49 protein-coding genes (2 of these 49 only partly in view) are annotated in these 57,671 nt (G+C 63.0%); 18 read left to right on the top strand and 31 right to left on the bottom strand.

What is annotated here, in order from left to right; all coding sequences use genetic code 11:
- Together treS and glgB are read left to right on the top strand one after the other, a co-directional pair.
- Positions 1 to 1,107, top strand: the 3' end of a protein-coding gene (gene treS / locus BLS08_RS21980) for a maltose alpha-D-glucosyltransferase (RefSeq protein ID WP_017676866.1). The gene continues 2,208 nt to the left of window position 1, outside the view; 1,107 of the gene's 3,315 nt are visible here — the last part of the coding sequence; its start codon lies off the left edge, out of view; its stop codon occupies positions 1,105 to 1,107.
- The gene (gene glgB, locus BLS08_RS21975) at positions 1,104 to 3,266 is read left to right on the top strand and encodes a 1,4-alpha-glucan branching protein GlgB (RefSeq protein ID WP_017676867.1); all 2,163 of its coding nucleotides are present in this window, start codon (positions 1,104 to 1,106) and stop codon (positions 3,264 to 3,266) included. Before treS ends, glgB begins: the two co-directional genes overlap by 4 nt.
- Before the next feature lie 142 nt (positions 3,267 to 3,408).
- Here glgB and BLS08_RS21970 read toward each other — a convergent pair whose 3' ends face one another.
- The 4 genes from BLS08_RS21970 to BLS08_RS21955 form a co-directional block, all read right to left on the bottom strand.
- On the bottom strand, positions 3,409 to 3,822 hold the full coding sequence (locus BLS08_RS21970; RefSeq protein WP_017676868.1) for a CBS domain-containing protein: 414 nt from the start codon (positions 3,820 to 3,822) through the stop codon (positions 3,409 to 3,411).
- Between the two features lie 69 nt (positions 3,823 to 3,891).
- Positions 3,892 to 4,662, bottom strand: a complete 771-nt coding sequence (locus BLS08_RS21965) for an alpha/beta hydrolase family protein (RefSeq protein WP_017676869.1) — start codon at positions 4,660 to 4,662, stop codon at positions 3,892 to 3,894.
- Entirely contained in the window at positions 4,659 to 5,747 is a 1,089-nt protein-coding gene (locus tag BLS08_RS21960) for a DUF3182 family protein (RefSeq protein ID WP_026088561.1), read from the bottom strand. The genes BLS08_RS21965 and BLS08_RS21960 overlap by 4 nt, the downstream gene beginning before the upstream one ends.
- Entirely contained in the window at positions 5,747 to 6,175 is a 429-nt protein-coding gene (locus BLS08_RS21955; protein ID WP_017676871.1) for a hypothetical protein, read from the bottom strand. Before BLS08_RS21955 ends, BLS08_RS21960 begins: the two co-directional genes overlap by 1 nt.
- 192 nt (positions 6,176 to 6,367) lie before the next feature.
- Between BLS08_RS21955 and BLS08_RS21950 the strand changes: the two genes are divergently transcribed.
- Complete coding sequence (locus BLS08_RS21950; RefSeq protein ID WP_017676872.1) at positions 6,368 to 8,833, top strand: glycogen/starch/alpha-glucan phosphorylase; 2,466 nt, start codon at positions 6,368 to 6,370, stop codon at positions 8,831 to 8,833.
- 4 nt (positions 8,834 to 8,837) lie between these two features.
- Here BLS08_RS21950 and BLS08_RS21945 read toward each other — a convergent pair whose 3' ends face one another.
- From BLS08_RS21945 to glgA, 11 genes are all read right to left on the bottom strand, one after another.
- The gene (locus tag BLS08_RS21945; protein WP_017676873.1) at positions 8,838 to 9,059 is read right to left on the bottom strand and encodes a hypothetical protein; all 222 of its coding nucleotides are present in this window, start codon (positions 9,057 to 9,059) and stop codon (positions 8,838 to 8,840) included.
- A 172-nt stretch (positions 9,060 to 9,231) separates the two neighbouring features.
- Complete coding sequence (locus BLS08_RS21940) at positions 9,232 to 10,206, bottom strand: lysylphosphatidylglycerol synthase domain-containing protein (RefSeq protein ID WP_017676874.1); 975 nt, start codon at positions 10,204 to 10,206, stop codon at positions 9,232 to 9,234.
- On the bottom strand, positions 10,203 to 11,405 hold the full coding sequence (gene clsB / locus BLS08_RS21935; protein WP_017676875.1) for a cardiolipin synthase ClsB: 1,203 nt from the start codon (positions 11,403 to 11,405) through the stop codon (positions 10,203 to 10,205). Before clsB ends, BLS08_RS21940 begins: the two co-directional genes overlap by 4 nt.
- Positions 11,402 to 12,190, bottom strand: a complete 789-nt coding sequence (locus tag BLS08_RS21930; protein ID WP_017676876.1) for an endonuclease/exonuclease/phosphatase family protein — start codon at positions 12,188 to 12,190, stop codon at positions 11,402 to 11,404. The genes clsB and BLS08_RS21930 overlap by 4 nt, the downstream gene beginning before the upstream one ends.
- A 16-nt stretch (positions 12,191 to 12,206) precedes the next feature.
- Positions 12,207 to 13,475, bottom strand: a complete 1,269-nt coding sequence (locus BLS08_RS21925) for a zinc-dependent alcohol dehydrogenase (RefSeq protein ID WP_017676877.1) — start codon at positions 13,473 to 13,475, stop codon at positions 12,207 to 12,209.
- A gap of 182 nt (positions 13,476 to 13,657) precedes the next feature.
- Positions 13,658 to 15,772: a glycogen debranching protein GlgX gene (gene glgX / locus BLS08_RS21920; protein WP_017676878.1), complete on the bottom strand. Its 2,115-nt coding sequence runs from the start codon at positions 15,770 to 15,772 to the stop codon at positions 13,658 to 13,660.
- 10 nt (positions 15,773 to 15,782) lie between these two features.
- The gene (locus BLS08_RS21915; protein WP_017676879.1) at positions 15,783 to 16,034 is read right to left on the bottom strand and encodes a DUF2934 domain-containing protein; all 252 of its coding nucleotides are present in this window, start codon (positions 16,032 to 16,034) and stop codon (positions 15,783 to 15,785) included.
- Positions 16,035 to 16,050: 16 nt separating this feature from the next.
- Positions 16,051 to 18,792 carry a malto-oligosyltrehalose synthase gene (locus tag BLS08_RS21910; protein ID WP_017676880.1) on the bottom strand — a complete coding sequence of 914 codons (2,742 nt, stop codon included), beginning with the start codon at positions 18,790 to 18,792 and terminating at the stop codon, positions 16,051 to 16,053.
- On the bottom strand, positions 18,785 to 20,839 hold the full coding sequence (malQ, locus tag BLS08_RS21905) for a 4-alpha-glucanotransferase (protein ID WP_017676881.1): 2,055 nt from the start codon (positions 20,837 to 20,839) through the stop codon (positions 18,785 to 18,787). The genes BLS08_RS21910 and malQ overlap by 8 nt, the downstream gene beginning before the upstream one ends.
- Positions 20,836 to 22,566 (bottom strand): malto-oligosyltrehalose trehalohydrolase, encoded by a 1,731-nt coding sequence (treZ, locus tag BLS08_RS21900; RefSeq protein ID WP_017676882.1) that lies wholly within the window; start codon positions 22,564 to 22,566, stop codon positions 20,836 to 20,838. The genes malQ and treZ overlap by 4 nt, the downstream gene beginning before the upstream one ends.
- A gap of 23 nt (positions 22,567 to 22,589) precedes the next feature.
- Entirely contained in the window at positions 22,590 to 24,125 is a 1,536-nt protein-coding gene (glgA, locus tag BLS08_RS21895) for a glycogen synthase GlgA (RefSeq protein WP_017676883.1), read from the bottom strand.
- Positions 24,126 to 24,353: 228 nt separating this feature from the next.
- Here glgA and BLS08_RS21890 point away from each other — a divergent pair, with 228 nt between their 5' ends.
- Positions 24,354 to 24,836 carry a CinA family protein gene (locus tag BLS08_RS21890; RefSeq protein WP_017676884.1) on the top strand — a complete coding sequence of 161 codons (483 nt, stop codon included), beginning with the start codon at positions 24,354 to 24,356 and terminating at the stop codon, positions 24,834 to 24,836.
- 48 nt (positions 24,837 to 24,884) lie between these two features.
- On the opposite strand, the gene BLS08_RS21885 is transcribed toward BLS08_RS21890, so the two are convergent.
- On the bottom strand, positions 24,885 to 25,409 hold the full coding sequence (locus tag BLS08_RS21885) for a DUF4142 domain-containing protein (protein WP_017676885.1): 525 nt from the start codon (positions 25,407 to 25,409) through the stop codon (positions 24,885 to 24,887).
- 235 nt (positions 25,410 to 25,644) lie between these two features.
- Between BLS08_RS21885 and katE the strand changes: the two genes are divergently transcribed.
- On the top strand, positions 25,645 to 27,783 hold the full coding sequence (katE, locus tag BLS08_RS21880) for a catalase HPII (RefSeq protein ID WP_017676886.1): 2,139 nt from the start codon (positions 25,645 to 25,647) through the stop codon (positions 27,781 to 27,783).
- 13 nt (positions 27,784 to 27,796) lie between these two features.
- Here the strand turns inward: katE and BLS08_RS26405 are convergent, their stop codons facing one another.
- From BLS08_RS26405 to coxB, 9 genes are all read right to left on the bottom strand, one after another.
- Entirely contained in the window at positions 27,797 to 27,970 is a 174-nt protein-coding gene (locus BLS08_RS26405) for a hypothetical protein (RefSeq protein WP_156696916.1), read from the bottom strand.
- The gene (locus BLS08_RS21875) at positions 27,967 to 28,296 is read right to left on the bottom strand and encodes a four-helix bundle copper-binding protein (protein ID WP_017676887.1); all 330 of its coding nucleotides are present in this window, start codon (positions 28,294 to 28,296) and stop codon (positions 27,967 to 27,969) included. The genes BLS08_RS26405 and BLS08_RS21875 overlap by 4 nt, the downstream gene beginning before the upstream one ends.
- A 123-nt stretch (positions 28,297 to 28,419) precedes the next feature.
- The gene (locus BLS08_RS21870) at positions 28,420 to 28,644 is read right to left on the bottom strand and encodes a PLD nuclease N-terminal domain-containing protein (protein ID WP_017676888.1); all 225 of its coding nucleotides are present in this window, start codon (positions 28,642 to 28,644) and stop codon (positions 28,420 to 28,422) included.
- A gap of 131 nt (positions 28,645 to 28,775) precedes the next feature.
- The gene (locus tag BLS08_RS21865) at positions 28,776 to 29,234 is read right to left on the bottom strand and encodes a hypothetical protein (RefSeq protein WP_236699063.1); all 459 of its coding nucleotides are present in this window, start codon (positions 29,232 to 29,234) and stop codon (positions 28,776 to 28,778) included.
- 12 nt (positions 29,235 to 29,246) lie between these two features.
- Entirely contained in the window at positions 29,247 to 29,564 is a 318-nt protein-coding gene (locus BLS08_RS21860) for a hypothetical protein (RefSeq protein ID WP_017676890.1), read from the bottom strand.
- Positions 29,565 to 29,908: 344 nt separating this feature from the next.
- Positions 29,909 to 30,730 carry a cytochrome c oxidase assembly protein gene (locus BLS08_RS21855; RefSeq protein WP_026088563.1) on the bottom strand — a complete coding sequence of 274 codons (822 nt, stop codon included), beginning with the start codon at positions 30,728 to 30,730 and terminating at the stop codon, positions 29,909 to 29,911.
- Positions 30,721 to 31,074 (bottom strand): hypothetical protein, encoded by a 354-nt coding sequence (locus tag BLS08_RS21850; RefSeq protein WP_017676892.1) that lies wholly within the window; start codon positions 31,072 to 31,074, stop codon positions 30,721 to 30,723. The genes BLS08_RS21855 and BLS08_RS21850 overlap by 10 nt, the downstream gene beginning before the upstream one ends.
- On the bottom strand, positions 31,074 to 33,605 hold the full coding sequence (ctaD, locus tag BLS08_RS21845; RefSeq protein ID WP_017676893.1) for a cytochrome c oxidase subunit I: 2,532 nt from the start codon (positions 33,603 to 33,605) through the stop codon (positions 31,074 to 31,076). The genes BLS08_RS21850 and ctaD overlap by 1 nt, the downstream gene beginning before the upstream one ends.
- The gene (coxB, locus tag BLS08_RS21840) at positions 33,602 to 34,492 is read right to left on the bottom strand and encodes a cytochrome c oxidase subunit II (protein ID WP_017676894.1); all 891 of its coding nucleotides are present in this window, start codon (positions 34,490 to 34,492) and stop codon (positions 33,602 to 33,604) included. The genes ctaD and coxB overlap by 4 nt, the downstream gene beginning before the upstream one ends.
- Positions 34,493 to 34,639: 147 nt before the next feature.
- Between coxB and BLS08_RS21835 the strand changes: the two genes are divergently transcribed.
- Positions 34,640 to 35,098 (top strand): DUF2231 domain-containing protein, encoded by a 459-nt coding sequence (locus BLS08_RS21835; RefSeq protein WP_013715587.1) that lies wholly within the window; start codon positions 34,640 to 34,642, stop codon positions 35,096 to 35,098.
- A gap of 79 nt (positions 35,099 to 35,177) precedes the next feature.
- Here the strand turns inward: BLS08_RS21835 and BLS08_RS21830 are convergent, their stop codons facing one another.
- Positions 35,178 to 35,591 (bottom strand): CopD family protein, encoded by a 414-nt coding sequence (locus BLS08_RS21830; RefSeq protein WP_017676895.1) that lies wholly within the window; start codon positions 35,589 to 35,591, stop codon positions 35,178 to 35,180.
- 418 nt (positions 35,592 to 36,009) lie between these two features.
- Between BLS08_RS21830 and BLS08_RS21825 the strand changes: the two genes are divergently transcribed.
- The 8 genes from BLS08_RS21825 (at position 36,010) to BLS08_RS21790 (ending at position 46,062) form a co-directional block, all read left to right on the top strand.
- Positions 36,010 to 36,561, top strand: coding sequence for an ATP-dependent Clp protease proteolytic subunit (locus tag BLS08_RS21825; protein WP_017676896.1), 552 nt, complete (start codon positions 36,010 to 36,012; stop codon positions 36,559 to 36,561).
- Positions 36,562 to 36,690: 129 nt separating this feature from the next.
- Entirely contained in the window at positions 36,691 to 37,155 is a 465-nt protein-coding gene (locus tag BLS08_RS21820) for a ferritin-like domain-containing protein (RefSeq protein WP_017676897.1), read from the top strand.
- A 79-nt stretch (positions 37,156 to 37,234) separates the two neighbouring features.
- The gene (locus tag BLS08_RS21815) at positions 37,235 to 37,669 is read left to right on the top strand and encodes a PA2169 family four-helix-bundle protein (protein ID WP_017676898.1); all 435 of its coding nucleotides are present in this window, start codon (positions 37,235 to 37,237) and stop codon (positions 37,667 to 37,669) included.
- Between the two features lie 156 nt (positions 37,670 to 37,825).
- Entirely contained in the window at positions 37,826 to 38,737 is a 912-nt protein-coding gene (locus BLS08_RS21810) for a bifunctional GNAT family N-acetyltransferase/nucleoside diphosphate kinase regulator (RefSeq protein WP_026088564.1), read from the top strand.
- A 624-nt stretch (positions 38,738 to 39,361) separates the two neighbouring features.
- Entirely contained in the window at positions 39,362 to 39,979 is a 618-nt protein-coding gene (gene imuA, locus BLS08_RS21805) for a translesion DNA synthesis-associated protein ImuA (protein ID WP_026088565.1), read from the top strand.
- A 7-nt stretch (positions 39,980 to 39,986) separates the two neighbouring features.
- The gene (locus BLS08_RS21800) at positions 39,987 to 41,396 is read left to right on the top strand and encodes a Y-family DNA polymerase (protein ID WP_017676901.1); all 1,410 of its coding nucleotides are present in this window, start codon (positions 39,987 to 39,989) and stop codon (positions 41,394 to 41,396) included.
- Positions 41,393 to 44,461 (top strand): error-prone DNA polymerase, encoded by a 3,069-nt coding sequence (locus tag BLS08_RS21795; RefSeq protein WP_017676902.1) that lies wholly within the window; start codon positions 41,393 to 41,395, stop codon positions 44,459 to 44,461. Before BLS08_RS21800 ends, BLS08_RS21795 begins: the two co-directional genes overlap by 4 nt.
- 347 nt (positions 44,462 to 44,808) lie before the next feature.
- Positions 44,809 to 46,062: an OprD family porin gene (locus tag BLS08_RS21790; protein WP_017676903.1), complete on the top strand. Its 1,254-nt coding sequence runs from the start codon at positions 44,809 to 44,811 to the stop codon at positions 46,060 to 46,062.
- 33 nt (positions 46,063 to 46,095) lie between these two features.
- On the opposite strand, the gene pdxR is transcribed toward BLS08_RS21790, so the two are convergent.
- Positions 46,096 to 47,595: a MocR-like pyridoxine biosynthesis transcription factor PdxR gene (pdxR, locus tag BLS08_RS21785; protein WP_017676904.1), complete on the bottom strand. Its 1,500-nt coding sequence runs from the start codon at positions 47,593 to 47,595 to the stop codon at positions 46,096 to 46,098.
- A gap of 127 nt (positions 47,596 to 47,722) precedes the next feature.
- Between pdxR and BLS08_RS21780 the strand changes: the two genes are divergently transcribed.
- Positions 47,723 to 48,928 carry an NAD(P)/FAD-dependent oxidoreductase gene (locus BLS08_RS21780; protein ID WP_017676905.1) on the top strand — a complete coding sequence of 402 codons (1,206 nt, stop codon included), beginning with the start codon at positions 47,723 to 47,725 and terminating at the stop codon, positions 48,926 to 48,928.
- Positions 48,929 to 48,974: 46 nt separating this feature from the next.
- On the opposite strand, the gene BLS08_RS21775 is transcribed toward BLS08_RS21780, so the two are convergent.
- From BLS08_RS21775 to BLS08_RS21760, 4 genes are all read right to left on the bottom strand, one after another.
- On the bottom strand, positions 48,975 to 49,838 hold the full coding sequence (locus tag BLS08_RS21775; protein ID WP_017676906.1) for a helix-turn-helix transcriptional regulator: 864 nt from the start codon (positions 49,836 to 49,838) through the stop codon (positions 48,975 to 48,977).
- Between the two features lie 207 nt (positions 49,839 to 50,045).
- Complete coding sequence (locus tag BLS08_RS21770) at positions 50,046 to 50,549, bottom strand: hypothetical protein (protein WP_017676907.1); 504 nt, start codon at positions 50,547 to 50,549, stop codon at positions 50,046 to 50,048.
- Positions 50,550 to 50,713: 164 nt separating this feature from the next.
- A complete protein-coding gene (locus tag BLS08_RS21765; RefSeq protein ID WP_017676908.1) occupies positions 50,714 to 51,607 on the bottom strand; it encodes a chemotaxis protein CheV in 894 nt (297 codons plus the stop codon).
- A 200-nt stretch (positions 51,608 to 51,807) separates the two neighbouring features.
- A complete protein-coding gene (locus tag BLS08_RS21760) occupies positions 51,808 to 52,830 on the bottom strand; it encodes a zinc-dependent alcohol dehydrogenase family protein (RefSeq protein WP_017676909.1) in 1,023 nt (340 codons plus the stop codon).
- A gap of 218 nt (positions 52,831 to 53,048) precedes the next feature.
- On the opposite strand from BLS08_RS21760, the gene BLS08_RS21755 reads away from it, so the two are divergent.
- The 3 genes from BLS08_RS21755 to BLS08_RS21745 form a co-directional block, all read left to right on the top strand.
- Positions 53,049 to 53,963, top strand: a complete 915-nt coding sequence (locus tag BLS08_RS21755) for a LysR substrate-binding domain-containing protein (RefSeq protein WP_017676910.1) — start codon at positions 53,049 to 53,051, stop codon at positions 53,961 to 53,963.
- A 186-nt stretch (positions 53,964 to 54,149) separates the two neighbouring features.
- Entirely contained in the window at positions 54,150 to 55,388 is a 1,239-nt protein-coding gene (gene mexE / locus BLS08_RS21750; protein ID WP_017676911.1) for a multidrug efflux RND transporter periplasmic adaptor subunit MexE, read from the top strand.
- 27 nt (positions 55,389 to 55,415) lie between these two features.
- Positions 55,416 to 57,671, top strand: the 5' portion of a protein-coding gene (locus BLS08_RS21745) for an efflux RND transporter permease subunit (protein ID WP_017676912.1). It continues 924 nt past the right edge of the window; only the first 2,256 of its 3,180 coding nucleotides appear in the window; the start codon lies at positions 55,416 to 55,418; its stop codon lies beyond the right edge, outside the window.

The raw sequence follows: 57,671 nt of genomic DNA, 5'->3' as shown, positions 1-57,671 counted from the left end.
AATGACTTCAAGCTGCTTTCGGCCGAGCAGTCCAACAGCTCGGTGCTGATTGGCGAGCAGCTGTTGCTCAAGCTGTTGCGCCGCGGCTTCCCCGGTATCCACCCGGAGGTGGAAATGGGCCGTTTCCTGACCGATCACGGCTACGCCAATGTCGCGCCGTTTCTCGGTGAGGTGGTGCGGGTCGACGAGGACGGCCAGCCCCATACCCTGATGGTGATGCAGCGTTATCTGGACAATCAGGGCGATGCCTGGCAGTGGACGCTCAATACCCTCGACCGTGCCATCCGCGATGAACTGGTCGGCGGCACCGCCGCTCCCGATGTCGACGCACTGGGCGAACTGCAGCAGTTCGCCGGCGTGCTCGGCAAACGCGTCGGCGAGATGCACGCGGTACTGGCGCGGCCGGTAGAGAATCCGGACTTCGGTTATCAGCTCAGCGGCGAGCGCGACAGCGCCCGCTGGGCCAAATCCATCACCGCGCAGCTGCGGGAAGCCTTGCAGGCCCTGGCCCGTCAGCGTGATGCCCTGAGCCCGGCGACCGCCAAACAGGCCGACTGGCTGCTGGCCAGGGAAAAATCCTTGCTGGAAGCCGTCACCCGCCTGGCAACGCAGGCGGCAGGTGGCCTGCGCATACGGGTGCATGGCGACCTGCACCTGGGCCAGGTCCTGGTGGTGCAGGGCGATGCCTACATCATCGACTTCGAGGGCGAGCCCAACCGCTCGCTGGAAGAGCGCCGCCAGCGCCACAGCCCGTTCAAGGACGTCGCCGGGATGCTGCGCTCCTTCGACTACGCGGCCGCCGTGGCACAACGCAACGCCGGTGGCGTGGAAGGCGCCGTGGATGCCCAGCAGCTGGTACGCGGCGTGGTATCGCGCTACCGCGAGCAATCGTGCAGTGCCTTTCTCGATGCTTATCGTCTGGCCGCCAACGGCTTGCCCCACGAATGGCATGAACGCGACGGCGAAGGCGCAGCCCTCGACCTGTTCTGCCTGGAAAAGGCTGTCTATGAAATCGTCTACGAAAGCGGCCACCGCCCCGACTGGATCGATGTCCCGTTGCAGGGGCTGGTGGATCTCGCTAACCAATTGCCAGGAGTGCGACCTTGAATCAGAACAGAGTGCAACGCCTGCAGCGTGCCGAAGACGGTGATCCGTTCAGCTTCCTCGGCCCTCATGCGCAAGGCGACGAAACCCTGGTACGGGTCTGGCTGCCAGGTGCCGACGCGGTGGAGCTGCTGGCCAGCGACGGCTCGCCGATGGGGCGCATGCACTGCAGCGACCCGCAGGGTCTGTTCGAATTGCAGCTGCCCCAGGCGCAGCGCTACCGCCTGCGTATCCACTGGCCGGGCAGCGTGCAGGAGATGGAAGATCCCTATGCCTTCGGCCCGCTGCTGGGTGACACCGACCTCTACCTGTTCGCCGAAGGCAACCACCGCCAGTTATGGCGCTGCCTGGGCTCGGCACCGGTAGAACATGAAGGCGTGCCTGGCGTACGTTTCGCCGTCTGGGCGCCCAATGCGCGGCGGGTGTCGGTGGTCGGTGACTTCAACAGCTGGGACGGCCGCCGCCACCCCATGCGTCTGCGCTACCCGGCGGGGGTGTGGGAACTGTTCATCCCGCGGCTGCAGCCGGGCGAGTGCTATAAGTACGAAATTCTCGGCCCGCACGGCGTGTTGCCGCTGCGCGCCGACCCCATGGCGCAAGCCACCGAGACGCCGCCGGCGACCGCTTCACGGGTGCCGCAGGACGAGGCCTTCGCCTGGCAGGACCAGCAGTGGATGAGTGAGCGCGAGCAGCGCCATGCTTCGCAGGCACCGCTGGCGATCTACGAGCTGCACGCAGGCTCCTGGCAATGGCAGGACGATCACGCACCGGACTGGGACGAGTTGGCCGACCGGCTGATTCCCTACGTACAGAACCTGGGCTTCACCCATATCGAGCTGATGCCGATCATGGAACACCCGTTCGGCGGTTCCTGGGGCTACCAGCCGCTGTCGATGTTTGCACCCACCTCGCGCTTCGGCAGCCCACAGCGCTTCGCCGCTTTCGTCGATCACTGCCACCGCGCCGGCATCGGCGTGATTCTCGACTGGGTGCCGGGGCATTTTCCCAACGACGCTCACGGTCTGGCCGAATTCGACGGCACCGCCCTGTACGAGTACGCGCACCCGTTCGAGGGATTTCACCCGGACTGGAACACCTGCATCTACAACCTCGGCCGCACCGAAGTACACGGCTTCATGCTGGCCAGCGCGCTGTACTGGCTGCGCGAATACCACGTCGACGGCCTGCGCGTGGATGCAGTGGCGTCGATGCTCTACCGCGATTATTCACGCGAAGCAGGGCAGTGGATTCCCAACCGCCACGGCGGGCGCGAGAACCTGGAGGCCATCGAATTTCTCCAGCATCTCAACGAGGTGGTGCGCAGCGAAGTGCCCGGCGCGCTGATGATCGCCGAGGAATCCACCGCCTGGCCTGGCGTCAGTCGGCCGGTGCAGCAGGGCGGCCTGGGCTTCAGCCACAAGTGGAACATGGGCTGGATGAACGACAGCCTGAGCTACATCCAGCAGGACCCGATGTACCGCCTGCACCATCACCACCAGATCACCTTTGGCCTGCATTACGCCTTCTCCGAGCGTTTCATCCTGCCGATCTCCCATGACGAAGTGGTGCACGGCAAACGCTCGCTGCTCGGGCGCATGCCCGGTGATCGCTGGCAGCAATTCGCCAACCTGCGCCTGTTCCTCGCCCTGATGTGGAGTCACCCGGGCAAGAAGCTGCTGTTCATGGGCTGCGAGTTCGGCCAGTGGCGCGAATGGGACCACGACCAGCAGCTGGACTGGTACCTGCTGCAGTACCCCGAGCATGCCGCTGCCCAGGCGCTGGTACGCGAGCTGAATCGTCTGTACCGCGAAGAGCCGGCGTTGCACCGCCTCGACGACCAGGACAGCGGTTTTCAGTGGCTGGTAGGCGATGACGCGCGCAACAGCGTATTCGCCTGGCTGCGCAAGGGCGGCGAGGGCAGTGCGCCGTTGCTGGTGGTGCACAATTTCACCCCGCAGGTGCTCGACGGCTACCGCATCGGCGTGCCGCACGCGGGCCGCTGGCAGGTGCTGCTCAATACCGATGACCGTTGCTGGAGCGGCTCAGGCGCCGGCAGCGAGGGTGAGCAGCACAGCGAGCAGATGACCGCTCACGGCCAGTCTGACTCGTTGAATTTGCAGTTGCCTCCTCTGGGCACGCTGATTCTGCGACCGATGCAATAAGCGTCGCCGCTGAAGCGCCTCCCACAAGGGGCGAGGTGTGCCTTGGCGTGATGATTCTGCTCCGGCCAACAAGGCGCCGGACTCGTAGTGGGAGGGGCTTTAACGGCAATCGCGGCTAAAGCCCCTCCCACAAAGGGTGGGGTCAGTGCGCAGAGGTCACGCCGCGCAGCACGGTGTCGTTGGCCATCCGGCTGTGGCCGGAGGCGATATTGCCCAGCGAAACCACACCCACCAGGCGCTTCTCGCGGTTGAGCACGGGCAGCCGGCGTACCTGGATATCGGCCATGTTGGCGGCCACATGCTCGACGTCCTCGTCGTCGAAGCAATAACGCACGTTGCTGCTCATCACCTGACGTACCGGCGTGTTGCCGTCCAGGCCCGCAGCAACGGCACGTACGGCAATGTCGCGGTCGGTGATCATGCCGATCAGGCGGTCACCTTCGTTGATCAGCAGCGCACCGCTGTCGATATCGGCCATCAGCGTGGCGGCCTCACGGATGCTGCGCTCTGGCTCCAGGGTGCGGACGTTGCGGGTCATAAGCTTGCTGATTTTCATCGTCGATCTCCTGTTGCAGGTTAGGTGGGCAGATGCCCAGGGCGAACCGCAGCATCGAGGTGCAGCGATTCAGGAATAACGCACCAGGTGGTGCGGGTAGTCGCCTATCCGTGCGCCAACCACCATCTCGCTGACCCAATCGATCAGGATGCGCGTATAGGCTTGCTGGTGGCGGTCCTCGCTGAGCCCGTGGTCGGCACCGGCCATGGTGCGATGGCTCAGTGAATGGGCCTTGTCGAAGGCATTGCGGTAGCTCATCAGCGTGGTGTGCGGGACGAAGTCGTCATGCTCGGACTCCACCAGCAGCACGTCGCCGCGAAACTCGGAGCAGGCGCCGAGCGCCAGATTGTCCTGCGCGCGCAGCGGCGTGCGGCGGTACTCGGCCAGCCGTGCAACGTCCAGTTGGCGCTTGGGCAACTGCCATTGTTCGTCCCAGTACAGCGCCGGCACGCGCAGGGCCAGCCAGCGCACCGGGCGCCGCACGCTGAGCAGGGTGGCCAGGTAGCCGCCATAGCTGGTACCGATCACCGCGATGCATTCGGGGTCGACCGTTTCGTGCGCGGCCAGCAGGTCGTAGGCGGCGAGAATGTCGGCCAGGTTGTCTTCGCGCGATACGCGCTCCTGCGCCTCGACGTTGCGTTCGTGCCCGCGCAGGTCGAAGGTCAGGCACACGCAGCCCAGCCCGGCGATACCACGGGCACGGGCCAGGTCGCGTTGCTGGCTGCCGCCCCAGCCGTGCACGAACAGCACGCCGGGAACCTTGTTCGGTGGGGTCAGCAGGGTGCCGGCGATGTGCTGGCCATCCACCAGAATGTCCAGACTCTGGCTGCTCGCACTCATAGCGGCCCGACCTTGACGTACTTGGCAAGCGGGCCGTCCTCACTGTGCTGACCTTGATACAGGCAAATGGAGCCAGGTGGCGGCGGCACATCCTGATAGAACTCATGGGTCGAAGCCTGCAGCGTTTGCAGCTGCGGGTCCTTGATGAACGCTTCCAGGGCGAAGATTTCCGCCGCGCTGGCTCCGCCGACGCGCCAGGATTGTTCGAGTACGCCACTGCGCGACTGGCCTCGCGCGTTCAGCCCTTGTGCCACGTCGTAATTGCGCCGTGATGCCTGGATGGAGGGATAGACCTCCAGCGCCGCCAGTTCGAAGATGCGCGCCTGTTGCACGGCCAGGCGCACGGCGCGCGGCAGATCGAGGGTCATCAGTGCCAGGTAGTCGCCGCGCACCAGCGTCAGGCGCGAGCCGCCGTAGACCTGATTGCCGTGACCGTCGTCAGTCAGTTGCTGGGTACCGTGGTAACTGAGGGTGACGCCTGCCACGCGAATCTGGCCGACGCTGTAGGTATCGGGCTGCTGCAGGTCCTCCTCCAGCACCAGGCCCTGCTGCCGCACACATTGTTCATCGAGCGCCGCCAGCGCGCTTTCCAGCTCAGGATGGGAGCGCACCACCTGCTGGCCTCGGCCGCCGGTGCCAGCAACCGGCTTCAGGCGAATCGGCCCGTCGCGCAACAGGCGTTTACCGGCTTCGGTAGCGTCCTCCAGATCAAAGACGCTGAAGCCCCGCAAGGTGACGCTTTCGACCTGCAGGGCGAAGCGCTCGGACCAACCCACAGGCAAGTGGCGCGGTACGTCGAGGGCAGGGTGACTGATGGCCTTGGTGGCCAGAAAGGCATGCTCGACCTGGCCGCCAAATAAATCGTCCGGCCCGTCGATGCCCAGCGAGCCGACATCGCCGACCAGGGTGTCTTCAGGCAGGTAGTAGTAGCGTCCGCGGATCTGCGTGCCCGGCTGACAAGGGCCGAGGAAGGGGCAACCGAGCAGGTCGGCGAGTTTTTCGCCGAGCTGGCGTTGGACCATGCGCTCATGGGCCATGTGCTGAGCGGTGCCAGGTAGCAGAAGCAGGCCTTGGTAAGCGCCCATCATCGATCCCGCCAGGTGCCGCCGGCACTTTCACAGTCGATGCGTACCTGCTTGAGGTCGCCCGCCTGGTAATAGTGGGTGACCACCTTGGCATCGTTGGGCACGGCTGGGCGCGGCTCGCCCTGATCGTCGTCGCCGGAGCGGTAGTTGGCCAGGGTTTCCTGGGTCAGTGCGGCTTCGCATGTGCCCAGCTTGGCCTCGGCGCAACTGGCTACCTTGCGTTGATCGGTGTTGAGCATGTCATCGGCCTCGTTATTGCACGACCAGTCGATGGCGCCCTCGTCCATGCCGGTGAATTCGTAGCAGAACTCCTGTGCGACCTCGGCAATGGCATCGCTGGAAGTCCGGGCGCTGACGTAGCAGGCTTCCGCCAGTGCGTCGCCGGCTGCCAGCGCGCCGACCAGAAGACCGGGAATGATGGCTCGCATGATTTTCTCCTCGACAATGGCGTTCTTAAGTTGTGAGGGGAGCCGCCAAGTCGAAGTTCAGGCTTTTTGACTTTTTGATCAGAGGGGGCAAAGGGCAGAAAAACCCTGAACTCATCGCCGTTGCGAAGGCCCCAAAGAAAAAGCCGAACCCATCGTTTCGGCTGCAATCGACGCGCGCGTGAGGGGATCGATATGAGCGAATCGCACAGCGAGGCCGAGAGTGCCGTAGCCCAGTTCAAGGCGGCCATCCTGGCCAAACTGCGCTACGCCGTGGGCAAGGACCCGAGTACCGCCTTCGATCACGATTGGTTCGAGGCGCTGGCGCTGGCCACGCGCGACCATATGATCGACCGCTGGGAAGAGTCATCCGCCCAGGTCGAGCGTCAGGGCGCCAAACGTGTCTATTACCTGTCCCTGGAATTTCTGATCGGCCGTTTGCTGGTGGATAACCTGAGCAACCTTGGCTTGCTCGATGTGGCGCGCCAGGCCATGGCCGAACTCGGTGTCGAGCTCGAACGCATCCGTGAGGTCGAACCCGATGCAGCCCTTGGCAATGGCGGGCTAGGGCGTCTGGCCGCCTGTTTCATGGAGAGCATGGCGACCCTGCGCCTGGCCGCTCATGGTTACGGCATCCGCTATGAGCATGGCCTGTTCCGCCAGGCAATCGTCGACGGCTGGCAGGCCGAACAGACCGAAACCTGGCTGGATTTCGGCAACCCCTGGGAGTTCGAGCGGCCTGAGGTGGCGTATCGCATAGGCTTCGGCGGTGGTGTGGAAACCCTGGACGACGGCACAGGCGGCACGCGCCAGCACTGGCATCCGCAGGAGAGGGTACGTGCCATCGCCTATGACACACCGGTGGTGGGGTGGCGCGGCGCCTCGGTCAATACGCTGCGGCTGTGGCGTGCACGCGCCGAGGAAAACCTGCAGCTGGACCGCTTCAATGCCGGCGATCACTTCGGCGCAGTGGCCGGCGAGGTGCGTGCCGAAAGCATCTCGCGCGTGCTCTATCCCGCCGACGATACCGAGGCCGGCCAGGAGCTGCGTCTGCGCCAGGAGTATTTTCTGGTCTCCGCGTCGCTACAGGATCTGCTCGAGCGTCATCTGCGTCTGCATGACGGTCTGCAGTGCCTGCCGCAGCAGGTGGCGATCCAGCTCAACGACACTCACCCGGCCATCGCTGTGGTCGAGCTGATGCGCCTGCTGGTGGACGAGCATCGCCTGCCCTGGGCGCAAGCCTGGCAACTGACGGTCGCCACCACCTCCTACACCAACCACACGCTGCTGCCCGAAGCGCTGGAGTCCTGGCCGGTAGCGCTGATGGAGCGTCTGCTGCCGCGGCACCTGCAAATCATCTACCTGATCAACGCCGAGCATATCGATGCGCTGCGTGCCAAGGACATCCACGACTTTCGCCTGCTGCGCGCGGTGTCGCTGATCGAGGAAGACCACGGCCGCCGTGTGCGCATGGGCAACCTGGCGTTTCTCGGCGCGCACAGCATCAACGGCGTTTCCGCGCTACATACGCGGCTGATGCGCGACACGGTATTTCGCGATCTGCACCGGCTCTATCCCGACCGGGTGAACAACAAGACCAATGGTGTGACCTTCCGCCGCTGGCTGTTTCAGGTGAATCCGGGGCTGACGCATCTGCTGGTCGACGCTCTCGGTGAGCAGGTTCTGCATCGCCCCGAGGATCATCTGCAGGCGCTGGAACCCTTCGCCGAACGCCAGGATTTCCGCGACGAATATGCGCTCTGCCGCCAGCGCAACAAGGAACTGCTGGCCGAGCGAGTCAGGCACGTGCTGGGCATCAGTCTCGACACCACGGCCATCTTCGATGTGCACGTCAAGCGCATCCATGAATACAAGCGTCAGTTACTCAACCTGCTGCATACCGTGGCGCTGTACCAGGCCATCCGCAACGATCCGACCACCGACTGGGTACCGCGGGTGAAGATCTTCGCCGGCAAGGCGGCGGCCAGTTATCGCCAGGCCAAGCTGATCATCAAGCTGGCCAACGACATCAGCCGCACCATCAATGGTGACCCGACCGTACGCGGGCTACTCAAGGTAGTGTTCATCCCCAATTACAACGTCAGCCTGGCCGAAACCATCATTCCTGCCGCCGACCTTTCTGAGCAGATCTCCACCGCTGGGCTGGAAGCTTCCGGCACCAGCAATATGAAGTTCGCCCTCAATGGCGCGTTGACCATCGGCACGCTGGATGGCGCCAACGTGGAAATGTGCGAGCGGGTCGGCGAAGACCACATGTTCATCTTCGGCATGACTGCCCAGCAGGTTGCCGCCCGGCGGCGCCTGGGCCTGGAGATGAGCGATGTGGTGGCGGATTCGGAACGTCTGGAGGCCGCGCTCGGCGCCATTCGCGGCGGGGTGTTCTCGCCTGACGATCCGGCGCGCTACGTGGGCCTGGTGGATTCGCTGCTGTACGAGGACCATTTCATGGTCTGCGCCGATTTCGATGCCTATTGGAAGGCGCAGCGCCAGGTCGATCAACGCTGGCAGCGGCCTGAGCAGTGGTGGCGTTCGGCGGTTCTGAATACCGCACGGATGGGCTGGTTCTCATCCGATCGCACCATCGCCGAATACGCCCGGGATATCTGGCAGGTGCCGCTGCCGCCGCGCGAAGGGGACTAGGGTTTCAGCGCTGTACGCGGTGTGCCGGCGTACTGCCGCCTTTCTTCGGATGCAGGATGCGCGTGACCTGCACGTCGGTGAACTCGTTGGGCCACTCGAAGGTGTGCAGGGCGCTGAGATAGAAGCGCGCCTGGTGGGGCGTGAGCTGTTCGCGATCCGACTCGACTTCGACGCTGTGCGGCTGGTTGTGCAGGATGTAGCTGATCAGATGCAGTGGCTTGGCCATGATATGCCTCCGGTTTTGCTGAATGATGTGAGATAGACCTGCGTAGCGCGCTCGTGAGTTCCCGCCATCCGCCGGGTGGTTGCCCGTAGCGGTGCGCTGCGCGCACCGGCCCCGATGTCTTGCGCAGCCGGTGCGCATGGCGCACCCCGCGTCAGTAGGTTGTTTGGCCTCGTTAGCCGGGCTGGGTCTCGACACCTTGTTCGCCACGCTTGCGCAGCGTTTTCGCACGCTTTTCCAGTACCAGGTAGGTAGCGCTGGCCAGCAGCAGCGGCAGCAGGTAATAGAGCACGCGATAGGCGAGCAGGGCGGCGATCAGACTGGCCTGGCTGTATTGATGCTGCAGCAGGGCGAGAAACACCGCCTCGAGCACGCCCAGCCCGGCGGGTATGTGCGCCACCGCCGCCGCCATGCAGCTGATCAGCAGCACCCCGAGCACCGAGGTGTAGGCGGCGCCTTCCGGCAATAGCCAGTAGATCAGGGCCGCCATCAGCGACCAGTTGCTCGCGCCCAGGACTATCTGCATCACCGCCATGCGCAACGAAGGCAGGGTGATCGAACGCTCGCGCAGGTGCCATACGCGCTGACGGGAAAAGGCGCAGATACCGACATAGGCGCTGACCACACCCAACAGGGCAAAGCCCAGCAGCTGCAGCCCGGTCATGCCCAGCCCCCAGTTGTCGGGCAGCTGTACCAGGCGCAGGGAGAAGATCACCCCAGCCAGCGCCATGTAGCCGGTCCAGTTGGTCAGCAGGCTGAGGCTGAGGATGCGCGTTACCGTCGAGGCGCTAAGGCCCAGGCGCATGTACAGGCGGTAGCGCATGGCCACACCGCCGATCCAGGTGGTGAAGTTGAGGTTGAAGGCGTAGCAGACCATCGCCACCGGCAGGACCTGGCGTGCCGGCAAGTGGTGGCGACTGTAATGGCGGCCCAGCAGGTCGTAGCAGCCAAATACCAGATAGCTGGCGCAGGCGATCAGCGCGCCCACCAGCAGGGTCTGTGCGCTGTAATCGCTGAGCGCCTGGCGCACTTCGCTCCAGTCCAGATTGCGCGCCAGCATGTACAGCAGAGCTGGTACGGCCAGGAGAAAGAACAGGGTGAGTGCGCGTTTGCCCCAGCGCATCCAGGGGTTGTTGGGAGCGACATTCATCCAGTCTTTTCCTCTTCGTAACCGCGGGCCTTGTCGATTGGCTCCAGCGGCTTCAGGTTCTTGCGGTGCGCCGGCAGCCAGCCGGCGATGGCCGGGAAGCGGCGCAGAAAGTGAAAGCACAGGAACACCAGCGGTGCGCGCCACCAGTAGCCGCGTATCACCCGCTCCAGTTCGATGCGCTTGCAGTGTTCGCTAGAAAGCGCGAGCAAGTGCTCATGCAGGTAGTGGTTGAAGGTCCGGTCACGGATCACCAGATTGGCCTCCAGATTCAATGCCAGGCTCAGTGGGTCGAGGTTGCTCGAACCGACCGTGGACCATTCGTCATCCACCAACGCCACCTTGCCGTGCAGCGGGCGCTGGCAGTATTCGTAGATCACCACACCGTGGCGTAGCAGGTAGTTGTAGAGCAGGCGAGAAAAGGCCTGGACCCAGCGCATGTCCGGTTGGCCCTGCAGGATCAGGGTCACCTGCACGCCGCGTTCCGCCGCGTTGCGCAAGGCGCGCAGCACACGGTAGCCGGGGAAGAAATAGGCGTTGGCGATCACCAGGTGCTTGCGCGCCGATTCGAAGGCGCGCAGGTGTTCGTCTTCGATATCGGTGGTGTGGCGCTCGTTATCGCGCTCCAGCAGCATCACCCGCGCATCGCCCACCGGCTCTCTGGAGGGCTGCGCCGGGCTCGGCTCGCTGAACGCCGGGCGTAGCAGGCGCAGCATGGCCACGTGCAGGTCGCTGACGATCGGGCCGCTCACCTCGACGGCATAGTCCTGCTTGGCCATCTCGCCGAAGTCGCCGAGGTGATCGGCCGAATAGTTGATGCCGCCGACAAAGGCGCACTGGCCGTCGATCACCACCAGCTTGCGATGAAGGCGGCGGAACAGGTTGGTACGCATGCCAAAGCGCCGTGGGCTGGGATCGAAGACATGGATCTTTACCCCCTCGCGGGTCAGCGCTGCGACGTACTCATGCTGCAGGTCGGCGGTGCCGTAGCCGTCCACGGCGGTGACCACGCGCACGCCACGCCGCGCGGCCTCGATCAGCACCTGTTGCAGTTCGAGGCCGACCTTGTCCTCACGAATAATGAAGGTTTCCAGCAGCACTTCGATGCGCGCCGCGCGAATGCATTCGAACACCCGCGGGTAATAGTCTTCGCCATTGATCAGCAGGCGCAGCTGGTTGCCGTCCCGCCATATGCCGCTCACAGGTGAATCTCCGCAGCGAGTGGCGCGTGGTCGGAGAGGTGCGACCAGGGCCGGGTGGACAACACCTGCGGCTCGTGTGCCGTGGCATTGCGGGTGTAGATGCGATCCAGGCGCAGCAGCGGCATGCGCGCTGGAAAACTGCGCGCGGGCTTGCCGTGGCGATGCTCGAACGCCTCGCGCAGGCCATGCGGCGCCAACAGATCGTCTGCGCGTAGACGCCAGTCGTTGAAATCGCCGGCGACGATTACCGGCGCACCGGGTTCGAAGGTCGCCAGCAAATCCAGCAACAAGCCCATCTGCTGACGACGATGCGCCTCACGCAAACCCAGGTGCACGCACACTGCATGCACGGCGTCCTGCCCGGGTACATCGAGGCGACAATGCAGCAGGCCGCGCTGCTCGGTGCCGCTGACCGTCACGTCGAGGTTGTGATACTCGAGGATGGGAAAGCGCGAGAGCAGGGCGTTGCCGTGATCACCAGCCGGGTACACGGCGTTGCGCCCGTAGGCGAACTGCGGCCACATGCTGTCGGCGAGAAATTCGTACTGCGGCACGCTGGGCCAGTCATGGAAACGCTTGGCGTGCAGGGCATGGTTGCCGAGCACCTCCTGCAGGAATACCAAGTCCGACCCGGTAGCCTGCACGGCGCTACGCAGCTCCGGCAGGATGAAGCGACGGTTGAGAGCGGTGAAGCCCTTGTGCGTGTTGATCGTCAGCACGCGCAGGCGCTTGACCGGCGTCACGCGGTCGATGATCACCTCCGGTTTGGCGATGGTGTTGTTCATGCTCGGCCACGCTCGCTCACAGGCTGCCGGGCTTTTTCGAGCGCGACTCACCGAGCGGATCGGCCTCGGCGATGGCGCGGTCAAGAATGGCACCGCCGTGCACCTGCTCCTCGCTGCCGTGGCTGGCGTCGTTCTTCGCCGGCTGCAACTGCACCTTGATCCAGCCGCTGTCACGCCGGTCGAAGGCCTTGAAGGCTTCGATGGCGTCGCTCATGGGCTTGACCTGGGTGAGTATCTTCGCCGGGTCGATGCGCCCGGCCAGGACCATCTCGATCAGTTGCGGGATGTAGCGACGATGGTTGCAGTTGCCCATGTTGACGCTGAGGTTCTTGTTCATCGCCTGGCCGATGGGAAACTCGCGCGCCTGGTGCGGATAAACGCCGATGATGCCCAGCGTGCCTGCCTTGGCCAGGGCGTCGACGGCCCACTGCAAGGCCTGCTCGGGGGCGTCGCCCGGTTGCCACTCTTGGCCTTCGGGCTGGCGTGGCGAGTGGCCATGAGCAGGGCACTGCGCATCGACGCCCACGGCATCGATGGCGCGGTCCACGCCGATGCCGTTGGTCAGTCGGCGCAGGGTGTCGACCGGGTCTTCACGGTCGAAGTTGATGACCTCGGCGCCTTGACGGCGTGCCATGTCCAGACGGTCGTCGAGGTGGTCGATGGCGAATACACGCGCGGCACCAAGCAGCTTGGCGCTGGCGATGGCGAACTGGCCGACCGGCCCGGCGCCGAAAACGGCGACGGTATCACCGCTGCCGACTTCGGCCAGCTTCGCGCCGAAATAACCGGTGGGGAAGATATCGGAGAGCAGGATAGCCTGATCGTCGCTGATCTCGCTGGGCAGTTTCACCAGGCCGATATTGGCGAAGGGGATACGCGCCATCTCCGCCTGCAGGCCATGGAAGGCCCCGGTGATTTCCGGCCCGCCGTAAAAGGAGGTGCCGGCCTGCTTGCCGTTGGGGTTGGCCTCGTCGCACTGGGCGTAGTAACCGGCGCGGCAATAGCTGCAGTTGCCACAGGCGATGGTGGAGGGCACCACGACGCGATCACCGATGTTGAGGTTGCGCACATCGCTGCCCAGCGCCTCGACGATACCTACCGCCTCATGACCGAGGATGGTGCCTTTGCGCATGCCACCCACGGTGCCGCGCACGAAATGCAGGTCGGTGCCGCAGATGGCCGAGGCGGTAATGCGGATGACCGCATCGGTACTGGCCTGCACCTCGGGTTCCGCTACGTCGTCCAGGCGGATATCGTCAATGTCATGGAAAACCACTGCTTTCATGAATCTCTCCCGAGGCCGGCCAGCTGGCCGGCGTAGGTGATTGTTTGCTGGGGACTGACGCGAAGCACCACGCGCGCCGAAAGCCGGCGTTACGCTCGAGCGGCGTCATGGGTTGTCCCAGCATCTGTATTTTTCGAGTTGGCAGACGGAAGCAGGGTTCAGGCTTTTTTTCGCGGCGGCCTTTAGCGCAGTAACTCCAACAACTGCAGCGAGCGCCCGTGCAGCTCCACGGCGTCCTGCTGCACGGGCCTTGGCACTGTCTGCGCGGTATGCGTATCGACCAGGCACAGCCACTGGCGCCCGCCGCGCACTTCGGGCAGTTGGAACTCGCAGGGCTGGTGATCGGCATTGAGCAGCAGGAGCAGGGTGGCATCGGCACCGCTGCGTTTGACACCCGAAGGTTGCGCGCGGCCGTCCATGAGCATGCCCATGCAGCGCGCTTCCTCGTCGTGCCAGTGCTCCTCGGTCATCTCGCTGCCGTCCGGGGCCAGCCAGGTGACGTCCTTGACGTCCAGCTCCTCGTTGTAATGCCCGACCAGAAAGCGCTGGCGGCGCAGGATCGGGTAGCTCCGGCGCAGGGCGATCAGGTGTTGAGAGAAGGCGAGCAGCTCGCGGCCTTCGTCGTCGAGCGTCCAGTCCACCCAGCTCAGCTCGTTGTCCTGGCAGTAGGCGTTGTTGTTGCCGTGCTGGGTGCGGCCGAACTCGTCGCCGGCCACCAGCATCGGTGTGCCCTGAGCGAACAGCAGGGTGGCCAGCATATTGCGCATCTGCTGCACGCGCAGGCGGCGGATCGACGGGTCGTCGGTGGCACCCTCGCAGCCGTGGTTCCAGGAGAGGTTGCGGTCGGTGCCGTCCTGGTTGTTCTCGTCGTTGGCCTCGTTGTGCTTGTGGTCGTAGGACACCACATCGCGCAGGGTGAAGCCGTCATGCGCGGTGATGAAGTTGACCGAGGCGAAGGGCCGGCGCCCACGCTGGTTGTACAGATCGCCTGATGCGGTCAAGCGTCTTGCCAGTTCGCCGAGCTCGCCGCGATCGCCCTTCCAGTAGGCGCGCACGTTGTCGCGAAACTTGTCGTTCCATTCGGCCCAGCCCGGCGGAAAACCACCGACCTGATAGCCGCCGGGGCCGCAGTCCCAGGGCTCGGCGATCAGCTTGACCTTGCTCAGCACCGGGTCCTGACGGCAGGCGACGAGAAAGCTGTGGCGCTCGTTGAAGCCATCGGCATAGCGCCCGAGAATGGTCGCCAGGTCGAAGCGAAAGCCATCCACACGCATCTCGGTCGCCCAGTAGCGCAACGAGTCGGTGACCATCTGCAGTACGCAGGGGTGGCTCAGATCCAGCGTATTGCCGGTACCGGAGTCGTTGATGTAGTAGCGGCGTTCGTCCGGCAGCAGACGGTAGTAGCTGGCGTTGTCGATGCCGCGCATGGACAGCGTCGGGCCGCGCTCGTTGCCCTCGGCGGTGTGGTTGTAGACCACATCGAGAATCAGCTCCAGGCCGGCTTTGTGCAGGTGCGCGACCATTTCCTTGAATTCGCTGATGCGACCGCTGGCGAGGTACGCCGGGTGCGGGGCGAAGAAGCCGATGCTGTTGTAACCCCAGTAGTTGTTCATGCCCTTTTCCAGCAGATGCTGGTCGTTGACGAAGGCATGCACCGGCAGCAACTCGACGCTGGAGACGCCCAGCTCGCGGATATGCCGCAACAGTTCGGGGTTGGTCAGCCCGGCGCAGGTGCCGCGCTGGCGCTCGGGCACCGCCGGATGACGCATGCTGATGCCGCGCAGATGCGTTTCGTAGATCACCGTGCGATCCCAGGGCGTGCGCAGGCTGGGCTGTTCGCCCCAGGTGAAGGCGGGGTCGATGACCTTGCACTTGGGCACGAACGGCGCGCTGTCACGCTCATCGAAGCTCAGGTCGCCGGCCGGGTCGCCGATGGTGTATCCGAACAGCGCCTCCGACCACTGCAGCTTGCCCACCAACTGCTTGGCGTAGGGATCGATCAACAGCTTGTTGGGGTTGAAGCGGTGCCCGGCTTCGGGCTCATAGGGACCGTACACGCGGTAGCCGTAGACCTGGCCAGGACGCGCGTCAGGCAGATAGCCGTGCCAGATCTCGTCGGTGTATTCCGGCAGTTCGATGCGTTCGATTTCGGTTTCGCCACGCTCGTCGAACAGGCACAGTTCGACCCGCGTGGCGTGCGCCGAGAACAGGGCGAAGTTGACCCCGAGTCCATCCCAACTGGCGCCCAGCGGAAACGGCGTGCCTTCGGTAACGCGTGAGCGCTGTTGTTTGCGCATGATGGTGACCTCAGGCTTTCGGCGTCTTGGGCGTGCGCGGGGCACGGGGTTTCTTCAGCAATGCCGGCTGCTCGGCTTCGCTCAGCGGCACCGTCTTGGGTTTGCTGATGCGTCTCGGCTTGGCTGTGGTTTGGGCTTGCGCCTCGGCTTCGGCCAGCTTGCTGGCCATCTTCCAGTGGCGCTCGTGCTGGCCATGGGGGCGGCCTTCGGATTCCCAGATCTGAAAGGCAAACTCGCGTATGCGCTGCTCATCGATATTCATGGCGTGACTCCTGTGATCAAGGGGTAAGGCGAAGCAGGTTGACCGGCAACTCGGCCAGCGCGTCGGCAAGTGGCACGCCCTCGTGCGTTGCGACCTGGCAGGGGGTGAGCAGGCCGGTGACATGTCCGTCGTTCAGTCCGACCGGCAGCACCACGGTGGTGTCGCCCCAGCGCTGTGCGGGTACATGGGGCCGGTCGTGTTCTGCGAGCAGGCCGGCGGTCAGGCGCGGCACGATCACCAGCAGGTGCTCGTCACCGTGACTACGCAGGAAGGCGAGCACCTGGACGGCGTGTCTGCCCGTGACCGCCAGGGGCTGGTAACTGCCCTGGCTGAACAGCGAGGAATGCGCCGCACGAATCGCCAGGACCTGCTGGATCAGCCATTGTTTGATGCGCCCGTTCTGCCAGCTGGCCAGCATCGCCGCTGGCACGTCCCCGGCCTGTAATGCGGCCTGTCGCGCGGCGAAGTCCACCGGGCGACGGTTATCCGGGTCGACCAGGCTGAAATCCCAGAACTCGCAGCCCTGGTACAGATCGGGCACGCCGGGGGTGGTCATGCGCAGCAGGCATTGCGTCAGGCCGTTCAGGGCGCCAGCCGGCGCGATGGTGGTCACCGTGCTGGCCAGTTCGCGCCGCAGCGCCAGGCCATCGGGCTCGACCAGCAGGCGCCTGAGGAAGTCCGCGCAGGCGCTTTCGTGATCGTCGTTCGGCGCACTCCAGGCGCTGTTGAGCTTGGCCTCGCGCAGCGCCTTGTGCTGCCAGCCGAGCAGGCGTTGCAGGTAAGCATCCAGGCCGACGTCATCGTCCGCCTGCAGTCCCAGCGGCCAACTGCCGATCAGCGCCTGATAGAGAATCGCCTCTTCGCCGCCATCCGGCGCCTGCTGATAGCTGCTACGCAGCGGTTGCGCAAGGCGCTGCCAATGCCGGACGCGCTCGGCGTACCAGGCGGCGCGTTCGCTGAGCACTGCCAGACGCGCGCGGCAGTCTTCGCCACGCTTGTGGTCATGGGTGGCGGTCGCCAGCAGGTTCAGCGGATGTTGCGCTGCACGTTCGCGGCAGGCCTGATGGAAACGTTCGACGCTGGCGCTGAAGTGCTCGGCATCGAAGCCCACGTCATAGCGCGACAGCAGCACGCCGGCGCGATACAGCGCGGTGTCTTCCACGGCCTTGGCGGCCACTGGCGAAGTCAGCTGCTGGAAGCGCGTCAGCGCCTGGGCACGCAGGCGCCGCGCACGGCCGGGCGGCAATGCACGCAGGAAGGCGCCGCCGAGCCAGTCGTCGAGATGCGGCAGCAGGGGCCAGTCAGCCTCGGCCAGGGTCTGCCGCGCGCCGTCAAGCGCCTGCTGGAAGAAGCGCCGATCCTGCTGCGAGCGACCACAGGCCTGGGCATAGGTGCGGTACACCGGAAAGTGCACGATCAGCTCGCGCAGCGTCCGGCGGATCGCGCCAAGGGTCAGGTCGCGCGTGGCGATGTCATGGCGGGCGACGTGCAGCAGGCGCTGGGAAACTTCCTCCAGATCACCGGCCAGCGAGCCTTCCAGCACTAGGCGGCGCGCCTGCTGAATCTCGTCCTCGAAGGCCGTCGGCCGGCCGCTGAGCGCTTGCCACAGTTCGCTGAGCGGCAGCTCACCGTGTGGATCCTGTTGCAGCAGCGACACCTGGTTCATGAACTCGTAGCCGGTACTGCCGTCCACCGGCCACTCCTGCGGCAGCTGTTCGCCAGCGCCGAGGATCTTCTCCACGAAGATGGGGAAGGGCGCGTCGCCACGCAGTTGCCGGAGGCGTCGTCGCAGGCGGCTGCAATAGGCGCGCGGGTTGGCCAGACCGTCGATATGGTCGATGCGCAGGCCATCGATCAGGCCGCGCTCGATCAGCTCGAAGACCTTGGCGTGGGTCTGCTCGAACACCTGGCTGTGCTCGACGCGCAGCGCCCCCAGTTCGTTGATATCGAAAAAGCGCCGCCAGTTGATGTCATCCGCTGCGGTACGCCAACTGGCCACGCGGTAATGCTGGCGTTCGAGCAGCGCATGCAGGCGCTGTTGCGCCGCTTCGTCACTGCCTTGAAAGCTGGCCAGCAGGGGACGCACCTTGTGCGCCTGCGCGGCCAGTTCGGCGCACAGCTGCTCAGCTTGTGTACGGCTGTCGCCAGCGCTGCCCAGGCGGGCGAAGCGCTGACCCAGTTCGCGCAGCGCGGCATCGTCACTGCTGCGCAGGATGCTGGCGTAGCTGGATGGCGTCAGCGGCAGGCGGTGTTCGAAGTGCTGGGCGTGAAAGCGCCCGCGCTCGCCATCGAACACCAGTTCCAGGGTGCCGTCACGCAGCGCTTCGCCGTAGTCGCTGCGCAGGAAGGGCACCAGCAGCTGGCCGCTGAGCAAGGGATCGTGAGATTGCCACTGGATATCGAAGAAGTCTGCATAAGGGCTGTCTTGCCCCCATTCCAGTACGTCCAACCACCAGGGATTGCCGTCGCCGCCTACGGCCATGTGGTTGGGTACGATATCCAGAATCAGCCCCATGTCATGGGCGCGCAGGATGTTCACCAGTCGCACCAGGGCTTCTTCGCCGCCCAGCTCGGGGTTGATCCGGGTCGGATCGATCACGTCGTAGCCATGTTGCGAGCCGGGGCGGGCGGTGAGAATCGGCGAGGCGTAAAGGTGGCTGATACCCAGCTGCGCCAGGTAGGGCACCTGGGCTGCCGCGTCGCGCAGGGTGAAGTCCTTGTGCAGCTGCAGACGCAGCGTGGCGCGCAACTCAGTCATGGCCAGCCTCCCGGCGTGCGCCGTCGAGGGTAGTCAGACGCTCGCTGGTGGCGGGTTGCTCCAGCAGTTCGCTGACCGCCAGCGGGTAGCGCCGTCGCCAGTTCGGATGGATATCGCCAGGGCCCGGCAGGTTGGGCTGCTGCTCCAGGCCGCAGGCGTCCTCCAGTGACAGCAGCGCCAGTGGCGCGGTCGTGCGGCCGACGTGTTCGATGCAGGCTTGCAGGCAGGCATCGTCATCACCGCCGCTCACCATGCCTTGGCGTTCCAGCAGTTGGCGCAGCGCCACGCGCTCACCGGCACGCTCGGCGTGATCGCCCTCCAGCAGCTCGGCGTCACGCTGGCCGGCGCGTACCCGCCATTCCAGATCGCGGCCGGCGAGCCAGCCCTTGATCGTCGGCAGGTCATGGGTGGTGGTGGTCGCCAGGGCATTGCCGGGCCAGCGCTCGGCCGGCACGAAACCGAGGTCATCCTGCTCGAACAGCAACACGCGGGTACCGAGGATATTGCGTGCGGCGAGCTTGTCGCGCAGGCCCTCGGGCACAGTGCCGAGATCTTCACCAATCACCAGGGCACGATGGCGGTGCGATTCCAACGCGAGAAGGCGCAGCAGGTCGTCCAGCGGATAACGCAGGTAGGCGCCGTGTTGCGACTCCGCGCCCTGTGGGATCACCCACAGGCGCTGCAGGCCCATCACATGGTCGATGCGAATGCCGCCGGCATGCGCCAGGTTGGCCTGGAGCATCTCGATGTAGGCGCGAAAGCCGTGCTGACGCAGGCCCTGCGGCGAGAAGGCGGCGACCCCCCAGTTCTGCCCCTGACGATTGAGCACATCCGGCGGGGCACCGACGGTGACCCGTGGCAGCAGTTCGTCCTGACGCGACCAGGCCTGGCTGCCGGCGCAATCGGCGCCCACCGCCAGGTCGGCGATCAGGCCGATGCCCATGCCGGCGCCGCTGGCAGTGGCCTGGGCGGTTTCCAGACCATGGGCGATCAGCCATTGGCAGAAGGCGTGAAAGCGCAGTTCATCAATATGCTCGATGGCGAAACGGGTCACAGCGCCCTGATTCGGGCTGCGCAGGGCCTCCGGCCAGGTGCGCCAGTCGCCGCTGGCCCCTTCGCGCAGGCGTTGTGCATGGATGGCCTCGAAGCAGCAATGCTGCTGCAGCGCATCGCCCCCAGCGGTGCGAAAGGCGTCGAAACGCTCCTGCAGCTGGCCGGAGTCATTGCAGAAATCCGCGTACAACTGGCGCATCAGGCGCTGCCGAGTAGCGGCCACGGCCGGCCAGTCGATCAGCTCCAGCGCTTCCAACCGGGTCATCTCGCTGTGCAGCCCGGCGGCCTGAATGGCGCGCTTGACGCGGTCCTCGCCGAGCAGGGTGACGGGAGCGGCGTACAGGGTGTTGAAGAACAGCCGGCTGGACGGCGAGTAGGGGCCGTAGCTGCGCAGATCAGCGCTGAACTGGGCGTGCACCGGGCTCAGGCCGATGGCATCGGCGCCGTAATTGGCGGCATGCCGGGCCAGATCCGCTACTGCCAGGGTATCGCCCAGGCCGCCGTCGCCGGTGCGGCGCAAGCCGTAGAGCTGGGCAGTCAGCCCCCAGATGCGCGGCTTGCCACATAGCTGCTGCACCGACATGCAGGCGGAGGGGGCCACGGCGAGCGCATGCTGGGTATCGCGAATCTCCAGCTGGTAATAGCCAGGCTGCTGTTGCGCCGGCAAATGGCCGTCGTGGTCAAGCCGGCCCTCGCTGATGTTGCCCTGCTCGTCGGTGAGCCGATAAAGGCTCTCCGCCGGGTAGAGGGTCAAGGCCAGTGGTTGATGCTGGTCCTGAAGCAGCAGGGCCGAATCTTCTGGCACATGCTGGCGGTGCACCAGCGAGGTCAGGCTTTCGCGTATCTGTTCCGGGCTTTGCGCCGGATAGCCCAGCGCCTCCAGCAAGTTGCGCTGGGCTTCTGCCGATACGCGCTGTGGCTGGCCGTAGGCATCGGTCCAGTCGATGCTTAGATCCGCGGCCTGCGCCAGTTCGGCCAATAGTTGATCACTCATCGGGCTGGCTCCAGGGTGACCAGGGCACTGCGCGGCGGCAATTGCGCCTGACGCAGGTCGGCGTCGTCGATGCGCAGGATGTACAGGCGTTCGCCGTGCATGGCCTCTGCAGGCAGGGAAACGGCGCTGGTCCCCAGATTGATGGCGATACTCAGCGCCGGACCATTGCCCAGTCGCCAGCGCGCCAGCACCGCGCCGTCACCCAAAACCTGCGCACCCAGACTGCGTGCCTGCTCCAGCCCTGGCAGCAGGCGGCTATGGCGCACCTGCAACAAGCCGCGATAGAAGGCCAGCCACTCGCGTTGTTCGGGCTCCAGTGCCGGCGCCAGATCCGCTTGCGAGCGCTGGAAGCTGGCCTCGGCATTGGGGTCGGCAATGGCCTCGCGGCTGTGCGGCGAGTTGAATTGGGAAAAATCGGCGAACTCGTTGCGCCGGCCCTCGCGCACGGCATTGGCCAGCTCGTCGTGGTAATCGGTGAAGAACAGAAACGGCCGCTTGCTACCCCATTCCTCACCCATGAACAGCAGCGGCACCATCGGGCACAGCAGCAGGAGCACGGTAGCGGCCTTCAGCGCGTCGACGTCGGCGAGCAGCGTCAGGCGCTCGCCAAAGGCGCGGTTGCCCACCTGGTCATGGTTCTGCAGGAACAGCACGAAGGCATGCGGCGGCAGATCGGCGCTGGGCTCGCCGCGCGGCTGGCCATGACGATTGGCCTGGCCCTGATAGACGAAACCCTGTTCCAGACAGGTGGCCAGCTTGCGGGTCGGCGCCTGGGCGTAATCGGCGTAGTAACTTTCGTTCTCGAAGGTGAGCAGCGCATGCAGGGTGTTGTGGCCGTCGTCGTTCCACTGCGCATCGAAGCCATCACGTAGCAGGTGCGCGGCGTTGTGCTCGTTCTCCAGCACCAGGTGCACCTGGCGTTGTTGCGGCAGCGCCGAGCGCACCCGCGCCGCCAGCTCCTTGAGGAAGTCGTCATCGTCGATGGCGTGCACGGCGTCGAGGCGCAAACCATCGACGCGATAGTCCAGCAGCCACATCAGCGCGTTTTCGCAGAAGAAGTCGCGCACCTGTGGGCGGCTGAAATCGATGGCTGCGCCCCACGGCGTGATGCGCTCTTCGTGGAAGAACTGCCGCGCGTACACGCCCAGATAATTGCCGTCTGGGCCGAAGTGGTTGTAGACCACATCGACGAACACCATCAGGCCATAGGCATGGGCGCTGTCGATCAGTTGCTTGAGTTCATCGGGCGTGCCGTAGGCGTTGGCCGGGGCAAACGGCAGCACGCCGTCATAGCCCCAGTTGCGCGTGCCGGAGAAGGCATTGAGCGGCATCAACTGCAAGGCGGTGACGCCCAGATCGGCCAGGTGCGGCAGGTGCTCGATGACCTGCTGGAAACCGCCGAACAGGCCGACGTGCAGCTCGTACAGCACCGTCTCGTGCCAGGGCCGGCCGTTCCAGTCGCGCTGATGCCAGATATAGGCCGAGTGATCGATGACCTGGCTGAAGCCATGTACGTCCTCGACCTGGCGGCGCGAGGCCGGGTCCGGCACTGGCCACTGGCCGTCGATACGGTAGCGATAGGCGGTGTCGGCCGGGCACTCGATCAGCGCAACGAACCAGCCTTCATCCTGTGCCTGCATCGGATGCAAGCCACCGCCTTGCAGCTCCAGTTCCACCTGGCGGCTGCTGGGTGCCCAGAGGGCGAAGCGCACACGTCCATCGGCCATTGGCCGGGCTCCATGGCTGTACATCAACGCAGCGCTCGGTGGGCATTGGCCTGGCTCAGCAGACGTTGAAAAAGGCGGTCATAGGGTTGCACCGACTGGCGCCAGTAGAGCGGGGCGCTCATGGCCTGGCAGCGCATGGCTTCCAGCAGTTCGGGATGGTCGAAGACCTGCAGCGCGCGGTCGATGGCCTGGCGATAGGCGTCGGCCCTGGGCGCGTCGAAGAGAAAACCGTTGACGCCATCCTCGATGGTGTCGGCCAGGCCGCCCGTGCAACGGGCGATGGGTAGTGAGGCGTAGCGCTGGGCGTACATCTGGCTCAGGCCACAGGGCTCGAAGCGCGAAGGCATGAGCAGGAAATCGCTACCGGCATACAGGCGCCTGGCATCACTTTCATCGAAACCAATATGCACGCCAATGCGCCCCGGATGGCGTCGCCCCAGCTCCGCCATGGCGGCCTCCAGCGCCGGCTCGCCCTGGCCGATCACGCCGATGCGGCCTCCACGCGCGACGATGTGCTCAGCAACCTGCAGGGTCAGATCTATACCTTTCTGCTGCACCAGACGCGATACCACGGCGAACAGCGGCCCGTCGTCATCGAGGCCCAGCCATTGCTGGACATACTCGGCGTTGGCTCGTTTGCCCGCCCAGTCGCCAGCGCTGAAACCCTGCAGCAGGTGCGGATCGCTCTCGGGGTGCCAGCTTTCGTCGATGCCATTGGCGATACCGCTGAGCTGATTGATCTGCACCTTGGCCCGCAACAGGCCATCGAGGCCGCAACCTTGTTCCGGCGTGGTGATTTCACGGGCATAGCGGCGGCTCACGGTGGTTACATGCTGCGCGTAGGCGATACCCGCCTTGAGAAACGACAACTGGCCGTAGAACTCCAGACCATCGACGCCGCAAGCTGACTCCGGTATCGCCAGCTCGCTGGCGCAGCGCATGTCGCACAGGCCCTGATAGGCCAGGTTATGGATGGTCAGCAGGGACGGCGTACTGGCTTGACGCCAGGCCATGTAGGCCGGCGCCATGGCGGCTGGCCAGTCATTGGCGTGCACCAGCTCCGGACGCCACTGGATGCCGGCATCACCCGTAGCGATTTCTGCGGCGGCCAGGCCAAGGCGGGCGAAGCGAATATGGTTATCGGCCCAGTCGCGGCCCTGATCATCGACATAAGGTGAGCCATCACGTTCGTACAGCGCCGGGTTGAGCAGTACGTAGACGATCAATCCATCGGCCAGATCCATACGCCCGATCTGGCAAGGCGGCAACGCGGCCAGGCCAGGCAACTGCCCGACGATGCGGATCGGTCGGCCGCTTTCCACCACCTGCCGGTAGCCGGGGATCAGCAGGCGAATGTCGTGTTGCGGCGACAGCGCGCGGGGTAATGCGGCAGAGACATCGCCGAGCCCGCCGCACTTGATCAGATCAGCGAACTCCGAGGTGACGAACAGCACGCGCTTGCGCTGCGGATGCTCGCTGTGCATCTGCAAGGGAGGCTTGGCTGCGGCGCAAAGGGTAGGTGTGGCTTGGATGTGTGCGGAGGCTGCAGCGCTTGCCATGTCTCTCTCCATAGGGGGTTGGACCTGAGGACGACTCGCCTTGTGGGCGAGGGCCTGTGGAGGAGTGCGGTGAACGATTGCGCGATCTCCCCCTTACCCTTGAGCTGACGGGGCGAGGCGAACAAAGGTTCGACCTTTTTTTCACTGGGCAAAGGCAGCGTAAAAAGTTGAACGCAGCCCTTTCGGCCGCTTTCACAGAGCAATCAGACCGTTGCGAGGAAATGACAGATGCAGAACGTCGAACAGGTGGTGAATTTTCTAAGCAAGTACAAACTGCGCCTGGCCACCGCCGAATCCTGCACAGCGGGGCTGATCAGCTCGCTGGTGGCGGATGTGCCCGGTAGCGGCAAGGTGCTCGATTGCGCGTTCGTCACCTATTCGCCAAAGGCCAAGCAGCGCTGCCTTGGCGTCAGCGCCGATACCATCGAGCGTTTCGGCCTGACCAGCGAAGAAGTTGCGCGGGAGATGGCACTGGGCGCATTGCTGCGCAGCGACGCCGATATCGTGCTGGCCAACACCGGCCTGGCCGAGGCAGAGGGAGAGATGGACGGCTTGCAGTGCATCGCCTGTGCCATTCGCCTGGAGCAGCACCAGGGCATCGTCAGCGAAACGGTGAAGTTCAGCGGAGGCCGCAACCAGGTACGTGAGCAAGCGGCACGCTACGCCCTGATGCAGTTGCCTTACTACTACGAACGACTGCGTCAAGGCTGATTGGTGAGGCGCTGCCGAGCTGCATCAGCAGCCCGGCAAGCCGAGCGATCATTCTTCCGGCAACTGACCGTTCAACTGCTCAGCGCGTTGCAGATGCTGCTCCAGCTTGGGCAGCGTCTCGCGGGCGAAGCTGGCGAGCTCCTCGTCATCGACATTCACGGCGCGACGGAACAACTCGATGGTCTCGCGGTGAGCGACCACCTGATTGTTCATGTAGGCCTTGTCGAAGCTGTCTTCGCTGCGCAGCTTGAGCACCAGGGCCTTGGCCTGGTTGATCAGTTCGGCATCGTCGGAGACCTCCAGGTCCTTGCTCTTGGCCAGCTCGGCCAACTGCTGGTTCGCCCGACGATGGTCGTCGATCATCATCTGCGCGAAGCCCTTGACCGCTTCGTTCTGCGATTTCTCCAGGGCCAGTTTGGCCGTTTCGATCTCGGCGACGCCTTTCGCCGATGCCTCTTCGACGAAGTCTTCGCTGCTTATCGATTCCGTCTGGCTGGCAGCCTGCAGGCTGGTGACGGCGCAGATGGCGAAGGCGGCAGCGGCCAGTAAGGCCAGTGGTTTCAACGGGTGCATATTCGATCCTCCTGGGATGTGCGTTCACAGGGGTAGAAGGTGCAGGTCGCGACGAAGTTCAGGACAAATTCGCCGCGCTAGGCCAAGCGCAACGGCCCGCCAGCACTGGCTTCGCGGAAAAATTCAAGTCGAACGGAACTGCTGCACTGCGCCTCAAAAAGTACCCGGAGCGACTTTCCCGTCGCTTGCGTGGCCACCATGCATGACATGGCCACTGAATAACCAGGAGTAGCCAATGAGCAAGCAACCGAACAGCGCCGATAACAGCCAGATGGCTGGCAGCGACACGCTCGACCGCAGCAACAGCAACACCAAGCTCGAACAACTCGAACGTTTCCGCGAGGACGCGACAGGGCAGGCGCTGACCACCAACACCGGGACGCGCATCGCCGACAATCAGAACAGCCTGCGCGGCGGTGAACGCGGGCCGACGCTGATGGAAGATTTCATCATGCGCGAGAAGATCACCCACTTCGACCACGAGCGCATTCCCGAGCGTGTGGTGCATGCACGCGGTGCTGGGGCACATGGCTATTTCGAGGTAACCGATCCTATCAGCGACCTGAGTTGCGCCGCGTTCCTCGGCGAAGCCGGCAAGCGCACCCCGGTGTTCGTGCGATTTTCCACCGTGCAGGGGCCACGTGGCTCGGCCGATACGGTGCGCGACGTGCGCGGCTTTGCGGTGAAGTTCTACACCGAGGAGGGCAACTTCGACCTGGTCGGCAACAACATGCCGGTGTTCTTCATCCAGGATGCGATCAAGTTCCCCGACTTCGTCCATGCGGTCAAACCCGAGCCGCACAACGAGATTCCCACCGGCGCGTCTGCCCACGACACCTTCTGGGACTTCGTCTCACTTACGCCGGAATCGGCGCATATGGTGCTGTGGACCATGTCCGACCGCGCCATTCCCATCGCCTATCGCTCTATGCAGGGCTTTGGCGTGCACAGCTTTCGCCTGGTCAATGGCGAGGGCCAGAGCAAGCTGGTGAAGTTTCACTGGCGCCCCAAAGCCGGCGTCTGCTCGCTGGTGTGGGATGAAGCGCAGAAACTCGCGGGCAAGGATCCGGACTTCCACCGCCGCGGCCTGTGGGAAGACATTGAGCGCGGGCTCTACCCGGAATGGGAGCTGGGCCTGCAAGTGATGGACGAGGAGGACGCGCTGAGCTTTGGCTTCGACCTGCTCGACCCGACCAAACTGGTGCCGGAAGAACTGGTGCCGGTACGCGTTGTGGGGCGCATGGTGCTCAATCGCAACCCGGACAACTTTTTTGCCGAGACGGAGCAGGCGGCCTTCCACATCGGGCATGTGGTGCCGGGTATCGACTTCAGCAACGACCCGCTGCTGCAGGGTCGTCTGTTCTCCTACACCGACACCCAACTGCTGCGTCTGGGTGGCCCCAACTTCAACGAGATTCCGATCAATCGGCCACTCTGTCCGTTCCACAACAACCAGCGTGACGCGCCGCATCGTCAGCAGATCAACCGTGGCCAGGCAGCCTATGAGCCCAACTCAATCGACGGCAACTGGCCGCGCGAGACGCCGCCAGCGCCGAGCGGTGGCGGCTACAGTTCCTATCCCGAACCGGTCAGCGGCACCAAGATACGGGTGCGCTCGCCCAGTTTCGCCGATCACTTCTCCCAGGCCACGCTGTTCTGGCGCAGCATGAGCGAAACCGAGCAGCAGCACATCGTCGATGCCTACAGCTTCGAGCTGTCGAAGGTCCGGCGCCTGTACATTCGCGAGCGCCAGGTGAGGGAAATTCTCGCCCACATCGATCCGCTGCTGGCGTTGCGCGTCGCGCAGAACCTGGGTATCGATCTGGACAGCACCTCGACCTCTTCTATGGAGGGCAAGCTCCGGGATTCCCCGGCGCTGAGCCAGATGAATCTGCTGCCCGGCGATATTCGCGGACGGCGCGTTGCGGTCCTGCTGACACCCGGTTGCAAGGCCGACGAGGTCGGCAGTTTGAAAAAGATGCTGGAGGGTGCCGGCGCCGTGGCCAAGCTGCTGGCGCCTTCGGCAGCCGCGCTTAAGGACTCGGACGGCCAACCGATGCAACCCGACGGCAGCTTCGCCTCGGAGCCGTCGATTACGGTGGATGCCGTGTTCGTGCCGGGTGGTGAGTACGTGCTCAAGACCCTGCAGGACGATGGCGTTGCCAAGCATTACCTGCTGGAGGCCTACAAGCACCTCAAACCCGTGGCGCTCAGCGGTGATGCCGCTCAGCTTGCGGCGATGCTGGGGCTGGAGGAGGACGATGGCATGCTCTGCGGCGATAGCTTCGATCCGCTGTACATGCGTTTCGAGACTGCGCTGAAGCAACATCGTATCTGGGCGCGGGAGATGCGCGCCAAGAGCATTCCTGCCTGAACCGACGCCCGGCCTAGCACGGTTTTTCGTCGCTGGGCCGGGGGCTTTTCTTGCGCTGCGTCCTGGTCGATGGGCGCAGCGGCATTGGCGCATCGAGCTGCGAGCCGGGGTCTTCGTTACCGGGGTCGTCCAGTAGCGCCTCGCTGGAACGCGCCACTGGCGTTCTCGTGGTTTTGTCCGATTTCATGCTGACTCCAGTAACGGCTCTTCTGCACACACCTGGCATGTTCGCGCGCACTCCTGACAATGCTCGCTGACGTGCTGCACGCATTCCTCGGCGCAGGCCAGGCAGGCGATCCTGCACAGCTGGCTGGCCACCGCGACGTAGGGGCTGTTGCGCAGCATCAGCGTTGCCGTCAGGCGGCACAGGTCGGAGCAATCGCGGCATAGCTCGACGCAGCGATAATGCCCGGCATTACCCTCGCTCAGGCAGGCCGAAGCACAGTGCTCGCAGGCGTTGGCACAACTGCTGTAAGCGGTAATGTGATCGAGATAGTTATACGCTTCTGACATGTTGATGCCTCGTTGTATAAGTACTGTATAAAATAATAATGAGCGCCAACAAATGGTGGTTTTACTTTGCCGGCACTCGCACGCCGAGTAACTTCTTATAGGCATTAAAAAAGATCATATTGATCACTTGCTGTGCTCAGGAGAAGTTGGCCCATCACCATGGCCACGCGGGCCGGCAATACCCCAGATAACCAGCCCGATAATCGGGAATATCCAGATAAGCAAGGCCCAAAGGGTTTTCGTCCCGACATGCTTGTCGCTACGAAATACACTGATAACCGCCCACAGGTGTAGCAGAACGATGAAGGCGGCAATTGTAATGGAAAAGTAAATGACTGAATCCGGCATGACATGCCTCCTTTCAATAAGGTACATGCATGTCGACAGCCACCCCGATCATTCGCTCAGATAATCGGGATGCGGGAAACAGTGAAGGCAGGATAAAGGCCGGAAATACCAGCCGAGGGCCTCAAGGGCGGCTAGAAGGAGTGATTGGACTTGATCACTTCGATCATCATGTTGTCAGGTCTGTCCGAGTCGCTGTCGTGCAGCGAGTCACGGTGTATGTCCGTGCAGGTCAGAATAGAGCGGCTGAATTCGAACCCTGGGTCAGGCCGCGCAGCAGCGGCAGTGTCTTTGCTGCAGTCTTCGCAGTGCGGGTTGTTCAGATCTTCGCTGTGAACCTGATAGCAGTTCGAGTCGATCTCCTGCAAAGAACGCTGCATCGTCTGGGCTTTCGGTTGAGGCTGGGACAGCATCACCGCCAACGCAGACGGTTGAAAAGGCTGCCAGACCAGCAGCACCACCAGGCATGTAGAGCCGGCCATGTAGGGCCACTCGTACATCAACTGGTGCCGATAGGGCATATGCCGTCTGATTCTTCCCAACAGATCTTCCGGCTTGTTTCGAGCCCCCCTTGAATCGTTGCGTCTGGGCACTTGCGTATCTCCTCATTTCTTTTCGAGCTTTCTCATGGCCCATAAGCGAGAGGAGCGCGTGCGAAAAAGCGGCTCGCGCGAGTAGGTGGGTAATTGGGTGGTGCTACAGTGTTTGACCGCCTCATTGACTGACTCGGCATCTTCGTTCAGAGCCATATCGAAATGAATAAGACGAATGAATTCTTGCGTGGAGCAACTTCCATCGAGGACGCGCACCAACTGTCGCTCGTTATGAGCAACGGTAAGCACAATGCTGCCGTCCGGTCTTGGCGTCATATCAACTTCGTAGTTGGCTAGCGCCGATCTGATATTTTCCAGGTCATGTTTCATGAGTCTCTCCTTGTGAACACTCATCAACCATAACCATGTATTCAATGCATACCAACGATTGGGACGATTGGTAAAAAGAAAATTCAAAGTGACATCATCTACCGGAGTTATACAAAGTGACCTGGGCAAAGTTGATTGCAGGAAGATGTTCGCGACTCGCTTTCCGCACTCAAGACTTTATTGTTTGAGCACAGCACCTTGCGGCCGGGAATAAGCCAACTGCTTCGCAACGACAGAAAAAATACTCTGAACTAAATCTGCATCATGGTTTCCGCGGAGCGCTGACCATCAGCGGAAAACCTGAATATAAGTTGTACAAGAGGTTGGCGCGCCTGAAATCTGCGCTACAGGGAGTTCTCCGCACCTTCTCGTGCCTGCCGACGCCAGATCTGTGTCAACCACCGCCAGCTGATCCAGCCGGCAGCAGAGAGGTAGACCAGGCTGCCTGGCACCCACATCAACAAGCCAGCCAGTTGCTGGTCGGCCAGGTCGCGGGACTCGCCATAGAAGGTCGTGTTGCCGAAGGTGAGCAGGGCGCCGAGCAGGCCGGTGTGCATCAGCGTCAGGAGAATGGCCATCAGTGCGTGTGGCACCTGCCGTGGATTGGCGCGCAGGCAGGACCACCAGAACAGCCAGGCGCTGAACAGGAAGCAGGCATGTTCGATGGCGTGCCACCAGGTGTTGTCCAGCGCCAGCATGTACAGGCTGGGGGTGTGCCAGACCCAGATCATCGCGCCGTGCAGCATGGCCAGTGCCACCGGATAACGACCGCTGCGCAGAATGGCGTTGGACACCGGCGCCATCCAGCCACCGAGCACTGCTCGCCATTGCGGCAACGGCCGAGCCAGCGCCCAGAGTGGTGCGATGACGATCATGAACAGCATGTGCTGGACCATGTGCAGGCTGGTGCTGGTCTCCGCCCAGTCATCGATGGGGCCGAATACGGCGAGCACGGTGAGGACCATGGCCAGATGCATCCACAACGCTTCGCGCCCGTGCGGGCGCACTTTGCGGCAACCCAGGATGTACAGCAGCCAGGCCGCACCGAGCAGCAGAGCGCTAAGCAGCAGCGGTACGCGCTCGTTCAGATGCAGATGGCCATCGAGCAGGCCATGGGCGGCGGCCGTGCCAGGCAGAAGGAGGAGGGCGAGGACGATCATAGGCATGGCGGCAGGCTCAGCGTTGGCAGCGCGACGAAAACGGTGGCGATGGCGCCGATCAGGTTCACGCCCGCAGCGAGGCGAGCCACGAAGCGCGCAGGCGGGCCTTCACGCTCGTCCCTGGCGGCGCGCTGAAACCGCCAGGCCAAACCCAGCAGGGCCGCCATGGTGAACAGACTCAGCAGAGCGAGCAGACCGTTCAGCCAGGTCCATTGCCCCTGTGCGGGATCAGGCGGCGCCAGTGCGCAACCAACCGACAATCCGCCGTACAGCACGACGAACCAGATACTCCAGAGCACCAGCCCGAGAGGGATGTGGATCGGATTGTAGGGGGAGCGTAACGGCTGCATCACACACCTCCGAAGGTGGGCGGGAACAGCACCACGCTGCAGTAGGTGATCCACATCACGGCCAGGCTGTATTGCCAGAATTGCTCGACCACCAAGGGCTCGTAGGGCGTGCGCTTGCATACATAGCCGTAATGCACACGCAGGGCCTGCAACGCGCTGAGAATGGTCGCCAGCGTCCCGTGCGCGAGGCTGTAGACGAGCATCACCACGATTACCGCATCATGCGCGGTGGCGCGCGGCGCCAGGTCTCCCGCCAGCAGCGTCCAGAGCAGCAGCCCGGCGTGCAACGCGCCCAGCAGCGCCGTCCCGACAAAGCAGGTGATCAACGCAGCGGGTTCACCCTGACCCTGACGCAGACGGCGCAATACCGGTCGTTGCCACAACACGGCAATGCTCAGCAACACGGCGCTGGCCAGCAGCAAGCGCTGATCGATTACCGCATCGTCCGGCACCAGCCAGTTCGGCGATACCGTCCATAGGTAGAACCAGCCGAACAGCAGCGACAGGTACAGGGCACCGTTGGCCAGCAGCGTCACGCCCATGCCCCACAAGCCAGGGCCATCACAGGTGCGCGAGTGCAGTGGCGGCTCGCCAGGCTGCACTCGCGCATCCGGCGCCGCCAGCGGGTGCGCGCCGTTCTCCCAGCTCCAGCGCAGCAGCACCAGCACGGCGACGATGTTGGCCACCAGCGCGACCCAGTAGAACTTGCTCAGCAGCCCCAGGCAGGTGAAAGCGATGAACAGCGAGGCGATGAAAGGCCACCAGCTATTGCCCGGCAGATGGATGATCTCGCGTACTTTGCCGGTCAGCGGCTCGATACCCCAGGTTTCTCGCCGGCCATGGTCGATCACGGTCAGGGCGAACTCTCCACGGTCGATGCGCTCCTCCAGGTCGGGCAGCTCCCACATCGGGTGACGGGTACGCACCGGTGGCAGGCTGACGAAGTTGTAGGGGCTGGGCGGCAGATGCGTACTCCACTCCAGGGTGTCCGCGTTCCAGGGATTCTTCGTGGCCTTCTGGCCGAAACGAAAGTGCAGGACGATATCCAGCAGCACCGTGGCGATGCCAATGGCCATGATGAAGCTGCCGATAGACGAAATCAGGTTGGGCAGGTCCCAGCCCAGGCCGGATTGGTAGGTGTAGATGCGCCGCGGCATGCCCATCAGGCCGGTCCAGTGCATGATCAGGAAGGTCAGGTTGAAGCCGATGAACACCAGCCAGAAGCCCAACTTGCCAAGGCGTACCGATGGCATGCGTCCGGAAAAGTGCGGCAGCCAGTAGTAGATGCCGGCCAGCAGCGGGAAGAACATGCCGCCCACCAGCACGTAGTGCATGTGCGCCACCACGAAGTGGGTGTCGTGCACCTGCCAGTCGAAGGGCACCAGTGCCAACATCACGCCGGTCAGTCCGCCGCAGACGAAGATCACCAGAAACCCCACCAACCACAGCATCGGCACGTGATACAGCGGCCTCCCGACCCACAGTGTGGCGATCCAGGCGAACACCTGGATGCCGGTCGGGATCGCCACCAGCATGCTCGCCGCGGAGAAGAACGCCTGCGCCAGTTGCGGGATGCCCACGGTGAACATGTGGTGCACCCACAGGCCGAAGCTGATGAAGCCGGTGGTGAGGATCGCCAGCACCACCCAGCGGTAGCCCACCAGCGGCCGTTGGCAGAACACCGGCAGCAGGGTCGAGACGATGCCGGCCGCCGGCAGGAAGATGATGTACACCTCGGGATGGCCGAACAGCCAGAACAGGTGCTGCCATAGAATCGGGTCACCGCCACGCGCCACTTCGAAGAACGGCAGGCCAACCGCGCGCTCCAGCTCCAGCAGGATGCTGCCGAGGATCAGCGGCGGGAAACCGACCACGATCATCATGGCCATCACCAGGATGTACCAGGCATAGATCGGCATCTTGTTCAGCGACATGCCTTCGGCGCGGGTGCGCAGGATCGACACCACCAGCTCGACACCGGCCGACACCGCCGAGATTTCCACGAAGGTGATGCCGATCAGCCAGAAATCCGAGTTCGGCCCGGGCGTATGCACTGCGCTGGACAGCGGCGTGTACATGAACCAGCCGGCCTTAGGCGCGATGCCCAGCAGCAGACTGGCACAGAGAATCAGCCCGCCGAACAGGTAGCACCAGTAACCCAGTGCCGACAGCCGCGGGAACACCAGGTCACGCGCGCCAAGCATCTTCGGAATCAGGTAGACCGCCAGGCCTTCCATCATCGGCACGGCGAACAGGAACATCATCACCGTGCCATGCATGGTGAAGACCTGGTTGTAGACGTCCGGCTCGAGAAAGTCGTAGCCCGGTATGGCCAACTGCGTGCGCACCAGCATCGCCAGCAAACCACCGAACAGGAAGAACCCGAGCCCGGTGAGCATGAAACGAATACCGACGGTGGTGTGATTGACGATGGTTAGCGACTTCCAGCCGCGCGGGTTGCCCCATACGTCATTGAACTGATCGTGCAGTTGTTCCTGGGCGGCAACCTGTTCGTTGCTTGGCGTAGTCACGGGCGCAGAGTCTCCAGCCAGTCGGCGATGGTGCTGAGGTGGTCGGGGTCGAGATCGTCATGCAGTGGCATGGCGTTGCCGGGTTTGAGCCGCTGGTGCTCGTGCAGCCAGCGCAACAGTGCGCCTGGTTCATTGCTCAGCACACCGGCGCCGAGCATCGATCGCGCACCGACATCGCTGAGATCCGGCGCGCGATTGCCTTCGCTCACGCCCGCCACGCGATGACACTGACCGCAACGCGCGGCGAACACCTCACCAGCCGGGCCGGGCAGGGCGCTGACCTGTTGTTCGCGGCGCGCCTGCAGCCAGTTGGCGAAGTCTTCTTCGTCGTGAGCCTGCACATCGAGAATCATGTGCGTGTGCTGTGTGCCGCAGAACTCCGAGCACTGGCCACGAAAGGTGCCGGCCTGATCAGCCTGCAGGCGGATACGATTGTCCCGGCCGGGGATCATGTCGATCTTGCCACCCAGGCGCGGCACCCAGAAGGAATGAATGACATCGGCGCTGGTGACGTCGAGGTCCACCGGCCTGCCGACCGGCAGGTGCAGCTGATTGGCGGTAACCACGCCGCTGTCCGGGTAGCGCACCTCCCACCACCATTGATGGCCGACCACCTCGATACGCATGGGCTGCTCGCCCGCCAGCGGCAAGGGCAGCATGCGATGGCCGATGGGTATGCCGAACAGCAACAGGAGCAGCACGCTCAAGGTCGGCAACAACAGCCCGCCACCGACCAGCCAGCGCAGCGTCAGCTGGCGTGCCCGTGCGGCGTCCATCTGTGGGCTGTTGCGGCGCATGGCGTGCACCCACAGGGCCATCACCACGATCAGCACCAGGGTGGCGAAGGCGCACATTGCCCACCACAGCATTGCCACCTCGCGCGCCATCGGTCCGGCCGGATCGAGCGCAGATTGCGGCCCCTCGCAGGCAACGAGAAACGGAACTGCCAGCGTCAGCGTGGTCAACTTGAAACAGGGCGTCAGCCAATGACGCGCCCGTTTCACCTCATCATTCACCTGTACAGGGAGGCCGGGATGGCCGAAATAAAGGAAGTTATCGTCAGTCGCGCCGCCATCGCCGGGCATCCGCTGCACCCGATGATGATCCACTTTCCGGTAGCCGCGCTGCTGGGCCTGGTGGCGACCGATATCGCCTATCTGCTGCTGGCCGATCCGTTCTGGGCACGTGCCAGTCTCTGGCTGGCGGGCGTCGGCGCCTTCGGTGGCTGGGTGGCGAGCATGGCGGGGCTGGTCGATCTGCTTACGGTTGGCAGCATCCGGCGCAAGATCACCGCCTGGTGCCACGCCATCATCGCGGTGATGATGCTGTCGTTGGCATCGCTGAACTGGCTGCTGCGCTACGCGGGGCCGGAGCAGGGCATGGAGCGCTGGGGCCTGTACCTGTCGCTGCTGACCGCAGCGCTGATTGGCCTGGCTGCTTATCTGGGCGGGCGCCTGGTGTACGAGCACGGCGTGGGTGTCGATACACGCTGAACCAATCGGCTCCGGCTTGCCAGCTACTGGACGGTAGAGAGAGCGGGGCAGGCCGGGCATATTCTCGAATACTCCATGATCAGAAGGGTTTGGCCAGCACCAGCCAGAGCGTGGCGCCGATCAGGGCGCTCAGCAGCAAAGCGATCAACAGGCAGTCGCGGCGCAGCGCAGGTTCGGCGGCACGTTCGATACGCAGGATCAGCACGCCGCACAGGGCGTGACAGAGCACCATCCCCGCGACCGTGGTGAGCTTGACGATCAACCATGGGTCGAAAATCGACTCACGTAAAAACAGCGCGGTGCCCGAACCAATGGCCAGCAGAGCGGCTGGCGTGGCGATCATGTTGAAGACGGTGCGGGTGAGGTGGGCATGGTCGCGATAGAACATCTCGTCGCTGGCGCGCGTGCCGGCAGCGATCATCGCGGGCAGGTACAGCAGCACGCCACACCAGCAGATCAGCGCCATGAAATGCAGCAGTTTGAGCAGTGGCATCGATGCTCTCCCATGCGTCCGTTCGTTGCGAGCACGTGGCCCTGGTGGGGCAGGCCACGACGTTGTGACTGCCTGATGGTGTCTGAGTTCGGCCACTCTCCAGAGCGGGCCAGGATCCTCTCCAGTCAGAAAAGAAGGAACCGCCGCAAGGAGAAGGAGGAGACGGTGCGGCGGCCCTGGGGAAGCAAGATGCTCGTTCGATTTGGCGCAATTGCGCCTGCCAGGTCACGAAACGGCCCCTGACAAAGCTCCCCTGAAATAAACAGAGTTCCACTGGCTGGTTTGCGTTCAAGCTTTTTGCCGGGCTTGTGATGATCCGCACGGCCATCGAGGCGCAGAAAATTGAAACCCTCCCGTGCGTTTTCACTCACTGCAAAAGAAGGCCGCGCAAAGGCATTTCATTGCAGAGGAGACCGTCATGAGAACCCACGTCGTGCATTTCACCGCACCGATCAACTCCTACACCTGCGGTCAGTTGATCGACAAATGCAGCCAGGCCATCCATCAGGGCGCCGATGAGCTGGTGCTGAAGATCGCCACCATGGGTGGGGAGTGCAGCTACGGCTTCTCCCTCTACAACTTCCTCATCTCGCTCCCGGTGCCCGTGAAGACGCACAACCTCGGCACCGTCGAATCCATGGGCAACATCATCTTTCTTGCCGGCGAAACACGCACGGCCTGCCCGCATAGCAAGTTCCTGTTTCATCCCTTTCACTGGACGGTCAACGGCGCCGTGGACCACGCGCGCATGTCCGAATACGCCATGAGCCTGGACTACGATCTGCAGCTTTACGCCAGCATCGTCGCCGAGTGCACCGCTGGCGCCGAAGCGCCCCTCAACGTACTCGAATGCCTGATGTCCGCACCGCGCATTCTCAACGTCTCCGAGGCACTGGCAACCGGTGTGATTCACCGTGAAGACTGCCTCGGCATGCCGGCCGAGGCAGTCAACTGGTGCGTGCATACCTGAAGCCGGCTCAGCTTGCTGCTTGGAATATTCCCTGAACGATCAGCGCAGCCTGCACGTCGGAATCCATGTAGGCCCCAAGACGGGACATACCACCCAGCAATGGCCGTTTAGCCGGCCCGGAGACAACACATGGATCTCACCGACGATCGTAAAGACCTGGTACGCACCCTCAACAAACTGATCGAAACCTGCAAGGACGGCGAGGCAGGCTTCAAGGTCTGCGCCGAAGACGTCAAGCGACCCGACATGAAGCAGCTCTTCTCGCAACGCTCGCGGCAATGCGCCGAAGCGGCGGAAGAACTGCAACGGACCGTCCTGGAATTGGGCGGCGAGCCAGAGGACAGCACCAGCGTGGGGGCAGACCTGCACCGCCGCTGGGTCGACCTGAAATCACTGGTCACCGGCAAGGACGAAGAGGCCATTCTCAACGAAGCCGAGCGCGGCGAAGACGTGGCCAAGGAGCGCTACAGTGAAGCGCTGACCAAGAATCTGCCCCCAGAAATCCGCAGCATGGTGGAGCGTCAGTATCAGGGCGTGCTGCGCAATCACGATGAAGTCAGAGCGATGCGTGACGTGGCTCGTGCCAAGAGCTGATCCGTCTACCGGGTGCCGCAACACTGCGCGCACCCGGTGTCAGTTCTGTGCATCCGAGTGCGCAGGGGAGGCGTAGCGCATGCCGACGTTGGACAAGACCATTGCCCAGCTCAACCACCTTCTGATGACTTGCCACGACGCCAGCTTGAGCTATCGACGTCTTGCAGGCAGCGCGAGTACATCCGAGCAGCAGCGGTTATTTCGCGAGCGCGAACAGCAGTGCTCGGCGCTGATGGCCTGCCTGCACAATCAGATCGTTACCTATGGCGGCCGACCGACACAGCATCCAAGTCTGTTCGGCATGCTTCGCCATGCCTGGAACAGCGTGACCACCTCGCTGTTACCTGAGCGCGGCCGCGCCCGTTTGCGCGCGGCGCTGCGCACCGAAAAACAAATTCGCCACGGTTTCGAGCAAGTGCTCGCGGAGCAGCTGTCACCGCAGTTTCGGCAGCAGTTGCAGGAGCACAGCAGCCGCAGTGTTGAATTCGAAAGAATCATACGCACGCAGTTGTAGCGACAACTGCAGGAGAGGGTGGCTCAACCCGTGGAGGACTGCTTTGGCGGTTCGGCATTACTCGCGTTATGGCTTAAAGTAGCCGGTTGCCGAAAGAACCGTCATGGCCATAGCCATGAAGGGCTTTCATTCTTTACATATAAGTGTGTGGTGAAGATGAACAAGCCTTTCATTTCGCTGTGCCCTGAAATTACTCGGGCACACGCGCTGACGCTGATGGAGTGGTTGCAGGATGAGCGCGTCACCTGCTACCTGAGCGATTCGCGTAATGTTTCCCGCTCCATAGAGCAAGCCATCGAACGAACTCAATTGCCGATCCTGACCCATCTGTTCAACCGGGGCGGCCGATTCTTCATGGCCTACGACCGGCAGGACGCCCCGGTGGGCTTTGTCCGTTTGATCAAGACCGGCCGGGAGTGCGAGATAGTCCTGGCCATCGGAGACAGCAACAAATGGGGGCAAAACCTTGGCGCCCGTACGATCCGCGAAGGCATGAAACTGGCTTTCCTCGACATCCGGGCAGAGAAGCTCATCGCCAAGATCCATCCGGACAACGTGCGCTCGCTGAAAGCATTTCAACGCAGCGGTTTTCTGCTTGAGAGCGAAACGCCGACATTGAAGTCATTTGCCATGACGGCGGGGCGCTATTTCCAGTTACTGCGCGCAGGTGCCGTTGGCGACTCCACGGGGATCTATATCACTGAAATCGACAAGGCCAGGCTCGAATGTCTGATCGCGCTCGAGCAAGGCCCGGCCATTGTTGAACTCGAACATGAGCTTGAGCGGGCCATCGTAGTCAAGCCGCAACAGGTGGCGTGCAATGTCGTCACGATGAACTCCAGGGCGTTGTTGCAGCTGGATGACGAAGAGATCGAAGTGGCCTTGGTTTACCCTGAAGACGCGGACAGCAGCGCCGGCAAGCATTCCGTGTGTTCCGACATCGGCGCAGCCATCCTGGGTTATCAGGAGGGAGACGCCATCGACTGGCGAGTGTCTGATCGGACCCGCCGGATCGAGATCAGGAAAGTGCTATATCAGCCGGAGGCCGCAGGCGATTACCACCTGTAATTGCGCCTTCAGCTAAGGATTCGCTCATCAGGCATGAGTATCTCCCAAAGAGCGGGGGATCGCTTTACGTGCCTGATGCGAACCAGCTGTCATAGCGGTTCAGCGCATACTCAAGCCAATACGTAATTTAACATAATATACATTATGCGAAACCAAGGCTTATCCAATGTAGGGCTCTTTACTCTCGTTTTGGCCAGACTGAATCACCTACGTTGGCTCCCAGACACTTGAAACGCCGGGTTTCATCGTTCCCATGATCCATATACTCCCATGGGCCTTGAGACCTTTCGCTTGGTCATTCTCTCAACCGCATCTGCAGCTTCGCTTTGCGCTCGACAGTCCTAGATGCGTGCTGCGATAAATTTCCGAGATGCCATATGGGTTCGCTTCGCTTCGAGTCAGTGTCTGCACAACACAACACAACACAACACAACACGACGGATCGTATGGGTTGGTTGTACGTAGATCGCGATTGCCTGGATCGACGCGATGCTCCGGACGGATTTATTCGGCTGACTCGGCTGCGTCTCGGTAACCAGGTTGAGCACCTTATCGCGATTCTCTTGACCCATGCGTTGGCTCAAACAATACTGTATTCATATACAGTATTTGGTTGTTACCTCCATGTCATCCGTGGTCGCGCTTGACCGGTTGATCGACGCTCGCCGCGTATGGCGAGGCCAGGTCGTTTCATCGCCATCGGGCGCCAATTTCTCAACTGGACATCAGTTTCTCGACGCCGTACTGCCAGGTGGCGGCTGGCCTAGGGCTGCACTCAGTGAAATTCTCACGACTGCGCCTGGCATTGGCGAGCTGAGTTTGCTGTGGCCGACCCTTGCCAGTCTGACGGTTTCAGGCGAGCGGGTGGTGCTGATCTCCCCTCCTCATCTGCCCTACCCTCAGGCCTGGATTCATGCCGGCGTCGATTTACGCCAACTGAGCATCATCCAGGCAGATGGCCGCGATGCCCTGTGGGCTGCCGAACAATGCTTGCGTTCGGGGAGTTGTGGCGCGGTGTTGAGCTGGTTGCGTCAGGCCGATGATCGCTCGCTGAGACGTCTGCAAGTGGCAGCGGCTACCGGACAAACCCTAGCTTTCGCCTATCGGCCGCAGGCAGAAGCGGCCAATCCTTCACCGGCAGCACTACGACTGGTGCTCGACAGCCAGCCAGCGCAGCTACGGGTGATCAAGTGTCGCGGTGGTCTACCACCTGCGCAGCCGCTCGCGTTTGCCTGGCATTGAACCTGCCATGCTCTGGGCTTGCATCTTGTTGCCGCAACTGGCCATGGACGGCGTGCAGCGCCACCGCGCCAATCCTGATGAGCCGTTGGTGCTGCTTACCGGCTCGCCACAACGGCGCGTTCTACAGGCGGTCAACCCGGCAGCCCGAGCCCTGGGGCTGAAGCCCGGCCAGTCACTGACTGCAGCGCAGGCGCTGACACGTGGGTTTGCCACGGCAGAATACGATCTTGCGGCCATCGAGCGCTGGCAGCAGTTTCTGGCCGCCTGGGCCTATGGCTTCAGTGCCCAGGTCAGCCTGCACTATCCGCGCTGCCTGTTGCTGGAGGTGCAGTCCAGTCTGGGACTGTTCGGCCCCTGGCCGCGTTTCGAAGCACGCCTGCGCGCCGAGCTTTCGGCATTGGCCTTCCAGCACCGCATTGCCGTCGCGCCGAATCCGGCAGCGGCCCGAGTGCTGGTCAATGTCGGTGATGGGTTGATGGCAAGTGATGAGCGGATGCTCAAGCAGATGCTCGATCCCTTGCCAGTGGATCGGCTCGGGCTATCCGCCACGCTAACCACGGCCTTCAATCGCATGGGGCTCAGGCAGTTGCGGCAGCTGTTGGCTCTGCCGCGTGACAGCCTGGCCAAGCGTTTCCCTGCCGAAGTGCTACGTCATCTCGATACCCTGTCTGGCCAGCGTCCGTTAGCGCTGGATTTCTTCATGCCTGCGGATGTTTTCGATACCCGTATCGAGCTGAATTTCGAAGTGGAATCGCATCAGGCACTGCTGTTCCCGTTGCGCCGGCTGACAGCCGATCTGGCGGCTTACCTGGCCTGTCGTGATAGTGGCGTGCAGCGTTTCACCCTGCATCTGGAACACCGCGCGGGTGCCGATACGCAGATACAGGTGGGTCTGCTCAGCGCCGAGCGTGATCCCGGCATGCTGTTCGAGCTGACACGTGGCCGTCTGGAACATCAGCAGCTACCAGCGCCGGTGCTGGCCGTGCGGCTGGAGGCGCGTGAATTGCCGACCTTCGCGCCGCAGCATCAGCAACTGTTCGACGAGCGTCCACAGCAGAACCAGCCCTGGGAGCAATTACGCGAGCGGCTAAGGGCGCGCCTCGGTGATGACGCTCTGCATGGCCTCGGTGCCAGAGCCGATCACCGCCCCGAGCATGCCTGGCAAAATGAGCCTACCAACCCCTTGCTGCCTCCCTGCGGCCCGCGCCCCGGCTGGCTGCTGAGCGAACCCCAACCGCTGCGTGAGGCCTCACTGCGCATCCTCTCCGGCCCGGAGCGTATCGAGTCCGGCTGGTGGGATGGCGAGGATGTGCGCCGCGACTATTACGTGGTGCAAACCCGTGCCGGTCAGCGCGGCTGGGCGTATCGCCCGGTCGGTAGTGATGGGCCATTGCTGCTGCACGGCTGGTTCGCATGAGCGATTACGCCGAGCTGCATTGCCTGTCCAACTTTAGTTTCCAGCGCGGCGCGTCCAGTGCGCAGGAGTTGTTCGAGCGTGCGGCAAGACTGAACTATCGCGCCTTGGCAATCACCGATGAATGCACCCTGGCCGGCATCGTGCGCGCCTGGGAAGCCTCGAAGAAAACCGGGGTAAAGCTGATCGTAGGCAGCGAGGTGCTCATTGAGAAAGGCCCGAAGCTGGTGCTGCTGGCCGAAAACCTGGCGGGCTATCAGGCGCTATGCGGCCTGATCACCCGGGCGCGGCGCCGAGCGGCAAAAGGCACCTACCGATTGCTGCACGAGGATTTCGTTGCGCCGCTCGATGGCCTGCTGGCCATCTGGCTCAGCGACGGTGACGCCAGCGCCCTGCCCTGGCTTCGCTCGCTGTTTCCCGAGCATCTGTGGCTGGGCGTTGAGTTGCATCGTGGCGCCGACGATACCGCGCGCCTGCAGCGCCTGCTCGAGCTGGCAGGTGATCACGACCTGCCGGCCGTGGCCTGTGGCGACGTACACATGCATGCCCGTGGCCGCCGCGCCCTGCAGGATTGTATGACCGCCATCCGTCATCATCTGCCCGTGGCAGAGGCCGGCGCCTATCTGTTTGCCAATGGCGAACGGCATCTGCGCCGAGTTGAGGAGCTGGCCGAGCTGTATCCGCCCGAGCTGCTCGCACAGAGCCTGCGCATCGCCGAGCGCTGCCACTTCGATCTCGAGCAACTGGAGTATCACTACCCGCACGAGCTGGTGCCAGAAGGTCATGACGCCACGTCCTGGCTGCGCTTTCTGGTGGAGCGCGGCGCTGCTGAGCGTTGGCCCGAGGGAGTGCCGGACAGGGCCCGCGCGCAGCTCGAACACGAGTTGGCGCTGATCGCCGAACTGGAATACGAAAGCTACTTTCTGACCGTGCACGACATCGTCCGCTTTGCCCGCGAGCAGCAGATCCTCTGCCAGGGCCGGGGGTCGGCGGCCAACTCGAGCGTCTGTTTCGCCCTGGGTATCACCGAGCTGGACCCCACCCACAGCCGGCTGTTGTTCGAGCGCTTTCTCTCCCGCGAGCGCAACGAGCCGCCGGATATCGACGTCGATTTCGAGCATGAACGCCGTGAAGAAGTCATCCAGTACGTGTTTCGTCGCTACGGCCGAACGCGTGCGGCGCTCACGGCCGTGGTCAACACCTATCACGGCGCCGGGGCGATACGCGACGTCGCCAAGGCCCTCGGCTTGCCGCCTGATCAGGTCAATGCGCTGGCTGACTGCTGTGGCCGCTGGAGCAGCGGCCCGCCAGCGCCCGAGCGCCTATTGGAGGCGGGGTTCGATCCGCAGAATCCACTGCTCAGGCGCGTGCTGATACTGACCGGCGAGTTGATTGGCTTCCCTCGCCATCTATCGCAGCATCCGGGCGGTTTCGTCATTTCCGAGCACGCCCTCGATACGCTGGTGCCGGTGGAGAACGCGACGATGGCCGAGCGTACTGTCATCCAGTGGGACAAGGACGATCTGGACAGGGTCGGCCTGCTCAAGGTCGACGTGCTGGCTTTGGGTATGCTCAGCGCCCTGCGCCGTTGCTTCAGTCTCATCGAGCGCTACCGGGGCACGCAGTGGACGCTGGCCACCCTGCCCAAGGAAGACCCGGCCACCTACGCCATGATCTGCCGTGCAGACACCATTGGCGCGTTCCAGATCGAGTCCCGTGCGCAGATGGCGATGCTGCCACGATTGCGCCCGAAGGCGTTCTACGACCTGGTGATCCAGGTGGCCATCGTCCGTCCGGGGCCGATTCAGGGCGACATGGTGCACCCCTACCTGCGTCGGCGAAACGGCGAAGAACCGATCGACTATCCCTCGGATGAACTCAAGCCGGTCTTCGAGCGCACGCTCGGCGTACCGCTGTTTCAGGAGCAGGTCATGGAGCTGGCCATCGTCGCTGCCGAGTACACACCCGGCGAGGCGGATGAACTACGCCGCAGCATGGCCGCCTGGAAGCGTCATGGCGGGCTCGAACCGCATCGTCAGCGACTCACCTCGCGCATGCTGGAAAAGGGTTACACGCAGGCATTCACCGAGCGGATCTTCCGCCAGATCGAGGGCTTCGGTAGTTACGGTTTTCCCGAGTCGCATGCGGCCAGCTTCGCCCTGCTCGCCTATGCCAGTTGCTGGCTGAAGTGCCACGAGCCTGCTGCCTATGCCTGCGCGCTGGTCAACAGTTGGCCGATGGGCTTCTACAGCCCGGATCAGGTGCTGCAGGATGCACGGCGGCATGATGTCGAGGTGCGTCCCGTGGACGTGCACTACAGCGACTGGGATTGCAGCCTGGAGCCCGATGAACATGGCGAGCCGACCATTCGCCTGGGTCTGAGGATGATTCGTGGCATGCGCGAAGACGACGCGCGCCGTATCGAACAGGCACGCCAGTGCGGCGCATTCCGTGATGTCGAAGACCTCAGCATACGTGCACGCCTGGATGCATCGGCGCGCGAGCGATTGGCCGATGCAGGCGCTCTCTCCGGCCTGGTTGGCCACCGCTATCAGGCGCGCTGGGCGGTGGCTGGTGTCGAGGAACAGTTGCCGCTGTTCGCCGGCGTATCTGCGCCGAGCGAAGAAATCCTGAGTCTGCCTGCACCATCGCAAGGAGAAGACCTACTGACCGACTATGCCACGCTTGGCACCACGCTCGGTCCGCACCCTCTGGCCCTGCTGCGCCAGGCGCTGCGAGCGATACGCTGCAAGAGCTCGCGGGAGCTACAGGCAGTTGAGCACGGCCGGCCTGTCAGCATTGCCGGTCTGGTGATAGGCCGGCAAAGGCCGCAAACCGCCAGCGGCGTGATTTTCCTCACCCTCGAAGATGAGTTCGGTCTGGTCAATGTGGTCGTCTGGCACGACCTGGCTGAGCGGCAGCGACGAGTTCTGGTGCAGTCGCAGATGCTGCGCATCGATGGCCATCTTGAGACCGTCGACGGTGTGCGCCACGTGATCGCCGGGCGCCTGACGGACATGACGACGATGCTGACGGGCCTGGATATACGCAGTCGGGATTTTCACTGACCCGTCACTTCAACCGCTGCGCACGTAAGATCAGGAAAGATGAACATAAAAAAAGGCCGCACTGGATCACCAGGCGGCCACAAGTCGTCTTAACCAAAGGAGATGAAGTGGAGCCAGAGCGACGGCCTCCGGGAGTGTTGCAAAAACCGCCGCCTATGGAATCTTCATCGGGGAGAAGCCTATCGCCGATCCTCCCGAACACCGCATCGAAGTCGTTGATAGTGATCATCGATCAGCTTGAATAGTGCATCTGCTGGCAGGGTGATAACTCTAAGCGCGCCCTCTGGGCCGGGCCTTACCTCGATGTGAGGCGCGTTGAAAACAGCACACCAACACCGGGAGCACTCATGCACAAGAAGCACTGTCTCGCGCTGGCTTGCAGCCTCGCGCTGGGCGGGCAGTTGGCTCATGCCAGCAGCCAGTCCGAAGCCAACGGTTTCGTTGAAGACGCCAGCCTCAATCTGTTGCTGCGCAACGCCTACTTCAACCGTGACTACAAGGACAACACCAACGACGCCAAGACCTGGGGGCAGGGTTTCATCGCCACCTTCGAGTCCGGATTCACCCAGGGTACCGTCGGCTTCGGCGTCGATGCTTTCGGCCTGCTCGGGGTCAAGCTCGACAGCGGTCGCGGCCGCAACTATCGCGCGTTCTTCGACACCGACAGCGAAGGTCGCCCGGTGGACGACCTGTCCCAGGCTGGCGGTGCGGTGAAACTGCGCGTATCCAATACCGTGATCAAGTACGGCAACCAGTTCCCTTCCCTGCCGGTTCTGGCCCATGACGACAGCCGTCTGCTGCCGCAGTCCTTCACTGGCACGCTGGTCACCAGCAACGAGATCGAAGGCCTGGAGCTGAACGCAGGTCGCTTCACCGCGGACAGCCCGATGGGCGACTCGGCACGCGACCCCAATCGCCTCAAGAGCATTGATGTGCTCGGCGGCAGTTACGCCGTCAGCGACGATTTGAGCCTGGCGGTGTATCACGCCGATCTTGAGGACATGTACAAACGCTACTACGCCAACGTCAACTACAACTTGGTGTTGGCCGCCGAACAGGCGTTGAATTTCGACTTCAACATCTATCGCACCAAGTACGACACCGGTTCCGTAGCAGCCCTGGATTACGGCGGCGATGGCGAAGGTGACCGCAACACCATCTGGAGCCTGGCGGCCAAGTACAGCATCGGCGCCCATGCCTTCATCGTCGCGCACCAGCGCAACAGTGGCGATGCCGGATTTGCCAAAGATTATGGCGACGGCGGCGGAACCATCTATGTAGCCAACTCCTACTACTCGGACTTCAACCTGAAGGACGAGCGTTCCTGGCAGGCCAGCTACGAGCTGGATTTTGCCAAGTACGGTGTGCCGGGTCTGCGTTACAAGTTCGCCTACGTACGCGGTGACAACATCGATACCGGCAGCGACAACAATGGCACCGAGCGCGAGATCTTCAACCAGATCGGCTACACCTTCCAGAGTGGCGCGGCCAAGGATCTGCATCTGCGCCTGCGTAACTCCATCTACCGCTCCAGCACCGACGTAGGGCCGGATCTCAACGAGATCCGTGCCTTTGTCGAATACCCGCTGAGCATCCTCTGATGGTCGCTGCCCCGGCCGAGGCCGGGGCAGTTCTCAACCGCGCAGGGTGTGCGCAACAGCCCTGGCGGCATCCTCGATGGCGCGTTCTTCATAAGGCGCAAAGCCCATTACCAGCCCTGGTGGCCTTGCCTCGACGCAGTAGCTCGCCAGTGGCAATGCGTCGATACCGGCAACCTGCAAACGCGCGAAAGCTTCCTGTTCGTTCTCCACCTGCAAATGGCAGGCGATATCCATGCCTGCACGAATTTCCGGCACCTCGATCAGCCCTTGCCAGTGCTTGTGCGCGGCTTCGGCGAAGGCGTCGGCACGCGCTGCGTAGATCTTGCGCATGCGCCGCACGTGACGGTCGAAATGCCCCTCATGGATGAAATCGGCCAGCACGGCCTGCGCCAGGCTGTTGGCATGGCGCGACATCAGCGCCGAGGCACGGGTGAAACTCTCCACAAGATGTTCAGGTAGCACCAGATAGGCCAGACGAATCGAGGGGAACAGCAGTTTGCTGAAGGTGCCAGCCATGATCACCGAGTGCTCGGCGCCCGGCATGGAGCGCAACGCCGGAATGGGTTTGGCGATGAAGCGGTACTCGCTGTCGTAGTCGTCCTCGAAGATATAGCTGCCCTGCTCTGCCGCCCATTTCAGCAAGGCCAGGCGCCGTGCCGGCGACAGCTCACCACCCAGTGGGGCCTGGCGTGAGGGCGTAACGTAAGCCAACCGAGCGCCAGGCGCCAAGCGCCTCCCCTCGTCCACCTTGATGCCGGAACGATCTACCGGCACGTCCACTCGCGTCACACCTGAGATGTCCATCAACTGCCGTGCGCCGGGATAACCGGGATCTTCCATCCAGACCTGAGAGTCGCCTGGAGCCAGCAAGCGCAGGCAGATATCCAAGCCTTGTTGCACGCTGCCGAGCACCAGGATGCGCTCCGGTGAAACCTGTACCCCACGGGCGATGGCCAGATAGCCGGCGATGGCTTCACGCAGCTCGGGCAGGCCTGCCGGGTCGGCATCGAGCAACATCGTCAGGCGCGAGCTGCGCAACTGCTGGGTGTGCAACTTGCGCCACAGGTCGATGGGAAAGGCGTTGATATCGCCACGGTGAGGAAAGAACGGACGCACGCCGGTTGGCAGCGTTCGCCGAGAGAAGATTGGTTCGATCTCGGCCAGACGCTTTAGCCAGGGCGTGTCAGGAGCTGTGCGCTTCTCTTGCACCTCGGCCACCACCTTGCGCCGAACGTATCCGGCGTTCAGCGTCGGGTCTGGCAATACCTCGCTGACGCGCGTACCACTGCCGGTTCGAGCTTGCAGATAGCCTTCGGAAAGCAACTGCTGATAGGCCGCCTGCACCGTCCCGCGTGCCAGGCCGTAGTACTCGGCCATGGAGCGAGTACTGGGTAGCTTGCTGCCAGCGGGCAGGCGCCCACTCAGAATCGCGCGGCGCAGCGACTCGTATAGCCATCCCTGCAGGCTGACTCCCTCCTCCGGCGTTCCCAGCGGCAGAAAGACCACTTGCGGTGGGGTTTTATCGAGTGGCATAGGGTCCTCGAAGTGGACTAGTTATTTTTGCAGATACTGGATCAATACCCTGATCCAAAACAACCACACAATCGATCCCGTAGCCAGCCAACACTTCTTTTCTTCAACGACTATGGGAATTCACGATATGAAACAGCAGATCCTGATCATCGGTGCCGGCTTCGGCGGTATGTGGAGTGCGCTGAGCGCCGTTCGCCTGCTGGATCAGCACCAGCGCCTGGACGTCGCCGTTACCCTCCTCGCTCCGCAAGCGGAACTGCGCGTACGTCCGCGTTTCTATGAAAGCGACCTGAGCACCACCGTTGCACCGCTAGGCCCGTTGTTCGATGCGGTCGGCGTGCAGTTCGTGCAAGGCAGCGCCACCCGTATCGATGCCGCAGGCAGGCGAGTCATCTATCGCAATGCAAGCGGCGCGCAGGCCGAACTAAATTTCGACCGGTTGATTCTGGCATCCGGTAGCCAGGTCGCCCGACCTCCACTGGCCGGTATCGACCGCTTCGCTTTCGATGTCGACAGCCTGGAGGCGGCGCAGAAACTCGAAACCCATCTGCAGAACCTGCGTGACAAACCGGCCAGCCAGGCGCGTAACACCGTGGTGGTGGTCGGCGGTGGTTTCACCGGTATCGAAACGGCTACGGAAATGCCGGCGCGGCTGCGCGCCATTCTGGGTGATGAGGTCGATGTGCGGGTGATCGTCGTCGACATGGGCAAACAGGTTGGCAGCGTCATGGGCGAGCAAATCGCCTCGGTGATCGCCGAAGCCAGCGACACACTGGGCGTGTCCTGGAAGCTCGGTAGCCCGGTGTCGATGGTCGATGAGCATGGCGTCCAGCTCGACAACGGCGAACGTATCGAAGCTAGCACCGTAGTCTGGACCGTCGGGGTTAAGGCCTCAGCGCTGACGCAGCAGATCGATAGCGAGCGCGATGCCTTCGGCCGCCTGCACGTCGACCGCAACCTGAAAGTGTTGGGTCAGGACGCCATCTATGCCACCGGCGATACCGCCTATGCCGCGGTGGATGAACTTGGCAACCACGCACTGATGACCTGCCAGCACGCCATCGCTCTCGGCCGCTCCTCCGGCAATAACGCTGCAGCCGATCTGCTGGGTGTCGAGCCGATTCCCTACAGCCAACCCAAGTACGTCACCTGCCTGGACCTGGGCGCCTGGGGCGCTGTGTTCACCGAAGGCTGGGAGCGCAAGGTGGTGCTGACCGGCAAGGAAGGCAAAGAGCTGAAAATGCAGATCAACACCCAGTGGATCTACCCGCCGGAGGCCAAGCGCGAGATCGCTCTGGCAGCCGCCGACCCGCTGATTCCGGTCGTCGCCTGATCGATGAGGCATGCCCAGGGCGTCGGCTGTCCTGGGCATGTCACGCTCAATCGCGGTAAATCTGTACCTGCAGCTTCGCCGGCGGGTCCTCCCCTTCAGCCCGCAACCATTCGCCTGGCGGTTGCCCGACCTGCTGGGCAAAGGTGCGTGAGAACGACGCCTGCGAGGCGTAGCCCACAGCATCGGCGATCACCTTGATCGGCTTCCCCTCACGCAGCAGGTCCTGCGCCACCTTCATGCGCCAGGCAGTCACATAGGCCATGGGCGTCATGCTCATGACCTCGGAGAACAGTGCTGCGAACTTGGTACGCGACATCTTCGCCAACGCGGCCAGACGCTCGACGCTCCAGGCCAGTTGGGGTTCCTGGTGAATGCAGATCAGCGCAGGCCCCAGTTGACTGTCCTGCAGCGCATAAAGCAGGCCGCTGGTTATGCGCCCTTCGTTCACCGCGCGGCGTACCAGCAGGACGAACACATATTCGAACAGCAGGTTCAACGCCTTGCTCCGGCCGGGTGCCTGTGTCCGGAATTCGTTGACCAGTGAGCCGATCACCGGCCCGAGCTGCTCAAGGGCGCTCAACGGAAACACCAGGGTTTCCAGGAGACCCAATGGAAATGGCTGCTGCCCTGAACGCCCGAACTGGAACGAGGCGCAGATCAGATCCACGCCACCGGGCTGGTGCGCACGCAACTTGTAGCAGCAGGTGCTGGGACAGAACAAAACGCTGGGTTCACTGATCGCGATGCGAGGCTTGTCGGCGTGCACCATATCCAGTGCACCTCGCTCGATGACGTGGATGAATGCCATGCCAGGGGGCTTATCCAGCACCAGGGTACCGTCTACCGGGCCGGCGAATAACAGTCGCCCTTGCAGGCTCGTGCGCTCGAAGAACTCGGAAAGAACATCCATATTGGCAATGACCTGATAAAGATTCTCTAGGGTGGTGAAAGCTCAACCGGTTAGAGCCCATGGGTTGAACCGTCGTCGATTGATAGACAGTTCAACCCATGAAAATTCCAACGGTTATTCACCAGGACGGAGAATCATCCGTGATTTACATCACGGTTTTTTCGCAGGCCCAACCCTGAAATACCCATCCAACAAGGCGCACGCCGATCAGATCAGCCCATAAGAATGACCATTGTCTTCTGACTGGGCCTGCATCTTGGCTCGCTCCTCCATGCGCTGGGCAATTTCTTCTTCGACTGCCTTCTGCTGCTCAGGTGGCAGCGCCTCGATCTCCTCTTCGGTCATGCCTATTTCCTTGAGGATACTGTCGCGCATCTTCTCGGCCGGAGTCATCGCCATATAGGCCTTGAAAGCCTCCAGCGCGGCGTTACCGCCCTCGTCGCCCAATGGCTTTTCCACCTGCCCTGAACTGACGGATGTCTCGACCTTGCCGTCTGACGCGTTCTGCAGAGCGACGCGCAAACGCGCGAAGCCCTCCTCCGTAGCCTGCCTGGCGCGGAACTCGCGTTCGGACTCGGCGTTCGCCGTGCGCGTGGTCTTCTCGACATTGCGCGCTAACTGGGCCAGCTCGCCCTGCTCTTCACTCTGCTTGTTGCGAAATCCCGTCAGGGATATGCCACCGTAACTGCCAATACCTCCAATCGTGCTCATGCCGTGCTCCTTGACTGAGTTGCAATTGCCAGGCGTACTGATTCAAAGCGCATGCCAGCTCACGAGGCGCGCTTAACCAATTGAAAGTATTGAACTTTATAATCAGGTAGAAAGGAGGCGAGGCAACCCCTTGCCGTCAAGCGGCAAGGGGTTGCAGGGGGAGCTCAGTGCTGCCCGCTCATTTGCCGGAAGGCATCGAGCAGTGCCTGGCTGAGATCGACCGAGGAGAACTTGGTCAGTACCGCATTGGCACCGACCGAACGCGCCTTCTCGGTATTCATGGTGCTGTCCAGCGAGGTGTGCAGCAGCACGTAGGTGCCGGCAATATCGGGGCTGCGACGAATTTCCTGAACCAGACTGTAGCCATCCAGCTCAGGCATCTCGATGTCCGAGACCAGAAGCTCGAATGGCATGCCAGCCTGATGGTATTCGTGCAGTTGCTGCAGGGCAGCCTGGGCACTGCGCACTGCGGTGCAATCGAGCCCCAGCTGGCGCAGTACGTTGAGGGTCTGTTGCAACGCGACTTGCGAGTCGTCGACCAGCAAGACGCGGCGATCTTGCAGCAGGCGGGCATCCTGGCCATCGAGCAGTTGCCCGACGGGAGCTTCCTCCAGCGCAGGGGCAATGTCGTGCAGTACCTTCTCGATATCGAGAACCTGCACGATGGCGCCATCGATCTGTGTCACACCGGTAATGAAGGCACGCGCGCCGGAGCCGGCGGGTGGCGGACGCACATCGCGGGTGGAGCACTGCACGATACGCTCGACACTTTTCACGTGCAGCCCCTGACGCGAGCGGCTCAACTCGGTGACGATCAGGCAACCATCGTCTTCGTCAGCCGCACCGCGTTCGCCGATGGCGCGCGCCAGGTCGATCACCGTCATCGCGGCGCCGCGCAAGGTGGCGATGCCGCGCACGTTGGGGTGACGATTGGGCAGCTTGGTCAAGGCTGGACAGGGAATGATCTCGTTGACCTTGAGCAGGTTGATCCCCAGCAGGCGGCCGCTATGCAAACGAAACAACAACAGCGATAGCGCGTCGCCGGTAACCAGACTCATGTACCTATCCTTAGAACGAACGTAGACCTAGGTTATAGCGACCGCATGGCCAAGGACTTTAGGGTCTGTGCGAAAAGTCGTCGAGCGAAGGTCAGGCAAGGCAAAAACAGGCGAAGAAGCGCAGTTTACGAGCTGTAAATGAGCATTCTGAGCCTGTTTTTAACGCAGCATCACCGAGCGCAGGCACTTTTGTACAGAGCCTAATCCGTGGCCAGTTTCAGGGCCACCCGCCCGCGGTTCGGGCAGGTTTCCATGTAGCGATGCGCTTCGACGAAATCTTCGAAGTCGAACACCTTGTCGATCACCGGCGTCAGCAGGCGGTCCGCAGTCATCTGATTGATGTGCGTGAGCGCGCGTTGCACGGCATCATTGTTCGGCTCGATTCCCAGCTCCGGGCACCCGGTGAAATCCAGCACGCAGTGACGGAAGAACTGCAGGTGCTTCTTGAATGCGGCGCAGGCAGGGAAAGCCGTATCGTTGCCGCCATTGATGCCGTACAGGATCAGCTTGCCACGCGGCGCGGCGATATCACCCAGCAGCTTCATCTGCGGGCCGGCACACTGGTCGAGAATCACCTCGACACCCTTGCCTTCGGTGTAGCGCTCGACTTCCAGGACCAGGTCCTGTTCCTCGGTGGCGATCACCTTGTCGGCACCCAGGCCACGCAGGAACTCGCGATCCTCCGAAGAACTGGTGGATACGATGACCTTGGCACCCAGCGCCTTGGCCAGTTGCACGGTCTGTGGTGCCATGCAGTGGCTGGCCTCAGTGATCAACACATGCTGGCCAGGCTTGAGGTGAGCGAGATCGTTCAGTGCCAGGTAGCCGAACAGCAGGCTGGTGTAATGAACGCTGGCTTCGACCGGACTGAGCACGTCGGGATAACGAGTCAGGGCATGGCTGGGCATCAGCACCAGATCGCCCCAGGTCGGATAACGATTCGGCGTACCCGCCGGGAAGCCGGCAACGGCGGTGCCGACTTCGAAGTCGCTCACGCCCTCGCCCAGCACAGCCACTGTACCGGCCAGTTCAAAACCGGTGCCGGCCGGAAGCTTGGCCTGTTCGGACGCCAGGTTCTGACGCCACAGCACGTCTTTCCAGCCCAGGCCGACGGCCTGAACGCGCACCAAGACTTCGCCAGGGCCGGGCACAGGGGTCGGAACCTCTTCGTACTGGAGCACATCGGCATCGCCGAACTTATGAAAACGGATCATGCGGGACATCGCTTACCTCGAGCTTGATCGCGGATTAACACTTCAATGACTGTGGACTCTATCCGCTGTGCGGCGGCGACACTATCAGACTCTATCGATAGTCTTCATGCCTGTCAGTGATTCAGCGACTTTCAATCCGCTGCACACTGCCCGTACTATTGCCCGGGCAAAGGCTCTCATTTGCAGCGCCGTGCTGACAAGGCCCGTATCCCTCGAATGGTACCCGGATGAACCGCAACGACCTGCGCCGCCTCGATCTGAACCTGTTGATCGTCTTCGAGACCTTGATGCACGAGCGCAGCGTGACGCGAGCCGCGGAGAAGCTTTTTCTCGGCCAGCCCGCCATCAGTGCGGCGCTTGCTCGACTGCGTACCCTGTTCGATGATCCGCTGTTCGTGCGTACCGGTCGCAGCATGGAGCCGACACCGCGCGCGCAGGAGATCTTCGCCCTGCTCTCGCCAGCGCTGGATTCGATCTCCACCGCTGTCAGCCGCGCCGCCGACTTCGATCCCGCCACCAGCAAGGCGGTGTTTCGCATCGGTCTGTCCGATGACGTCGAGTTCGCCCTGTTGCCCGCCCTGCTCCGCCGTCTGCGCGCCGAAGCCCCCGGCGTGGTGCTGGTGATCCGCCGCACCAACTATCTGATGATGCCGGGGCTGTTGGCTTCAGGCGAAATCTCGGTGGGCGTCGCCTACACCGAGGAGCTTCCGGCCAACGCCAAGCGCAAGATTCTCCGCCGCAGCAAGGCCAAACTGCTGCGTGCCGACACCGTACCCGGTGCGCTCAGCCTTGATGATTATTGCGCGCGCCCGCATGCGCTGGTGTCCTTCGCCGGCGACCTCACCGGCTTCATCGACGATGAACTCGCCAAGATCGGGCGCGAGCGCCACATCGTACTGGCCGTTCCGCAGTTCAACGGTCTGGCCACCCTGCTGGCGGAAACCGATATCGTCGCCAGCGTGCCGGATTACACCGCCGCTGCCTTGACTGCGGCTGGTGGTCTGCGCGCCGAGGATCTGCCGCTGCAGACGCAGACCTTCGAGCTGCACATGGCCTGGCGTGGAGCCCAGGACAACGACCCAGCCGAGCGCTGGCTGCGCTCGCGCATCCAGATGTTCTGCGGCGACCCGGACAGCCTCTGATAAATATCCGGAAACGCACCACCTAAGTGCCGGCAGGCACCTTTGTGCACCTTCATAGATCGAAATTGATATAAGTGCGTCTTTTATCATTCCCGATGATATTCAAGTTCATGGCATTCGATTCGTAGCCCTCCGAGACTCGTCGCAGACTCCGCCAATCCACAAATCCGACTGGCGGAGTCACCCATGGAACAGCAGCAAAAGAACATCTGGATATTCCCCCTGGCCCTCGCCGGCGTACTCGCACTCAGCGGGTGCGAACAGGCTGCGCAAACTCAGGCGCAAATGCCCGCTCCCAAGGTCAGCGTCGCCGAAGTCATCGAACAGCCGATCAACGAATGGGACGAGTTCACCGGGCGTCTCGAAGCGCCGCAATCCGTCGAGATTCGCCCGCGCGTCTCCGGTTACATCGACCGCGTCGCCTTCAGCGAAGGCACCCTGGTAAAGAAAGGCGACCTGTTGTTCCAGATCGACCCGCGTCCATTCCAGGCCGAGGTCAAGCGCCTCGAAGCCCAACTGCAGCAGGCCCGTGCCAACCAGGCGCGCGCCGCCAATGAAGCGCGCCGCGGCGAACGCCTGCGCCAGAGCAACGCCATCTCCGCGGAACTGGCCGATGCCCGTGCCAGCGCCGCCACCGAAGCTCAGGCTCAGGTCGCTGCAATCGCCGCCGAGCTGGAAAACGCCCGCCTCAACCTCAGTTTCACCCGCATCACTGCGCCCATCGACGGTCGCGTCAGCCGCGCCGAAATCACCGAAGGCAACCTCGTCGGTGCCGGCGAGAGCCTGCTGACCTCGGTGGTCTCCACCGACAAGGTCTACGCCTACTTCGATGCCGATGAACGCGCCTTCCTCAAGTATGTCGAGCTGGCCCGTCAATCCGGCTCCGACGCCCGTGGTGCCAGCCCGGTGTACCTCGGTCTGTCCGATGAAGCCGACCACCCGCACCTGGGCCAGCTGGACTTTCTCGACAACCAGGTCAACCCGCGCACCGGCACCATTCGTGGCCGCGCCGTGTTCGACAACCAGGATGGCCGCTTTACCCCGGGCCTGTATGCGCGTCTGAAACTGGTGGGTAGCAAGCCCTACGCCGCCACCCTGATCAAGGACGAAGCAGTCGGTACCGACCTGGGCAAGAAGTACGTGCTGGTGCTGGGTGACGACAACGCCGTGGCCTATCGCTCAATCGAGCTGGGGCCGAAGCTCGAAGGGCTGCGCATCGTCCGCAGCGGCCTGAGCAAGGGCGAGAAGATCGTGGTCAACGGTCTGCAGCGCGCCATGCCTGGCTCTACCGTCGATCCGCAACCGGTGTCCATGGCAGATGACAGTACCCTCGAACGGCTGGCTCGTATGCGCCAGGCCGTCGATGGCAGCCAGGCCCCGCGCATCGCCGCCGAAAAAATCGAAGCTCGCTCGCCGCGCGGCTGATCCAGACCGCGCCCAGAGGAAAGACCCATGAATTTCTCGCAATTCTTCATCCAGCGGCCGATCTTCGCCGCGGTGCTGTCGCTGCTGATTCTGATCGGCGGCGCCATCTCGCTGTTCCAGCTGCCGATCAGCGAATACCCGGAAGTGGTGCCGCCCACCGTCGTGGTGCGTGCCGATTTTCCCGGCGCCAACCCCAAGGTGATCGGTGAAACCGTCGCCTCGCCGCTGGAGCAGGCCATCGTCGGCGTCGAGGGCATGCTCTACATGTCGTCGCAGTCGACCATCGATGGCCGCCTGACGCTGACCGTGACCTTCGCCCTCGGTACCGACCTGGACAACGCCCAGGTGCAGGTGCAGAACCGCGTCACCCGTACCATGCCGACCCTGCCCACCGAAGTGCAGCGTCTCGGCGTGACCGTGGATAAGGCCTCCCCGGACCTGACCATGGTGGTGCACCTGACCTCGCCGGATCAGCGCTACGACATGCTCTACCTGTCCAACTACGCCGCGCTCAACGTCAAGGACGAGCTGGCGCGCTTGGACGGCGTCGGCGACGTACAGCTGTTCGGTATGGGCAACTACTCGCTGCGCGTCTGGCTCGACCCGAACAAGGTCGCCTCGCGCGGGCTCACCGCCACCGACGTGGTCACCGCCATCCGCGAACAGAACCGCCAGGTCGCCGCCGGTGCCCTCGGCGCGCCGCCTTCCGATGCCGGCAACAGTTTCCAGCTGTCGATCAACGCTCAGGGCCGCCTGGTCTCCGAGGAAGAGTTCGAGAACATCATCATCCGCGTCGGTGACAACGGCGAAATCACCCGCCTGCGCGACATCGCCCGCGTCGAGCTGGGCTCCAACCAGTACGCCCTGCGCTCGTTGCTGGACAACCAGCCGGCGGTCGCCATCCCGGTGTTCCAACGTCCTGGCTCTAACGCCATCGATATTTCCGACTCGGTGCGCGAGCGCATGGCCGAGCTGAAGAAGTCCTTCCCGCAAGGCATGGAGTACGAAGTGGTGTATGACCCGACCATCTTCGTCCGCGGCTCCATCGAGGCGGTGGTGCACACCCTGCTCGAAGCCGTGGTGCTGGTGGTGCTGGTGGTCGTGCTGTTCCTGCAGACCTGGCGCGCCTCGATCATCCCCCTGGCAGCTGTGCCGGTGTCCTTGATCGGCACCTTCGCGGTCATGCACATGTTCGGCTTCTCGCTCAACGCCCTGTCGCTGTTCGGCCTGGTGCTGGCCATCGGTATCGTGGTGGACGACGCCATCGTGGTGGTGGAAAACGTCGAGCGCAACATCGCCCTGGGCAAATCGCCGGTCGAGGCCACTCGCCAGGCCATGAAGGAGGTGACTGGTCCCATCGTCGCCACCGCCCTGGTGCTGTGCGCGGTGTTCGTGCCGACGGCCTTCATCTCCGGTCTTTCGGGCCAGTTCTACCAACAGTTCGCGCTGACCATCGCCATTTCCACGGTGATTTCGGCGATCAACTCGCTGACCCTGTCGCCGGCTCTGGCCGCCATCCTGCTCAAGGATCACCACGCGCCGAAAGATGCCTTCTCGCGTGGGCTCGACAAGCTGTTCGGTGGCTGGCTGTTCGCCCCGTTCAATCGCATGTTCGAGCGCGCCAGCAACCGCTACGTCGGCACCGTGCGTCGCGTGCTGCGTGGTAGCAGCATCGCCATGCTGATCTACGGCGGCCTGCTGGTGCTCGGCTACCTGGGTTTCTCCAGCACTCCGACCGGCTTCGTGCCGCAGCAGGACAAGCAGTATCTGGTGGCCTTCGCCCAGTTGCCGGACGCAGCGACGCTCGATCGCACCGAAGTGGTGATCAAGCGCATGAGCGAAATCGCCGGCAAGCATCCGGGCGTGGAAAACACCGTGGCCTTCCCCGGTCTGTCGATCAACGGCTTCACCAACAGCCCCAACAGCGGCATCGTTTTCGTCACGCTCAAGGACTTCAGCCTGCGCAAGGACGAAAACATGTCTGCCGGCGCCATCGCCGCCGAGCTCAACGGCCAGTTCAGTGAAATTCAGGAAGCCTACCTCGCCATCTTCCCGCCGCCGCCGGTACAGGGCCTGGGCACCATCGGTGGTTTCCGCCTGCAGATTCAGGACCGTGGCAACCTGGGCTATGAAGAGCTGTACACGCAGACCCAGAATATCCTCAACAAGGCCCGCCAGTTGCCGGAGCTGAACCCGATGTCGGTGTTCACCAGCTATCAGGTCAACGTGCCGCAGGTCGATGCCGCCATCGACCGCGAAAAGGCCAAGACCCATGGTGTGGCC

The organism is Ectopseudomonas chengduensis, assembly GCF_900102635.1.
GTDB lineage: Bacteria > Pseudomonadota > Gammaproteobacteria > Pseudomonadales > Pseudomonadaceae > Aquipseudomonas > Aquipseudomonas chengduensis.
This window is presented reverse-complemented; position numbering and strand designations above follow the sequence as displayed.

Bases quoted from the DNA above. Each gene is read 5' to 3' on its own strand.
- BLS08_RS21970 (WP_017676868.1), bottom strand. From the start codon at position 3,822: ATGAAAATCAGCAAGCTTATGACCCGCAACGTCCGCACCCTGGAGCCA.
- BLS08_RS21965 (WP_017676869.1), bottom strand. From the start codon at position 4,662: ATGAGTGCGAGCAGCCAGAGTCTGGACATTCTGGTGGATGGCCAGCAC.
- BLS08_RS21960 (WP_026088561.1), bottom strand. From the start codon at position 5,747: ATGGGCGCTTACCAAGGCCTGCTTCTGCTACCTGGCACCGCTCAGCAC.
- BLS08_RS21955 (WP_017676871.1), bottom strand. From the start codon at position 6,175: ATGCGAGCCATCATTCCCGGTCTTCTGGTCGGCGCGCTGGCAGCCGGC.
- BLS08_RS21950 (WP_017676872.1), top strand. From the start codon at position 6,368: ATGAGCGAATCGCACAGCGAGGCCGAGAGTGCCGTAGCCCAGTTCAAG.
- BLS08_RS21945 (WP_017676873.1), bottom strand. From the start codon at position 9,059: ATGGCCAAGCCACTGCATCTGATCAGCTACATCCTGCACAACCAGCCG.
- BLS08_RS21940 (WP_017676874.1), bottom strand. From the start codon at position 10,206: ATGAATGTCGCTCCCAACAACCCCTGGATGCGCTGGGGCAAACGCGCA.
- BLS08_RS21930 (WP_017676876.1), bottom strand. From the start codon at position 12,190: ATGAACAACACCATCGCCAAACCGGAGGTGATCATCGACCGCGTGACG.
- BLS08_RS21925 (WP_017676877.1), bottom strand. From the start codon at position 13,475: ATGAAAGCAGTGGTTTTCCATGACATTGACGATATCCGCCTGGACGAC.
- glgX (WP_017676878.1), bottom strand. From the start codon at position 15,772: ATGCGCAAACAACAGCGCTCACGCGTTACCGAAGGCACGCCGTTTCCG.
- BLS08_RS21915 (WP_017676879.1), bottom strand. From the start codon at position 16,034: ATGAATATCGATGAGCAGCGCATACGCGAGTTTGCCTTTCAGATCTGG.
- BLS08_RS21910 (WP_017676880.1), bottom strand. From the start codon at position 18,792: ATGACTGAGTTGCGCGCCACGCTGCGTCTGCAGCTGCACAAGGACTTC.
- malQ (WP_017676881.1), bottom strand. From the start codon at position 20,839: ATGAGTGATCAACTATTGGCCGAACTGGCGCAGGCCGCGGATCTAAGC.
- treZ (WP_017676882.1), bottom strand. From the start codon at position 22,566: ATGGCCGATGGACGTGTGCGCTTCGCCCTCTGGGCACCCAGCAGCCGC.
- glgA (WP_017676883.1), bottom strand. From the start codon at position 24,125: ATGGCAAGCGCTGCAGCCTCCGCACACATCCAAGCCACACCTACCCTT.
- BLS08_RS21890 (WP_017676884.1), top strand. From the start codon at position 24,354: ATGCAGAACGTCGAACAGGTGGTGAATTTTCTAAGCAAGTACAAACTG.
- BLS08_RS21885 (WP_017676885.1), bottom strand. From the start codon at position 25,409: ATGCACCCGTTGAAACCACTGGCCTTACTGGCCGCTGCCGCCTTCGCC.
- katE (WP_017676886.1), top strand. From the start codon at position 25,645: ATGAGCAAGCAACCGAACAGCGCCGATAACAGCCAGATGGCTGGCAGC.
- BLS08_RS26405 (WP_156696916.1), bottom strand. From the start codon at position 27,970: ATGAAATCGGACAAAACCACGAGAACGCCAGTGGCGCGTTCCAGCGAG.
- BLS08_RS21875 (WP_017676887.1), bottom strand. From the start codon at position 28,296: ATGTCAGAAGCGTATAACTATCTCGATCACATTACCGCTTACAGCAGT.
- BLS08_RS21870 (WP_017676888.1), bottom strand. From the start codon at position 28,644: ATGCCGGATTCAGTCATTTACTTTTCCATTACAATTGCCGCCTTCATC.
- BLS08_RS21860 (WP_017676890.1), bottom strand. From the start codon at position 29,564: ATGAAACATGACCTGGAAAATATCAGATCGGCGCTAGCCAACTACGAA.
- BLS08_RS21855 (WP_026088563.1), bottom strand. From the start codon at position 30,730: ATGCCTATGATCGTCCTCGCCCTCCTCCTTCTGCCTGGCACGGCCGCC.
- BLS08_RS21850 (WP_017676892.1), bottom strand. From the start codon at position 31,074: ATGCAGCCGTTACGCTCCCCCTACAATCCGATCCACATCCCTCTCGGG.
- coxB (WP_017676894.1), bottom strand. From the start codon at position 34,492: ATGGCGCGCGAGGTGGCAATGCTGTGGTGGGCAATGTGCGCCTTCGCC.
- BLS08_RS21835 (WP_013715587.1), top strand. From the start codon at position 34,640: ATGGCCGAAATAAAGGAAGTTATCGTCAGTCGCGCCGCCATCGCCGGG.
- BLS08_RS21830 (WP_017676895.1), bottom strand. From the start codon at position 35,591: ATGCCACTGCTCAAACTGCTGCATTTCATGGCGCTGATCTGCTGGTGT.
- BLS08_RS21825 (WP_017676896.1), top strand. From the start codon at position 36,010: ATGAGAACCCACGTCGTGCATTTCACCGCACCGATCAACTCCTACACC.
- BLS08_RS21820 (WP_017676897.1), top strand. From the start codon at position 36,691: ATGGATCTCACCGACGATCGTAAAGACCTGGTACGCACCCTCAACAAA.
- BLS08_RS21815 (WP_017676898.1), top strand. From the start codon at position 37,235: ATGCCGACGTTGGACAAGACCATTGCCCAGCTCAACCACCTTCTGATG.
- BLS08_RS21810 (WP_026088564.1), top strand. From the start codon at position 37,826: ATGAACAAGCCTTTCATTTCGCTGTGCCCTGAAATTACTCGGGCACAC.
- imuA (WP_026088565.1), top strand. From the start codon at position 39,362: ATGTCATCCGTGGTCGCGCTTGACCGGTTGATCGACGCTCGCCGCGTA.
- BLS08_RS21800 (WP_017676901.1), top strand. From the start codon at position 39,987: ATGCTCTGGGCTTGCATCTTGTTGCCGCAACTGGCCATGGACGGCGTG.
- BLS08_RS21795 (WP_017676902.1), top strand. From the start codon at position 41,393: ATGAGCGATTACGCCGAGCTGCATTGCCTGTCCAACTTTAGTTTCCAG.
- BLS08_RS21790 (WP_017676903.1), top strand. From the start codon at position 44,809: ATGCACAAGAAGCACTGTCTCGCGCTGGCTTGCAGCCTCGCGCTGGGC.
- pdxR (WP_017676904.1), bottom strand. From the start codon at position 47,595: ATGCCACTCGATAAAACCCCACCGCAAGTGGTCTTTCTGCCGCTGGGA.
- BLS08_RS21780 (WP_017676905.1), top strand. From the start codon at position 47,723: ATGAAACAGCAGATCCTGATCATCGGTGCCGGCTTCGGCGGTATGTGG.
- BLS08_RS21775 (WP_017676906.1), bottom strand. From the start codon at position 49,838: ATGGATGTTCTTTCCGAGTTCTTCGAGCGCACGAGCCTGCAAGGGCGA.
- BLS08_RS21770 (WP_017676907.1), bottom strand. From the start codon at position 50,549: ATGAGCACGATTGGAGGTATTGGCAGTTACGGTGGCATATCCCTGACG.
- BLS08_RS21765 (WP_017676908.1), bottom strand. From the start codon at position 51,607: ATGAGTCTGGTTACCGGCGACGCGCTATCGCTGTTGTTGTTTCGTTTG.
- BLS08_RS21760 (WP_017676909.1), bottom strand. From the start codon at position 52,830: ATGTCCCGCATGATCCGTTTTCATAAGTTCGGCGATGCCGATGTGCTC.
- BLS08_RS21755 (WP_017676910.1), top strand. From the start codon at position 53,049: ATGAACCGCAACGACCTGCGCCGCCTCGATCTGAACCTGTTGATCGTC.
- mexE (WP_017676911.1), top strand. From the start codon at position 54,150: ATGGAACAGCAGCAAAAGAACATCTGGATATTCCCCCTGGCCCTCGCC.